Below are 41,976 nucleotides of genomic sequence, written 5' to 3'. Positions count from 1 at the left end.
CACCGCGTAGTACACGCGCACCGTCACCAGCCGCGCGTTGGGGGCCTCGGGCAGGCGCCGGATGCTGATCTGGCGCAGGAACCGCCATTCTCCCACCAGCTGGCGATTGCCGCTGAGCGGGTCGCCGGCGTCGGTGACCTTCTTGTCGGTGGTCAGCACCGTGTTGAAGATGGCGCCGTCGTCGTAGCCGTCCAGCACGTCGATCTTGGTTTCCGCGCCGCCGTACACGTAGCCGCGCAGCTCCTCCATCATCTGGATGGCCTTCTGCGTGGCGAACGCGCGGTCCTTGAGCTTGGTGTTGGCGTGCATGCTCGAGACCTGGTAGGCGACCGCGGCCAGCAGGACGATGGACAGGACGGTCGAGGCCGCCAGGACCTCGACCATGGTGAAGCCCCGGGAGTCCGGGCGGCGTCGGGGTCGATCAGTGTTGAACCACATAGGGCGCCTTCGCCTCCTGGTACTGGCAGAGGTGGTCGCGCACCGCGCTGAGCACGCTGGGGCTGTACTCGGCCTGGGCCACGTCGCCCGCGCCGCTGATGGTGTAGCCCCCGTGGGCGACGACCATCCCGGAGATGAGCGACGGCGCGTACTGGTACACGCGGCCGGTGCAGTAGATGAAACCCGAGAACAGCGAATTCGAGTTGGCCTGGATCGTGAGGTTTCCGTTCACGAACAGGATGCCGCCGCCGGTGAGCGGCCGCGTCGGGGTGAAGGTGGCGGCGCCGTCGATGTACACGATGGCCATGCTCGGCAGCGTGGCGGGCAGGCTGGCCACGCTCGACACGGTGATGCTGGCCAGCGAGCGGATCTCGCTCTGCGTCACGCCGAACACGCGCTGCACGTCGTCGAACCACAGCGAGTCGGGCAGGGACAGGTAGGCGGAGGGCGCTCCGGTCACGCCGCCGGGCGCGGTGGCCGGGCTGGGCGTGCCGGTGCCGGCGCGGTAGGTGACCGCGTAGCCGTTGGGCATGCCCGTGATCCGCGCGTTGGTGCCGATCGAGATCCCCGAGGCCGTGCCCACGATGATGGCCGACTCCGCCGGGCGGCGGATGCTGAGTGAGATGATCTGCTCGGCCATCGCCACCGTCTCCAGCACCCGGTTGGGGGCCTGGTTGAAGGCACGGTTGGGATCGTTCTTCAGGTACACGAAGGCGTTGGCCTGGATGTGCCACGCCAGCCCCTCCCCGGCGTTGCCCTTGCCCAGGTAGGACGTGATGTCGTGCACCGCGTTCGAGTCCGTGAGCGCGGGATCGGTGCCGTTGTCCACCAGCTGGCGGCGCACCTCGTAGCGGCCCCACAGGCGGTCGTCGTCGGACAGCGGCACCTCCTTCACCAGGCCGATGCTCTCGTCGTCGGTGAAGTTCAGCTTGGGCGTGTTGTCGTGCAGCGGGTGGAACGCGGCGTCCGCGTAGGCGTACGAGGAACCGGAGCTGCGCACCGGCTGGCTGGCCTGCGACTTGAACCAGTTCACCGCGTCGGCCAGGCCGGCGCGGGCCACGTTCAGGGCGTGGCCGTGGTAGCCCAGCTCGGCACGACCCCGGTGGATCGCGTTGCCCATGTAGGCGATGGCACCTGCCAGGAACAGCCCGACCGCCAGCACCACGTACACCACGTAGAGCATCACGAAGCCGCGCTCTCCCGGACGGCGCGGCGGCTGGCTGCAGCTGCAAATTCGCGGTTCGGACATGATTCTCCCATTCGACCAGAAACGCCCACGCACAGGACTGCAAGCGGCGTGCCCACGGGGACTCCGTCACGGACCGTGTGCCGCAAGCACTTGGGCGGGCGCGCGCGGGCCCGGTGGGGCCGGGTTCGCCGAAAGCATCGAAGCCGCTGGCGGAATGCACACCCGCCGGCGGGATGCGGCCATGGCGGGTTATCGGCGGGTGGGGGTGTCACCGTGACCCCGGACGCGAATGCGCGCCCGGGAGCCTCTTCGGGCTCCCGGGCCACCGGCGGGGCCCCCGCGGCCCGCTTCGCCTTGCCCGGCGTCCGGGCTGCGGCTATCCTCCGGCCACATGGGCGCCCGGCTCTTCTACTCGGACCGCTACCAGGCGGACATCGGCCTGCACGTCTTCCCGATGGTGAAATACCGCATGATCCGCGACGAACTCCTCCGTTCGGGGGCCGCCACGCTCGCGGACTTCGCCGAGCCGGGGGAGGTGGAGGCCGGGGACGCGCTGCGCGTGCACACCCCGGAGTACTGGCGCAAGGTGCTGGAGGGGTTCGAGCCCCTGGACGAAGCGCGGCTGGAGCTGCCCTACAGCGCGGAACTGTCGGCGGCGTTCCGCCGCATGACCCAGGGCTCGGTGCTGGCCGCGCGGGCGGCCCTCGAGACCGGTTTCGCGGCCAACGTGGGGGGCGGGTTCCACCATGCGCATCCGGGCCACGGCGAGGGATTCTGCATGCTGCACGACGTGGCGGTGGCCGTGCGGCACGCCCAGGCGCTGGGGCTGGCGCCGCGCGCCGCGGTGATTGACACCGACCTGCACCAGGGCAACGGCACCGCGGCGGTGTTCCGCGGGGACCCGGACGTGTTCACCCACTCGATCCACCAGGAGAACAACTACCCCGTCCCGAAGGAGCGCAGCGACCTCGACCGCGGCCTGCCCGACGGCACCGACGGCGCCGCGTACCTGGCCTGCCTGCGCCGCGACGTGACGGAGGTGCTCGACACCCACGGGCCGGGCCTGGTGGCCTACGTGGCCGGGACCGACCCGTACGAGGACGACCAGCTGGGGGCGCTGCGGCTCACGCGCGAGGACATGCGCGAGCGCGACCGGTGGGTGCTGGAGGCGGCGCGAAACAGGAGGATCCCCGTGTTCGTCACGCTGGCCGGCGGCTACGCGCGGCGGGTGGCGGACACGGTCGCCATGCACGCGGCCACGCTGGCGCTGGGACTGCGGATGTTCCCGGCTCCCGGCGGGCCCTGACCCGGAACATGCGCGCGCCGGCAGCGCCGGCGCCGCAGGGAGGAAGAGGCACGATGCGTCGGTCCAGGCTGGTTGCGGCGGTGGTCCTGGGAATCCTGGCGATGGCGGTGGGGGAGGCCCCGCGCGCCGCGGAGCCGGCGGCCCCGGCCCCCGCGGATTCCCTGATGTTCCCCGGGGAGACCCACATCTCCAACGTGCGCCAGCTGACATTCGGCGGCGACAACGCCGAGGCCTACTTCTCCGCCGACGGCCGGCGACTCACCCTCCAGAGCACCCGCGGCGATTGGCCGTGCGACCAGATCTACACCATGAACGTGGACGGCTCGGCCGTGCGCCGCGTGAGCAACGGCCGCGGGCGCTGCACCTGCTCGTTCTACTCCCCGGACGGGGAGCGGATCATCTACTCCTCCACGTTCGCCGGGGCCGACACCTGCCCGCCCCGGCCGGACATGTCCGCGGGTTACACGTGGGCCGTGTACCCCACCTACGACATCTACTCGGTGCGCCCGGACGGCTCGGACCTGCGCAGGCTCAACGACGTGCCCGGCTACAACGCCGAGGCGGTGTACTCCCCGGACGGGCGGAAGATCCTGTTCACCAGCGATCGCGAGGGCGACCTGGAGCTCTACACCATGAACTCCGACGGCAGCGACGTGCGCCGCATCACGCGCGCCCTGGGCTACGACGGGGGGGCGTTCTTCTCCCCGGACGGGAAGCGGATCGTGTTCCGCGGGAAGCACTACGCCGACTCCACCACCGCCGAGGCGCGGGAGTATCTCTCGCTGCTGCGCCGTCACCTGGTGAAGCCGCTCCACATGGAGCTGTTCGTGTGCGACGCCGACGGCGGCAACCTGCGGCAGATCACCGGCAACGGCGCCGCCAACTTCTGCCCCTTCTTCCATCCGGACGGCCGGCGCATCATCTTCACTTCGAACGTCGCGCACCAGAAGGGGATGAAGTTCGACCTGTACCTCATCCGGGACGACGGCACCGGCCTGGAGCGGCTCACCAACTCCGGCGGATTCGACGCGTTCCCGATGTTCAGCCCGGACGGGAAGCGGCTGGTGTGGTGCAGCACGCGCCACGCGGGCCGGGCGCACGACATCAACACCTTCATCGCCGACTGGAAGGACTGAGTTGGGCCTGCTGCTGGCCGAGGTCGAATTGTCCGGGCCCGCGGGGCGCCTGGAAGGTGTGCTGCACCACGACCCCGACGCCGTGCCCGGACGGCTGGCGGTGGTGTGCCACCCGCACCCGCTCTACGGCGGCACCATGCACAACAAGGTGGCGTTCCGCGCGGCCGAGGCGCTCACCGGGCTCGGGATGGCCACCCTGCGGTTCAACTTCCGGGGGGTGAACCGCAGCGAAGGCGTCCACGACGGGGGCCGCGGGGAGTGCGACGATCTGCGCGCGGCCCTGGAGTTCCTCCACCGGCTGTTCGGGCCCCGCCCGGTGCTGGTGGCCGGGTTTTCCTTCGGCGCGGCGATGGCGCTGCTGGTGGCGCCGGGCGAAGCGGACGTGGACTCCATGGTCGCCGTCGCCCCGCCGGTCAGGGACTACGATTACCCGGAGCTTCGCGACTGCCCCAAGCCCAAGGCGGTGGTGCAGGGCACCGCCGACGTGGTGTGCCCGCCGGAGCTGCTGGCGGGCGAGTTCCCGGGCTGGGCCGAGCCCCGGCGCCTGTTCACCGTGGAGGGCGCCACGCACTTCTTCGACCGGAAGCTCGGCGAGTTGAAATCGGCGGTGGCGGAGGCCGCCGCGTGGGCCGTGCAGGCCCGGAAGGGAATCGCGTGAAGGCGCCGGCCCATCGCAAGCCCTCCAGACGGACGCAGGCGTGCGGCCCGCTCGCGCTGGCGGCGCTGGCCGCGGTGTGGCTGGGTGGCGCGGCGCTTCCCGCACCGGCCGCCAACGCGGCGCCTCCCGCGCCGGCTGCCGTCGCGGCGCCTCCCGCGCCGGCTGCCGTCGCGGCCCCCGACAGCGCCCCGGTGGAGCGCCAGCGGAAGGCCCTGGAGGTGCTCCAGCGGGCCGCGGACTACTCCGGTGGCCTGCGGGCCTGGAACGCCGCGCGCGACGTCCGCTTCCGCCTGGTCATGGGCACCTACAAGGACGGCCGGGTGGCCCGGCCCGACACCACCGAGGTGAGCCTGCGCCTGCGCGGGAAACCCGGCTTCCGGGAGCAGGCCGCGGCATGGGCCATCGGCTGGGACGGGGGGATGGCGTGGTTTCGTGGCGGTGGCAGGGTCTCGGTCGCGCCCCGGGATTCGGCCATGACCCGGGTCCAGGCGGGCTTCGTGTCGTGGTGGTTCGCCGCGCCGTTCTGCTTTCTTGATTCCACGTCCGAATGCGCCTACCTGGGGCGGATCGAGGTGGAGGGCCGCCCCTGCGAAGTGGTGCAGGTGATCGACCACCGCTCCGGGCGGCCCCGCGAGCGCTGCGACGTCACCAGCGCGTATTTCGACCCCGCCGACGGCCGGTTCCTGGGGGCCAATTTCACGCGCGTGGACCTGGGCGAGACCCGCCCCCGCCTGGCCACCTGGTTCGACGACTGGGTCGCGGTGGGGCCGCTGCTCCTGCCCTCCACGCAGCGACTCTACCGGTTGACCGGGAACATGCTCCCGGATCTCAAGGCGCCGCAGGTGGAGTACCGGAGGCTCGACATGCGCCTGGATGCCGGGGCCCCGGACTCGCTGTTCGCCCTGCCGGCGCATTAGCCTCCCGCCTCGCTTCTTGCGCCCGATGCCCCGATTTGGAATGATGGTGCCCGCTCCGCCCGTGTCCCCTCCGCGGGGGACGGGGCGGGGGACGCCGCGTCCGTCCGTCCAGGCCAGGGGAGGCTTCCATGAAGGTGCGCATCCACTACTGCCAGGAGTGAAACTACAAGCCCCAGGCCTCCAGTTTGGAGGCCGACTTGATGAAGAGGGTCCCGGGCATCGAAATCCGGCTCGTGGGCGGCCGCAACGGCGTCTTCGACGTCTTCGCGGACGAGCGCCTGGTGTTCTCGAAGGACAAGGAGTACCGGTTCCCGACCGTCGACGAGGTGGTGGCGGCGCTGCAGGACTGATCCACCGCCCTCGTAGAGGATGTCACCCCAAGGAGGCAGCATGACCGTCCGCCGTCCGTTCCGCGCCGTCGCGTCCGTGGCGGCCCTCGTGGTCCTCGCCGCGCTGGCCCTGGCAGCGCTCCCCGGCTGCCAGGGCGGCGGGAAGAAGCTGCTGCACGTGGGCGAGTTCGGCTCGCTGACCGGCGGCCAGGCCAACTTCGGGATCTCCACCAAGGAGGGGGTCCAGATGGCCATGGACGAGCAGAACGCGGCCGGCGGCATCGCCGGCGTGCCCCTCGAAGTGACCGTCTACGACGACCAGAGCAAGCCCGAGGAGGCCCTTACCGCGGTGCAGAAGCTGGTCAACGCCGACGGCGTGATCGCGGTCCTGGGCGAGGTGGCCAGCAGCAACAGCCTGGCCGGCGCCCCGGTGTGTCAGCGTGCCGGCGTGCCGATGATCTCGCCCAGTTCCACCAACCCCAAGGTGACCGAGGTCGGCGACTGCATCTTCCGGGTGTGCTTCATCGACCCCTTCCAGGGCCGGGTCATGGCCCGCTACGCCTATGAGACGCTCAAGCTGCGCAAGGTCGCGGTCCTCAAGGACCTCAAGAGCGACTACAGCGTGGGCCTGACCGAGTTCTTCACCCGCGCCTTCACCGAGATGGGCGGCACGGTGCCGGTGATCCAGACGTATTCCAAGGATGACCAGGACTTCCGCGCCCAGCTCACCGACATCAAGGCCAAGGGCCCGGACGGCGTGTTCGTGCCCGGCTACTACACCGAGGTGGGGCTGATCGTGCGGCAGGCGCGCGAGCAGGGCATCACCGCGCCGCTCTTCGGCGGCGACGGCTGGGAGAGCGAACAGCTGACCAGGATCGGCGGCCCGGCGCTCGAGGGATGCTACTTCAGCACCCACCAGTCCATGGAGAACCCGGACCCGGTGGTGCAGAACTTCGTGAAGGGGTACCGGGCGAAGTGGAACAAGATGCCGGATGCCCTGGCCGCCCTGGGCTACGACGCCGCCAAGCTGCTCCTGGGCGGGCTCAAGCAGCTCTCCGAGCAGGACCCGCAGGGCTTCCAGGCGCTCCAGGGCCCGGCCACCGGCGCCAACCGCGAGGGCCGCGTGGCGGCGCAGCGCAAGCTGCGCGACCTGATCGCCGCCACGAAGGACTTCGCCGGGGTGACCGGCAAGATCCACCTGGACGAGAATCGCAACGCGGTGAAGTCGGCGGTGGTGCTGAAGATCCAGGACGGCAAGTTCACCTACGCCGGCACCGTCGAGCCGTAGGCCGCGCCCCGGATGGACTTCCCGGTCTTTCTCCAGCAGCTGGTCAACGGGATCACGTGGGGCTCGATCTACGCCCTGATCGCGCTCGGCTACACGATGGTCTACGGCATCCTCAGGCTGATCAACTTCGCGCACGGCGACGTCTACATGTTCGGCGCCTTCATGGGCTACTACTGCGCCCGTGCGTTCCGCGTGGACCAGCACCCGGGCATCGGCGGCGCGCTGCTGGTGCTGGGCTGCAGCATGGTCCTTTCGGGGGCGCTGGGCTACGTGATCGAGCGCGGCGCGTACCGGGAACTGCGCAAGGGCTCGCGCCGCGCCGCCTACGTGATCGTGGGCGGGGCGGTGTTCGCGGCCTTCAACGGTGCGGTGCTGCACCTGCGCGGGCCCGCGGGCTGGGCCGTCGCGGCGGCCGGCCTGGTGGCCGGCGGGGTGGCGGGCACCCTGCTGGAGCGGAACAAGCACCACGCTCCGTCGACCTCCCGGCTGACCGCGCTGATCACCGCCATCGGCGTCTCGCTGCTGATGGAGAACGGCGGGCTGTTGCTGTTCGGCGCGGACCCCAAGTTCTTCCCGCAGATCCTGGCCTCCCGGGTGGTGCAGTGGGGCCCGCTGCGGGCCACCACCTCGCAGCTGATCATCATCGGCGTGTCGCTGGCGCTCATGACCGGCCTGCGCTCCCTGGTGATGCACACCCGGGCGGGCCGCGCCATGCGGGCCATCTCGTTCAACCGCGACGCCGCCAGCCTGATGGGCATCGCCACCGATCGCATCATCAGCCTCACGTTCGTGCTGGGCTCGGCGCTGGCCGCCGCCGCGGGCATCCTGGTGGGCATGGCCAACCCCAAGATCGAGCCGCTCATGGGCATCATGCCCGGGCTCAAGGCGTTCGTGGCCGCGGTGCTGGGAGGCATCGGCAACATCCCCGGCGCGGTGGTGGGCGGGTTGATCATGGGGATTTCCGAGACGCTGGTGGTGGGCTACGTCTCGTCCACCTACCGCGACGCCATCGCGTTCGCGCTGCTGATCGTGATCCTGCTGGTGCGCCCGGCCGGCCTGTTCGGCACGCACGTCCCGGAGAAGGTGTGATGCCTCGCGGGGCCGGGCCCGGGAGCCGCCGATGAAGCGCTCCCCGGGCGCGATCGCCGGCGTGGCGGTGCTGCTGGCGGTGCTGTCGGCCGACTTCTACGCCGCCGGCCTGGTCAACCCCTACGTCTACCAGATCCTGCTCCTGTGCGGCGTGAACATCGTGCTGGCGGTGAGCCTGAACCTGGTCAACGGGTTCACGGGGCAGTTCTCCATCGGGCACGCGGGCTTCATGGCGCTGGGCGGGTACGTGTCCGCGGCGGTGGCCTACTACGGCGCGCGCGCCCTGGGCGGGCCGCACGCGTGGCTGTTCGGCGTCGCGCTCCTGGCGGGGGCGCTGGTGGCCGCGGTCGCGGGCTTCCTGGTGGGCCTGCCGTCGCTGCGGTTGCGGGGTGACTACCTGGCCATCGTCACCCTGGGCTTCGGCGAGATCATCCGCACCCTGATCCTCAACGTGGACGCCGTGGGTGGGGCGCGGGGGTTCTCGGACATCCCCATCCTGCGCCTGCTGTTCTCGCCGCAGTCCGAACCTCGGCCCTCGCTGAGCCTGGTGGGCGCCGCGGCCTTCCTCACGGTGCTGGTGATCTATCGCATGATCCGCTCGCCGCGCGGCCGCGCCTTCATCGCGGTGCGCGAGGACGAGGTGGCGGCCGAGGCGCTGGGCATCGACACCACCCGCTACAAGGTGACCGCGTTCGTGGTGGGGGCGTTCTTCGCGGGGCTCGCCGGCGGGCTGTTCGCGCACACGCAGGGCTACCTCAATCCCTCCAGCTTCCAGTTCATGAAGTCCATCGAGATCGTGATCATGGTGGTGCTGGGCGGCATGGGCAGCCTCACCGGCAGCATCCTGGCCGCGGTGATCCTGACGGTGCTGCCGGAAGTGCTGCGTCCGGTGCAGGAGTACCGGATGGTGCTGTACTCGGCGCTGCTGATCGTGCTGATGCTGGCGCGCCCGCAGGGCGTGTTCGGTCCGCGGGAGCTGTCGTGGCCGCGGGCCTGGCGGCGGCGCACCGGCGGGACCGCCGCGGGGGACCGGCCATGACCGCCGGTCCGGGAGCGGTGGCCGTGGCCGGGGGCGTGGCCGCGCTGGAGCTGTGCGGCGCGGGCATCCGCTTCGGCGGGCTCAAGGCCGTGGACAAGCTGGACCTGGTCCTGGGCGAGCGCGACCTGGTGGGTCTGATCGGGCCCAACGGCGCCGGCAAGACCACCGTGTTCAACCTCATCACCGGCGTGTACGCGCCCACCGAGGGCCGGGTGCGGATTCACGGGCTCGTGGTGAATGGCATGAAGCCCTCGCGGGTCGCGGCGGTGGGGGCGGTGCGGACCTTTCAGAACATCCGTCTCTTCGGGGCGCTGACCGTGGAGGAGAACATCCACACCGCGCAGCACCTGCACGCGCGCACCGGGCTGGTGGCCGCGGTGATGCGCAGCCGCGCCCACCTGGCCGACGAGGCCGCCATCCGGTCCCGCACCGCCGAGCTGATGGAGCTGCTGGACCTCTCCGCCTTCGCCGGCGCGCCCGCCGCGATGCTGCCCTACGGGTGCCAGCGTCGCCTCGAGATCGCGCGCGCCCTGGCCACGCGGCCGCGGCTGCTGCTCCTGGACGAGCCGGCCGCCGGCATGAACCCGCAGGAGAGCGCGGATCTCATGAATCTCATCCGGCGCATCCGCGGCGAGTTCGGGCTCACCATCCTGCTCATCGAGCACGACATGCAGGTGGTGATGGGGGTGTGCGAGCGGATCGCGGTGCTCGACTACGGGGTGAAGATCGCCGAGGGCCGCCCCGAGGAGATCCGCCGCGACCCAAGGGTGATCGAAGCCTACCTGGGGCCCGAGAGCCATGCTTGAGATCACCGGCCTGGACGTGTTCTACAACGCCGTGCACGCGCTCAAGGGCGTGTCGGTGCGGGTGTCCGAGGGCGAAGTGGTCACGCTGATCGGCGCCAACGGCGCGGGCAAGACCAGCCTGCTGCGGACCATCTCCGGGCTGGTGCGCGCGCGGGCCGGGAGCCTGCGCTTCCAGGGTCGCGACATCGGCGGGATGGAGCCTCACGACATCGTGAAGCTGGGCATCTCGCACGCGCCCGAGGGGCGTCAAATATTCGCCAACATGAGCGTGCGCGAGAACCTGGACCTGGGCGCCTACCTGCGGCGGGACGCCTCCGGGGTGGCCCAGGACAAGGAGCGGGTGTTCCGGCTCTTCCCGCGCCTGCGCGAGCGCGGGAAGCAGGGCGCGGCCACGCTCTCCGGCGGCGAGCAACAGATGCTGGCCATCGGCCGCGCGCTGATGTCGCGCCCGAAGCTGCTGCTGCTCGACGAGCCCTCGCTGGGGCTGGCGCCGCTGCTGGTGCGCGACATCTTCCGCACCATCCGCGAGATCAACGCCGAGGGCATGACGGTGCTGCTGGTGGAGCAGAACGCGCACCTGGCCCTGGAAACCGCCCACCGCGGCTACGTCCTCGAGACCGGCCGGGTGCGCTTCGAGGACGAAGCCGCCCGGCTGGCGCAGAACGAGGAAGTCCGCAAAGCCTACCTGGGAGGCTGAGCCCGTGACCCGCATGCGTGACCGGATCGTGGCCTGCGCTCTGGCCCTGGGCGCCCTGGCGCCGCTGCCCGGGACGCCCCGCGCCACGTTCGCGGCGGAGGCGCAGGATCCCACCCGGCTGGTGCTGGACGGCCGCGCCGCGTACTCCCGGGGCGAGTTCGCCGCCGCTTTCGAGAGCTTCCGCCGCGCCTCCGAGCTGCGCCCCAGGAACCCGGTGCTGCTGCAGCAGCTCGCCGCCTGCGCGTCACGCGCCGGCCGGGACGCCGACGCGCTGCAGGCCCTGCGGCGCCTGCTCCGTCTCCGGGTGACCGTCCCAATGGAGGCCGACAGCGACTTCGCCACCCTGCGTGCCACGCCCGCGGGGCGGGCGATGGCCGACTCCATGCGCGCGCTGGACGCCCGCCGCGTGGACGGCGGCAGCGTGCCGGCCTTCCGCCTCTCCGAGCCCGACTTCATCCCCGAGGGCGTGGCGCGCGGCCGCCGCGGCGAGTTCTACGTGGGCAGCGTGCACCGGCGCAAGATCGTGCGCGTGGACCGCGCGGGGAAGGTGACGGAGTTCGCATCCGAGGGCCAGGACTCGCTGGGCGAGGTGCTGGGCATGGTCGCCGACACCACCGAGGGCAAGCTGTGGGTGTGCAGCAGCGAGGGCCCCGAGATGCTGGGCTTCGAGCCCGGGCGCGCGGGCCGCGCGGCGCTGCACGCCTTCATGCTGCGCACCGGCCGCTACGCCGGCCGGGTGCTGCCGCCCGACCCCGACTCCGCGCACAACTTCAACGACATCGCCCAGGCCCCCGACGGATCGCTGATGGTGTCGGATCCACTCCAGCGCTGCGTGTACCGGCTGGGGCCGGGCGGGCAGAAGCTGCACCTGCTGGTGCCGCCGGGGCCCATCGTCTCACCCCAGGGCCTGGCGGTTTCGCGCGACGGGCGCCGGCTGTACGTGTCCGACTACGCGCGCGGGCTGGTGGTGGTGGATCTGCCCACCCGCGAGGTGCGCCCGGTGGCCTGCCCCAACGACGTCACGCTCTACGGCATCGACGGACTGTCGCGCCACGGCGACGACCTGATCGCGGTGCAGAACGGCGTGCGCCCGGCGCGCGTGCTGCGGCTGAAGCTCGCCGCGGACCGCGACAGCGTGACGTCCGCGACAATTCTGGAAATGAACCACCCCGAGTTCCGCGAACCGACGCTCGGGGTGGTGGTGGAGAACGATTTCTACTACGTGGCCAACAGCCAGTGGCCGCTCTTCGACCCCGAAGGCCAGCTGCCACCCGCGGACCGGCTCAAGCCCCCGGTGGTGCTGCGCCTGCCGCTGAAATGACGCCCTCGCTCACCGCGCCCGGGAGTCCCGAGCCGTGACCCGCAAGCCCAGCCCGATCGTTCGCTGCGCCTGGCCCGGCTCCGACCCGCTCTACGTTGCCTACCACGACGAGGAGTGGGGCGTGCCCGAGCACGACGACCGCGCGCTGTTCGAGAAGCTGGTGCTCGACGGCTTCCAGGCGGGTCTCTCGTGGATCACCATCCTGCGCAAGCGCGAGAACTTCCGGAAGGCCTTCGACGGTTTCGAGCCGGAGCGGATCGCTCGCTGGAAGCCCGCGAAGCTGGAGCGGCTCATGCTGGATCCGGGCATCGTGCGCAACCGGCAGAAGATCGAGGCCACCGTGGCCAACGCGCGCGCCTGGCTCGAGATCCAGCGCGAGCCGGGCGGCTTCGACCGCCACCTGTGGAGCTTCACCGGTGGAAGAACGCTGCAGAACTCCCGGCGCTCGCTGCGCGACATCCCGGCGAAGACCCCGGAGTCGGAGGCCATGAGCCGGGACCTGGCGATGCGCGGCTTCCGCTTCGCCGGTCCCACCATCTGCTACGCGTTCATGCAGGCCGTGGGCATGGTCAACGACCACGTGACGGAGTGCTTCCGGCACCGGGAATTGCGCTGAGGCCCCGCCCGGGGTGGTGTATCATTCCCGCATGTCCAGGCCCGCCAAACCGCCCGCCCGTCCCGACTATTCCGCCCTCCCCGCGGTGGACGCGCTGTTGCGCGCCCTCGAGGGCGCGCAGCGACGGGAGCCCGGCGAGGGCACACCGCCCGCGGCCCCGGCCCACGCCCCGCGCTCGGTGCTCGTCGCCGCCGTGCGGGCCGAGCTGGCCGCCCGCCGCGCAAATCTGAAGCAGGGCGCGGCCTGTCCCGGCGAACAGGCCCTCCTCGACGGGATCCGCGCCCGGGTGGAGGCCGCCACGCGTCCCTCGCTGGTCCCCCTGATCAACGCCACCGGCATCCTGGTGCACACCAACCTCGGGCGCGTGCCGCTGGCCGGCGAGGCGCTGGCGGCGATCGGCGCCACCTCGTCCGGTTACAACAACCTCGAGTTCGACCTCGCGAAAGGCGCCCGCGGCTCCCGCCAGGCGCACGTGGAGGGACTGCTGCGCGAGCTCACCGGGGCCCCGGCGGCCCTGGCGGTCAACAACTGCGCCGCGGCGGTGCTGCTGGCCCTGGCGGCGCTCGCCCGGGGCAGGACGGTGCTGGTCTCGCGCGGGGAACTGGTGGAAATCGGCGGCTCGTTCCGGATGCCCGACATCATGGAGGCCAGCGGGGCCCGGCTGAAGGAGGTGGGCACCACCAACCGCACCCGCCTCGCGGACTACGCCCGGGCCATCGGCAAGGACACCGCGATGCTGCTCCAGGTGCACCGCTCCAACTTCGAGGTGCGGGGCTTCACCGAAGAGGTGGACCCGGCGGAGCTGGTGGCCCTGGGGAGGCGCAGGGGAATCCCGGTGGCGTGCGACCTGGGGAGCGGTCTGGCGGCGGACCCATCCCAGTTTGGGCTTGCGCCGGAACCTTCGTTGCGCCAATCTCTCCGCATCGGTTTCGATCTCTTATTTTGCAGCGGGGACAAGCTCTTGGGGGGGCCGCAGGCGGGCCTCGTCCTGGGGCGCCGGGCCTGGGTGGAGGCACTCCGAAGACACCCCCTGGCGCGGGCCGTCCGGTTGGACAAGCTCACCCTGGCGGCCCTGGAAGCCACGCTGCGCCTGTACCGCGATCCCGCGGAGGCCGCCCGCCGCATCCCGCTGCTCCGGATGCTGGGGGCCACGCTGGAGTCGCTGGAGCGCCGGGCCGGCAAGGTTGCCGCGGCGCTCGGACCGGTGCTTCCCGCGGACCTCGCGGCCGAGGTCCGCTCCGACCTCTGCCAGGTCGGAGGGGGAGCGTTGCCGTCGAGGCCGCTCGAGAGCCGCGTCGTGGCCGTCCGCGGTCCGGGACGTCGGCTTGCCCGCCTGGAGCAGCTCTTGCGCGCCGGCCGTCCGCCGGTTGTGGCGCGCGTCCAGGATGGAGCCCTGAAGATGGATCTTCGTACCCTTTCCCCGGATGAAGATCCGCACCTGATCGAGGCCTTCGGCCGCGCCGTCGCGCTGCTCTAGCGCGGGCGCGGCCGGAGGCAGCAACGCGGGCTGGCAGGGGAAGCCGGCCCGCCTCCAGGGGTAGAGCGTGTTCCTCGAGAAGCTGGAAGTGTTCGGGTTCAAGTCCTTCGGCGAGAAGCTGGAGGTCCGCTTCGCGCCGGGCATCACCGGGGTCATCGGCCCCAACGGCTGCGGCAAGACCAACATCTCCGACGCGCTGCGCTGGGTCCTGGGCGAGCAGAACATGCGCCACCTGCGCGGCGACGTGGCCGAGGACGTAATCTTCGGTGGCAGCTCCTCCCGCAAGCCCCTCGGCATGGCCGAGGCCACCCTCACCATCGCCAACGACCGCATGCTCCTGCCCACCGAGTTCACGCAGGTGCAGGTGGGACGGCGCATCTACCGTTCCGGCGAGAGCCACTACCTGCTCAACAAGCAGTCCGTGAGGCTCAAGGACGTCCGCAATCTCTTCTTCGACACCGGCATGGGCAGCAATGCCTATTCCGTGATCGAGCGCGAGATGGTGGACAACATCCTGGCCGAGGGCAGCGCGCAGCGGCGGTTCCTGTTCGAGGAGGCCGCCGGCATCACCAAGTACAAGGCGCGCAAGCGCGAGACGCTCAACAAGCTGGGCGCCACCGAGACCGACCTGGTGCGGGTCAACGACCTGGTCACCGAGATCGAGCGCCAGGTGGGCTCGCTGCGCTACCAGGCGGGCAAGGCCCGCCGCTGGCAGCGGCTGCACGAGGAGATCCGGGAGTTGGACCTGCGCCTCTCGGCGCACGCCCAGGCCGAGCGCGTGGCGCGCGTGGCGGAACTGGAAGGCGGGCTGGGCGCGGGCCGGGCGCAGTTGGAGGGCCAGGTCACCGCGCTGGCCTCGGCCGAGGCCGGGCTGGAGGCGCAGCGGCTGGCGGTGCTGGAGGCCGAGCGCGCCCACGGCGCGGCGCACGCCGAGCACGCGCGGCTGGCCGCCGAAGTGATGGAGTTGCGCGGGCGGATCTCGGTGGGCCAGGAGCGCGCCCGCGGGTTGCTGGCGCAGCTGGAGCAGGGCGAATCCGACCAGGCGCGGCTGGCCTCCCAGATGCGCCAGATGGAGGTGGACCACGCCCGGCTGTCCGGCGAGGAGTCCCAGCTGTCCGCCGACCTGGCCGGCCGCGAGGAGCACTTGCGCCGGGAAGAGGCCGCGCTGGCGGCGGCCGAGGACGCCCTGCGTGAGAAGCGCGCAGGCCTGGGTGAGCAGCGGCAGCGCTCGCTGGACCTGATGCAGCAGACGATGCACCGCCGCGCCGGCATGGAACAGCTGCGCGCCTACCTGGGACGCTGCGCGGAACAGCTGACCCGCGTGGCCGCCCAGGAGGCGGAGCTGGGCGGGCGGCTGAAGGACGTGGCGGAGCGCGAGGCCGCGGCCCGCGCCACGCTGGAGGCGCGCCAGGCCGAACTGGCCGGGGCCCGGCTGCAGGAGGCGGGGCTGGAGGCGCACGCCAGGGAACTGGCCGCCGGGCTCACGCGACTGCAGGAGAGCGAGCGCGACCTGCGCGAGCGGGCGGCCGGCGCCGCTTCGCGGCTCCGGACGCTGCAGGAGCTCAAGGCCAACTTCGAGGGTTTCGAGGCCGGGGTGCGTGCGCTGTTCCACGAGCGCGGCGTGGAAGGTCTGCAGGGAGTGGTGGTGGACGTGCTGGATGTGCCGCGCGACTGGGTGGACGCGCTCGAGGTGTTCCTGGGCCCGGTGCTGCAGGCCGTGGTGGTGGACGCCGACGAGGCCGCCTACCGCGGCCGCGAGCTGTTGCTCGAGGGCGAGCGCGGCCGGGCCACGTTCCTGCCCGTGTCCCGCCTGGACCGCCGCGCCCCCTCGGCGCTGCCCCAGGACATCGCCGGCGAGCCCGGCGTGGTGGGCCATGCGCCCGGCGTGGTGCGCGCCCGTCCCGGCTACGAGCCGCTGGCCGAGCTGCTCATGGGCCACGTGGTGCTGGTGGAGGACGCCGACACCGCGCGCCGTCTGAGCGCCCGGCACGCCGCCGAGTCGTGGGGCTTCCTCACGCGCTCCGGGGAATTCTGGGGTCCCAACCGGCTGCACCTGGGCGCGGGCGCGGGCGGCACGCAGATCCTGCACCGCGAGCACGAGATCCGCGACCTGGAGGAGGCATCCGGGGTGGCCGCCGCCGAGCTGGCGCGGGTGCGCGACGAGCGCGCCGGGGCCGAGGCGCAGGTGGCCGCCTGCCAGCTGGACCTGACCCGCGCGCGCGCCGCGCGCGCCGCAGCGGAGGAAGCCGCGCTGGAGGCCGAGCGCCGGCTCAACTCCGCGCTCACCGAATGCCGGCTCGCGGAGAGCGAGCGCGACAGCCGCGCCGCCGAGTCCGCGAAGCTGACGGCCGAGCGCGAGGCGGTCCAGGCCGAGCTTTCCGCCGCCGAGGCCGAGCTGGAGTCCTGCTCGCAGCGGGCCGAGGAGGCCGCCCGGGGAGCTACTGCGCGGGAGGCCGAACTGACCGCCCTGGAAGAGCGCCGCGAGGCTTGCCGCGTGGAGGCCGCCGCGGTCAAGCTGGAGTGGACCCGCGTCCACACCCGTCGCGGGGAGCTTGCGACCCGCCGGGAGGAGCTGGAGAAATCGCTCCGCGCCGCCCGCGAGTCGCTGGCCTCGCGCGGCGAGGAGGCCGCGTCCCGGCTGACGGAGCGCGCCGCGCTGCTGGTGGAGCTCCAGGAGCTGGAATTGCGGCACGCCGCGGGCGCGGCGGAGGCCCAGGGCCACGCGGAATCGCTGCACGCGCTGGAAAGCGCCCACCTGCACGCCCGCTCGGAGGAGGCGCTGGGCGCGGCGCAGGTGAAGGAGCTGCGGCACGCGGTGGAGGCCGGACGCGAGGGCACCCACGCCGCGGAACTGGAGCTGCACGACCTCCGGGGCCTGCTGGAGCAGGAGCTGGCGCGCCTCAAGGTGGAATACGAGCTCGAGGACCTGGGCGCGCTCGCGCACCAGGAGCCGCCCGCCGAGGGGGAGACGCCGGAGAAGCTGCAGGCCATGAAGCAGCGCATCCGCGCGCTGGGGCCGGTGAACCCGCTGGCCATGGATGCCTACGTGGAGCACAAGCAGCGCTTCGATTTCCTCACCGCGCAGCGCGACGACCTGGTGCAGGCGCGCGCGCAACTGCTGGAGGTGATCGAGAAGATCAACGCCACCGCCAGCGGGCTGTTCCAGCAGACCTTCGAAGCCGCGCGGGAGAAGTTCCGCGAAGTGTTCCAGACGGTGTTCGAGGGGGGCGAGGCGGACCTGATGCTGGAGGGCGAGGACCCGCTGGAGGCCAGGATCGAGATCGTGGCCCGTCCGAGGGGCAAGCGGCTGCAGAGCATCTCGCTGCTCTCCAGCGGCGAGCGCGCCCTGACGGCCATCTCGCTGCTGTTCGGGATCTACCTGGTGAAGCCCAGCCCCTTCTGCATCCTGGACGAGGTGGATGCGCCGCTGGACGACGCCAACATCGACCGGTTCATCAACCTGCTGACCCACTTCAGTCGCAACACGCAGTTCGTGGTCATCACGCACAACAAGCGCACCATGGAAGCGTGCGACGTGCTCTACGGCGTCACCATGCAGGAGCCCGGCTGCTCGCGGATCGTCTCGGTGAGCTTCGAGAAGGCCGCGGATCCCGGCAACGGCAACGGGGGCGGCAACGGCCGCGACGCCGGGACCGCCGAGCCGCCGGCCGTCCGGCAGGCCGACCCGGCCGCGCCCGAGGAGCCGGCGCTGACCTGATGGGTCTCTTCGACCGGATCCGGGCCGGGCTCAAGAAAACCCGCGATGCGCTGGGGGAGGGGCTCACCAACCTCATCCCCGGTCGCGTGCGGCTGGACCAGGCGCTGCTCGACGAGCTCGAGGAGCGCCTGATCGCGTCGGACGTGGGGCTGACCACCGCCGAGCGGCTGATCGCGGGAGTGAAGTCGCGCGCGAAGTCCCAGGACGAGGCCACCGGCGCGCAGGTCCGCGAGTGGCTGGCCCAGGACGTCGCCGCCATCCTCCGAGAAGCCGGCTCGGGCGGCCCGCTGGTGCCCGCGGACGCGCGGCCCGCCGTGGTGCTGGTGGTGGGCGTGAACGGGGTGGGCAAGACCACCACCATCGGCAAGGTCGCGCGGCGCTGCGTCACCGCGGGCCAGCGGGTGTTGCTGGTGGCCTGCGACACTTTCCGCGCCGCGGCCGCGGAGCAGCTCGAGATCTGGGCCACCCGGGCCGGCTGCGACATCCTGCGCCAGCGCGAGGGTGCCGACCCGGCTGCGGTGGCCTTCGACGGCCTCAAGGCCGCGGTGGCGCGCGACTACGACCTCGCCCTCTTCGACACCGCCGGCCGCCTGCACACCAAGGCGAACTTGATGATGGAGGTGGCCAAGATCCGCCGCGTGGTGGGCCGCGAGCTGCCGGGCGCGCCGCACGAGACGTGGCTGGTCCTGGACGCGGTCACCGGCCAGAACGGCCTGCAGCAGGCGCGCCAGTTCTACCAGGATGCGGGGGTGACCGGGCTCATCGTGACCAAGCTGGACGGCACCGCGCGCGGCGGCATCCTGGTGGCGATCGCCTCGGAGCTGAAGCTGCCGGTGAAGCTCGTGGGGGTGGGCGAGGGGGTGGAGGACCTGCTGGATTTCGACCCTGAAGCGTACGCGCGGGGGCTGTTCGGCGTGGGCGAGGAGGCCTAGGGTCCTAGGGTATTCCGACCGGCCGGCCGAAAGGCACGGTCTTGGCATCCGTGGGGAACTTGGACTTTCCGTCGAGGCCGTGCTTGAGCAGGATCACCTCGCGCAGCGTGACCGTGGGCAGCCCCGGCGGGTCGAAGGAGTCGGGCTGTCCGGCCGGGATCACGCCTTCCCGGGTCCGGATCTGGTGGGTCATGCGCACCAGGTGCGTGAGCGGAACGGCCTCGCACACGTAGCGGACCATCTCCTCGTGCTGTTCGTGGAGCCGCCGCCCGCCGCCGCCCTTGAGCGGGGTGACGGCCCGGAAATCTCGGGTGAGGCGGATCGGGGTGCAGCGGAACTTGCCGGCGACGGTGACCACGTCGGTGGTCGCCAGGGTGTCGGTCTTCTCCTGCAGATCAGTGTTGGCCCCGGGGACGGTCTGGGCGCCGGAGCTGAGCGGCACCATCTTGGGTATGGCGATCTCGCCGATGCTGGTGTCCATCTCGCTCCGGGTCAGGAGCCGGCGCAGGTACTCCGGCAGGCTGCGCAGCACCGAGGTCCCCCGGGCGCGCGAGATGGCCAGCGAGACCAGGCTCTTGGTGTAGGAGGGAATGCCGCCCTTCTCCTCGAACCAGGTCTCGATCCAGACGCAGGTGTCGGCGCTCAAGGTGTCGCGCCCGGCCATCAGGATGGTCTGCTCGGCCTCCTGCGACCTTCCGCCGGTCATCTCGCGGAACATGTAGCGCGTCCACTGGCCCACCCGGAGCTGCTCGGGATGGCTCCAGTTCACCTCCGCCGCGGCCACGGACGTGCGTGGCCCGCCCTGGGCCAGGGCGGTTCCGGGCAGCAGCGCGAAGGCGGCCACGAGCAGGACGGAAAGACGCGGGAAATTCTTCATAAGTTCAAAGGTCATAATAGCCTGCGGCGCCCCATGGTGTCAACGATCCCCCGGAGGACTCGGCCATGCCGAGCAACTGGCCCACCCGAGTGCGGGACCTGCCGAAGCCCGAGCGGCCGCGCGAGAAACTTCTCGAGCGCGGGGCCTCGGCGCTCTCGGACCTGGAACTCCTGATCCTGCTCCTGGGCACCGGGGTGCGCGGCCGGGGCTCCGCCGAGACCGCGGCCGAGCTGCTGCGCCCGGGGCTGCCGGCCCTGGGGGTGACCGGCGTGCGCGACCTGATGCGCGTGCCGGGAGTGAAGAGCGCCAAGGCGGCGCGGCTGCTGGCGGGCGTGGAGCTGGGCCGGCGCATGTTCGGCCGCGACGACCTGGATGCCCCGCCCACCGTGTCCGGGCCGGAGGACGTGGTGCGGCTGGTGCGGCACATCCGCCGGGCCCGCAAGGAGCACTTCGTGGCGCTGTTCCTCAACGCCCGCCACCAGGTGGTCAAGCAGGAGACCATCTCCATCGGCACGCTCAACGCCAGCCTGGTCCATCCCCGCGAGGTGTTCCAGCCGGCGGTGGGCGAATCGGCGGCGGCGGTGATCCTGGTGCACAACCATCCCTCGGGGGATCCCACGCCCTCCGAGGAGGATGTCCAGCTCACCGGCCGGCTGGTGCAGGCCGGGCGGATCATGGGCATCGAGGTGCTGGACCACGTGATCGTGTGTGCCCAGGCGTTCGTCAGCCTGAAGTCCCGGCAATGGTTCGACTGAGCGACCCCCCGGCGCCGGCCAGCGGCTCGCGCGCGCTGCTGGCGCCGGGGGCGGCCTTCCTCGCGGTGGTGCTGTTGTACGCGCGCACGCTGGGCTATCCCCTGGTGTGGGACGACGTCCAATTGGTGCCGCCGGATGCCGCGTGGAGCGGTGTGTCGGGGCTGTGGCGCGCGCTGACGTCCAGTTTCTGGGGCGCGTATGGCCGTGCTCAGGCGCAGGCTGACTTCTACCGGCCGGTGGCCTCGGTCAGCTTCTGGCTGGACCACGGGTTCTGGGCCGGGCGCGCGCTGGGCTTTCACCTCACCAACGTGCTGGCGGGAGCGGCCGGGGCGGCGCTGGTGGCCGTGCTGGCGCGCCGCCGCGGGGCGGGCATGGCGGGCGCCGCGCTGGCGGGGCTGTTGTTCGCGGCGCACCCGCTGCACGCCGAGAGCGTGCCCTTCGTCTCCGACCGCACCGACCTGCTGGCGCTCGACTTCCTCCTGCTGTTCCTGCTGCTGTGGCCCGCCCGCGGCGAACCCTGGCGCGCGGGACGCGCCGCCGCGGCCCTGCTGGCGCTGCTGCTCTCGCTCGGCGCGAAGGAGATGGCGCTGCTGGCGCCGCTGGCGGTGGCATGGGACGCCTGGCTGACGAGAGAGGGAGCGGGGAAGGGCGCGGCCGCGTCCGCCCGCGTCCCGGGCGTGCCGGCCCGCGCCCCGGCCGTGCCGGGTCGCACCCCGGCCACGCCGCACCCAATTCGGCTCGGGCACTACGCCTGGCTGCTCCTGCCCGTGGCGCTCTTCCTGTTCGCCCGCGCCGCGGTGATGGGTGGCCGCGGTGCGCTTCCCGAGGCCGCCACGCGCGCGGTAGCGGGAATCGGGCCGACCCTGCTGCTGTACGGACGCCTGCTGCTGTGGCCGTTCGGGGCGTCGGCCGAGTACCCGTACCCCCCCTCGCTGCAGCCGTGGGAAGTGGCGGCCGGTGCGGTGGCGGCGCTGGCGCTGGCGGCGCTGGCGGTCTGGCCGCGGGTCCCGCGCCAGGTGCGCTGGGCCGCGGGTCTGACCATCCTCTTCACTCTGCCCGGTGCGCTCCCGGGCCTTGCGGCCGCGCGATTCCTGTATTTCGCCACCGCCTTCCTGTGCCTGGCGCTCGCGGCCGTGCCGACGCGGCTGCCGCGGGCGGGTCCGGCGCTGCTGGCCGCGGTGGCGGCGGTGTTCGCGGTGGCCGTGTGGGCGCGAACGCCCGTGTGGAACAGCGCCGGCGCGTTGTTCGAGGACTGCGCGCGGCGCAGTCCGGGCTCGGCGCGGGCGTGGGTGAACCTGGGCGTGGCGCGGCTGTCGCAGGACCGGCTGGAGGAGGCGGAGTCGGCCCTGAAGCGGGCGCTGGCCTTGCAGCCGGACCACGACAAGGCGCTCAGCAACCTGGCGCTGGTGCTGCGGAGGCAGGGGCGGCTGGGGGAGGCGGAGGCGGCCGGGCGGCACGCGGTGCGCCTGGAGCCGGGCAATGCGGACGCGCGCTTCAACCTGGCGACGGTGCTGCAGGCCGCGGGCAGGCCCGCCGAGGCAGCCCAGGAGTTCGGGCGCGGGCTGGCCCTGCGCGACGATCCGCGCGCGCGGCTCGGGCGCGCGCTGGCGCTCTCGGAGGCGGGCGATCACGCCGCCGCGCTGGCGGCGTACGGCCACTACCTGCGCGCCTCCCCGGGAGACTCCTCGGATACCCGCGGCTCCATGGCCTGGGAGCTGTACCGCCTCGGACGTCTGGAGGAAGCCGAGGCGCAGGCGCGCGTCGCGTGCGCCACGCGGGACCCGTCGCCCATCAGCGTGTACAATCTCGGCCTGGTGCTCCTGGCGCGGGGCCGCGAGGCGCAGGCGCTGGAAGCCTACCGCCGTGGCGTGGAGCTGGACTCCGCCGGCGCCGGCTGGGCCTCCGCGGCGGGGGACATCGTGGATCTGCTGCGCTCGCGTTCCGGGCCGCCCGCCGCGCATGTGGCCCTGGGGCTCATCGCGGGCCGTGCGGGCCTGACGCAGGCGCAGGCGGCCGAAGGCCGGCGCTACTTGCGGGCAGCTCCCTCGGGCCCGTGGTCCGCCCGGGCCGCCGGCTGGGCCTCCCGGCTGGATCCCGCCCTGGCGGCGGGCGAGCGGGGTTCCGCTGGGCCGCCCGGCTCGCCGCGGGAGGACCTCCGCCGCCTGCTGTGGGGAGAGTAGGCGGCGCTCGGCTCTCGGCTCGCCGCCACGTCCGCTCCCGGCCCGGTGGGCGGGGCGGGGCCGGCTGCCGCCGGCATCCCAATTGCGCGATCGCATTCCCCATTCACGTTCCTCCCTCTCGCGACCGATAAAGCCGGAGTGGAATCCTGCCCGGGCCGCCGGCCCGGTCCCCGTTCAACCCGGAGAGGCAAGATCATGGTAGTCCGCCATCGTGCCCGGTTCCTGGCGGTCGTGGCGCTCGCGGTCCCGTTCGCGGGCTGCAGCCTCAAGGCTCCCCAGGCGCCGCATTGGAACGCCACGCTGCGGGTGCCGCTCGCAGAGAAGTCCCTGAGCGTGGCCGACCTCGCAGAACACAATTCCTCGTACCTGCAGATCGACTCCAGCGGCACCGCCGCGTTTCACTGGCAGAAGGATCTGGCGGACGTGACCGTGGGCAACTCGCTGAACCTGCCCGCGATCGGCGCCGACGCGCAGAGCGCGCTGGGCTCGTTCCAGGTCACGCCCACCCCGCCGCAGGCGATCCAGGTGGCGCTCTCCGACATCTGGCCGCAGGCGCTCGGTGTGAGCGGCCAGATGGCCCCCGTGCCCGCGCTGCAGTTCGCCCCGGTGCAGGCGGCGCAGTCGGAGGGCTTCGTGAGCGCGGAGGTGGCCTCGGGCACGCTCCTGGTGACGCTGCGCAACGGGCTGCCCGTACCCCTGAACTCCTCCACCCTGGTGCTGGCCAACGCCGGGGGCGGCTCGCTGGGCTCGCTTCCCATCCCGGCCGTGGCTCCGGGGGAAAGCGCCACCGTGGCACTGCCCCTCGACGGCAAGTCGCTGTCGTCCTCGTGGACCGGGACGTGGACCGGCAGCAGTCCGGGCAGCGCCTCGCCGGTGCAGGTGGACCCGGCCGCCACGGTGCGCGCGCGGTTCGCCTTCCAGGGCGCGCTCACGGTGAGCGCGGCCGTGGCCCCGCTGCCCGCGCAGGACTACTCCTTCAACTCGTCGGGCGCGCTGCCCGACACCGAGGCCCTGAGCGGGGCGGACTTCACCGCCGGCTCCCTGGACCTCGGGGTGGACAATCACTGGGGAGTGGGCGGCTCGCTGCGGATCACGCTGCCGGACCTCACCGGGGCGGACGGGCGTCCCCTGACGCGCACCGTGCCGGTCGAGGCCGCCCGAACCGTGCAGGTGTCCTTCCCGCTGGGCGGGGTGCGCTTCGCGGCCCCGGACCCGGCGCACCCCGCCGTGCGCGTGCAGGGCACGCTGGAGTCCGCGGGCACCGGCTCCCGCAATGTGACCTTGTCGTCGAGCGACGTGCTGGCGGTGCACGCGGCCCTCGCCGGCGCCACGCTGAGCCGCGCCGAGGGTGTGTTCGCGCCGTTTCGGGTGAACTTCAACCCGGTCTCGCACGCCATGGACCTGCCCGAGGGCCTCGGTCCGCTGGGCCTGGCGGACGCGGGCGCGACCATCACTCTGACCTCCACCGCCGGCGTGCCGGCGCGCGTGACGCTGAACGTGAGCGGCGCCGACGCCTCCGGCTCGCCCTGGGCCCTCACCGGCCCGGCGGGAGGGGCGATCACGCTGGATCTGCCGGCCGCCGTGGGCGGCGCGCCCGCCACCGCCACGCTGCGCCTGACCGGGGCCAACAGCAACCTCCCGGACTTCCTGGGGCGGCTGCCGCGTACCGTTTCGGTGACCGGCTTCGCCGACGCCGGTGATCGTGTCCACCCCAGCTCGGTGCGGTCCACCGACACCTTCCACGGCAGCTTCGAAGTGGGCTCGGCGCTGCTGGCCAGCTTCTCCGACAGCCGCGTGACCCTGTCCGCCGACTCCGTGAGCCTCTCGCAGGACACTCGCGACCAGGTCAAGGACCGGCTGGTTCGCGTGCGCCTGCACGCCACCGTGGTGAATGGCCTGCCCCTGGGCGCCGACGCCACGCTGTACCTCGCGGCCAGCAAGAGCGAGGCGGAAGATCCCACGGGCTCGACCGTGAGCCTGGCGGCCACGGTGGGGGCGGCCGGTGTGGACCCGGCCACCGGGGTGGTCCGTTCCCCCGCCACCAGCGAGGTGCTGCTGGAACTGAGCGGGGCGCAGCTGGACGTGCTCCAGGCCCGCCCGCTGTACGTGGGGGGACGGGTGCACCTGCCGGGCACCGGTTCGCAGAAGGTCCGCGTTCGGGCGCAGGACGCCGTGAGCGCGCGGGTGTGGCTCGAGGCCGAAGGGAAGGTGGTCCGATGAACTCCAGCTGGAAGAACCTCGCGGCGGCGTTCATCGCTGCGGCTGCCCTGGCGGCCACCCTGGTGTCGGCGCTGCCGCAGGCCTCTGCGGCGGACCCGCGCAGCTTCGCCATGGGCAGCACCGATGTCGTGACCGCGCGCGGCGCCGACGCCGTGGCGTGGAACCCGGCGCTGCTGGGCCTGCCCAGCGCGCCCTCCGTGTCGGTGCGGCTGTTCCAGGCCGGCGTGCGCGCGGACAACAACAGCTTCGACCTGGACCAGTATCGCCGCTTCAACGGCGCGGACTGGGGCGACCCCCAGAAATCCGAGATCCTGGGCAGCGTGCCCGTGGACGGCCTGCGGCTGCAGGCCGCGGCGCGCGCCGGGGCCGGGTTCTCGATCGGCAGGTTCGGGTTCTACGCCGACGGGCTGGGGGACGGCGATGGCCGTTTCGCCCGTGACGGCGTGGATTTCGCGCTGTACGGGAACTCGCTGGACCGCACCTACCAGGTGACCGGCACGGGAGGCACGGCATTCGCCTCCGCGCGCGCGGTGCTCGGTTTCGCCATGCCGCTCGCGCGCACCTCCGACGCGGCGTCGGCGGCCGGGATCCAGGTGGCCTACGAGCGGGGCATCCGCTGGGAGGACGGTTCCACGCTGGAGGGCACGTTCCGCGCGGCGACCGACACCGCGGAAGTGGCCGGGGAATTCCTGCTGCGCGAGGGCACCCGCGGGGATGGCTTCAGCCTGGGGCTCGGTTACGCGAAGGAAACCGCATCGGGCGGGCGGGTCAGCGTCGCCGTGCGCGACCTGTTCAACCGCACCCGCTGGACCGGGACGGACCGGCGCTTCCACCTTCGCGGCACGCACGGCATGAACAGTTCGGACAACATCGACTCCCTGTTCACCTCCTCCGAGGATCCCGCCGTGCCGGCCAGCTTCACCACGCGTCGCGCCGCGGTGGCCTCGCTGGGCGTGGAGCAGTTCCGCGGGCCGCTGAACCTGGCGCTGGTGGTGGAGAAGGGCCTGGGCGAGAGCCCCGGCGTGTCGAAGCAATTCCGGGGCGCCCTGGGTGCGGAGTGGCACGGCTTCGGGCCGGTGGCCTTGCGCGGCGGGATCTCCAGTGGGGGCGGCAAGGGCACGTGGTATTCCGGCGGGCTCGGGGTGCACGCGGGGCCCTGGAAGCTGGACCTGGCGGTGGCCTCGCGCGGGCTCAGCTACGGTTCGCGCGGCGTCGGGGTCGCGGTGGGCAGTTCGATCGAGATGTAGGCGGGGGCGGGCTTACTTCTTCGCGCCTGCCGGGGCCTGCGCGGTGCTGGCCGGCTCGCGGTTGTCGGCGCCCAGCGCGGCCTTGAGCAGCACCGCGGCCTCGGCCCGGGTCAGCGGGTGCTCGAAATCGGTGGCGGGCCTGCCGGTGGCGCGCTCGAGGCTCTTCACCAGGATGCGACGGTTGCGCTGGTCGGCGCCGGCGGAGGCCTGCGCGGGCAGCAGCGCGTCCTGCAGGTACGAGATCGCCGACGCCAGCGACACCGGCCCGTCGCCGGGGTGCGCGGGGAGGTGCGGGGCGTCGGAGCCGAAGGCCCGGGAGAGCATGTCCGCGAATTCTCCCAGCGTCACCGGCTGTTCCGGCACGAACGAAGGGCCCGCGCTGAGCACCCCCATGCGGACCAGCGGCATGGCGTAGGGATAGGCCCAGTGATTCTCGGGCAGGTCCGGGAAGCGCACCAGGTGCGTGGCCAGGAAGCCCAGGGGATTCATGAAGCCCACGTGCTGCCAGCCCTCCGGCAGCAGGTCGAGCGCGTTCCAGTTGAGATACTTGCGCATCTCGAGGTGCAGGTGCGGGCCCTCGGAGCGGCCGGTGGATCCCACCTCGGCGATGGGCTGTCCCGCGGTGACGCGGTCGCCCGGCCGCACGCGGATGCTCCGGTCCTTGAGGTGCGCGAGCAGCGAGTAGACCACCTCCCCGCCGGGCAGCTTGTGCGCCAGCACGATCATGTTGCCCCACCCGGTGTGGCGCGGATCGCCCTTGCTGCGATCGGACACCAACGCCACGATGCCGTCGGCGATGGAGCGCACCACCGAACCGGACTGGCGGTTCGAGAGGTCCACCCCCATGTGGCGCCCGCCACGGCGCACTCCCGGAATGAAGCCCTGCACCACCCGGAAGCCCGGATTGCCCTTTTCGTCGGGTTCCTGGTAGGAGTCTTCGTCCCCCACCGGCCAGACGAAGCCGTAGGCGGTCGGGATTTCCGAAGGCGGCACGGGCGGTCCGAAGGGCATGGCCACGTCCACCGGCAGCGGCGGTCCCGCATACCTCTGCTCCGGCTCGTCTGCCGGCGTGGGCGGACCCGCGAGCGCCTCTCCGACCCCGACCGTGGGCCAGATCATGGGTGTGAGCTGCCCCGGCAACAGGTGGCTGGTGTCCACCAGCTCGTCCGCCGTGGGGCCGATGGGATCCGGCACGGAGGCCGGCAGCGGCGGGCCGAAGTAGCGGAAATCGGAAGCCAGCGGGCCGTAGTAGCGGAAGTCGTGGAACAGGGGGCCGTGCAACCCCTCGGGCGCGGGCAGACGATGCGTCGCGATTCGCGCGCCCGAATCCACCACGTCCGGGGCCGCGTGGGCAGGCCGGGGCGCGGGGGTCAGGGCGAACAACAGGGTCGCGGCGAACAGGGTTTTGAGCAAACCGATGGACCTCCCTGTGTTTCCGGTCATGCACGAAGAGCGATGCGAGGTGGCCGCGGTGGGGGAGCTGCGGCCGGCTGCTGGGGGTGGAGGCAGAATAGGGGCCCCGGGGGGAAGCCGTCAACCTCGGAAGCGCGCCTCACCTGCCCGCGCCCCGGGCGCGCTCCCCTCGGGGCCTGCCGCGCGGCTCCGGCGGACCCCAAGTAGCTGCTGTAATTAGCGTTGCACCCGGGCTCCGGAGGGCGTACCGTACCCGGCATGAGATCCTCGCGCGCGGGGGCCGCGGCGGGCTGGCTGGCCCTGCTGGCAGCGGCGCTGTTTCACGTGGCCATGCTGGAGTCGCTGGGCTCCGGCCGGCTCGACTTCCTGTACAACGACGCCACCCACCGCAAGGGCCAGGCGGTGGACTTCTTCACCGTCTACTGGGGCTCCCTGCAAGGACTTCACGGCGGGAGCCTGTACGCCTACGACCTGCCGCACGGGGCCGCCGCCAAGGAACCGCCCTACGCCTACAGCAACTTCCGCTACTTCCCGGGCTTCGCCTTCACTATCGGCCGACTCCTGACGCTCCTCCAGCCCTGGCCGGCCTACTGGGCCTGGGTGGCCCTCACCGAACTCCTGTGCCTGCTGGGCTCCCTGTGGGCCTGGCGACTCGCGGGACGATGGGGTGCCACCGGGGGATGGCGACTGGCAGTGCCCGCCCTGTGGCTGGGCTTCGCGTCCTTCTATCTGGAGCTCTACCTGGGCCAGTTCACTCTCGTCCTGGCGGTGGGAGTGCTGGGACTGATCGGCCTGGCGGCTTCGGGCAACGGGGCCGGCCTGGCGCGGTTCTGGATCCTCTCGCTGCTCTGGAAGTTCGCCACCGTGCTGTACGTGCCGGTGTTCCACCGCCAGCGCGCGTGGCGCACGCTGGCCGTTGCCGCCGCCGCCGTCGCGCTGTTCACGTTGCCCTACTTCCTCTCGCACCCCGCGGACCTGCCGCGCTTCGCGCGCTACTTCGTGATGGGACTGGGGGCGAAGACGCACGCGGGCAACCACGGGCTGCAGGCGCTGGTCAGCGTCGCCGCCGAGGCCGCCTGGCCGGCGGCGTGGTCGGTGACCGTGGGCGGCCTGGCGGTGCCCCTGTGGCGCGGGGTGGTGCTGGCGCTCACCCTGGCGCTGGTGGCGCTGGCGTGGCGGCGCACGCTGCGCGGGCGGCACGACGTACCGCTCATGCTGTGCCTGTGGACCTCGATGTACTTCGCGGTGTCGCGCGACGTGTGGGAGCACCACGCTCTGCTGCTCCTGCCGGTGCTCACCTGGATGCTCTCGCGCCTGCCGCATCGGCGGGCGGGGGTGCTGCTGGCCGGCGTGCTGCTGGCGCTGCCCTCGCCGCTGGTCTTCTTCGACGTGCCGGGGCTGGCCCCGGAGGCCGATCCGGAGCCCCTGTGGGGGCTGGGCACGCGGGTCCTCTACCACGCGACGCGGGCCCTGCCCGCGGCGTGGCTGCTGTGGATCGGCTACCGCGAGATGGGTGCGGGGGAGGCCGAGGCGCCCGGGCCGTAGAGGCGGCGGAGCTGGCCCCAGGTGGAGACGCGGGCGGCGGTGCGGCAGGGGGGACATTCCACGGGAAAGGCCCCCACGAACGAGATCCCGCAACCCGCCGCCGCCATCGGGGAGTTCTCGCACAGCCGGAAGTCGAGCTGCTCCGGGACGCAGAACAGCGGGTTGATGCTCAGGTTGCTCGCCGGGGCGCAGCCGGGGGCCCAGTCGGCGGGGGTGTTCTTCCACACGTCGTTGCACCGCGCGTCCACGCTGGAGCGCAGGTCCAGGCAGTTCATCCCGTAGCCACCCTGGCCCAGGGCCACGATGTTGTAGAGCACGGTGGCCCGCACGGCGTCGTTGAAGGCCAGCCCCGAGCCCGCCGTGGTGGCCACGTTCGCGTACAGCGTGTTGTTGATCACCTGGACCTGGCTGCACACCAGGCCCGCGGACGCGGGACTCGCCGCGGTGAGCGCCGCGGGCAGCGGCCGGCCCGAGGGGCCCGCGCACCCCAGGTACATGGCGCCCCCCCGCGCGGCGTGATTGGAGTGGAACACGTCGTAATCGAAGGCCAGCGAGCAGCCCGCCCCGCAGTAGATCCCGCCGCCGTCGCCCGCCGCCGCGTTGCCCTGCACCGTCACGTTGAGCAGGTTGGCGGCGGAGTTCAGGAAGTAGGCTCCCGCCCCCTCGCCGTCGCTGGTGTTGGCGGCGATCTGGCCCAGGTACACCGCGCACGAGGACCCATTCAGCGCCAGCAGGCCGCCGCCGGCCCCGGTGGCCGCGTTGCCGTGGAGCTCGCAGGTGTCCAGCCGCGCCGCCGCGCGGTTGGTGGCCAGGCCGGCGCCGAACTCGGCATGGTTGCCGTCGAGCAGGCAGGCGCGCAGCGAAGGCGCGCCCAGCTCGAAGTAGGCGCCGCCTCCCACCTGGGCCGTGCAGGCTGTGATGCGCACGCGGGAAAGGACCGGAGAGGAGCGCAAACCGTGGATCCCGCCCCCGTAGCTGGTCCCCGAGCTGCTCACGCCCGTGCCCCCGGTCAGGGTCAGGTCTTGAAGCACCGTGGCGCCGTTGGCATCCGTGAGGCGGATCACGGCACCGCGGCCCTGCGCATCCAGGATCACGGAGCCCGCGCCACCCTGGCCGGCCAGGGTCACCCCGGTGCGCATCTCGGCCGAGCATGGCCACGTGCCGGGGGAGACCAGGACCGTGTCGCCGGCCTGAGCCATGACCAGGGCGGTGTCCACGCTGGGAAAGGTGGCGGGCACGCGGATCAGGGCCGCGCGGGCGGGTGGGGCCGGCAGCAACGCGGCCCACAGCAGGGCCGCGGCCAGGGTGCTCCCCGCCACGCGGGGACTAGCGGACCAGCAGCAGCTTGCGGGTTTCGACACGGCCGCTCCCCAGGTCCAGGCGATAGAAGTAGACCCCCGAGGGCGCGCGCCGTCCGTCTTCGAGCCGGCCATCCCAGGTCGCTTCGTAACTGCCCGGATCGCGGGGCCCATCCAGCAGGATGCGCACCCGCCGGCCGGTCACGTCCAGGATGGCCAGGCTCACGCGGCCCGCCGCAGCCGCAGGTGCGGGCACCCCGGCTCCACGCGCGGCCGACCCGCCGGCGGGCAGGACTGCGCCGGATTCAGGCACGCGGAACGGGATCACCGCGTGGGGGTTCATGGGGTTGGGCCGGCTCTGCCCCAGGTGCGAGGGCGAGGATGGCAGCGGCACGATCTGGGGCGGCCGGCCCACCGGGACCGTGCCCAGCCGGGTCCGCACGTGCACGCGCCCGTTCTGCAGCCACACCACCGCCATGCCGCCGGAGGCGCCGCGCACCGCGCCGGGCGAAGATGCTCCACCCGAGTCCGGGCCCGCGAGCACGTGCTCGCCGGCGTCCCAGGCCGACTCCAGGCCGATGTCGCGGTACATCACGCGCATCCCGTCTCCCGGGTCGCTGTCCCAAACGAAGGTCAGTCGCTTGCTGGCGGCATCACTCACCATGGAGAACGGCCAGGCCGAGCCCAGGGAGGTTCCGGTGGGCCCCTTGGGCGACTCCCAGATCGCGGAGTTGAGCCGCCGGTACATGATCACGTCCTTGCCGCCGCCGGCATCGCGCCAGGCCACCACCACGCAGTCGCTGTCCAGCGCCGCGATGCAGGGCTGGCGCACCAGCCGGCCCAACGCCAGGGGCCCGTTGGGCCGCGACCAGGCCACGTCGCCATACGGCCGGGAGGTGTGGTAGAGACCGACATTCACGCCGCTCTTGAGCAGGTACGCGAGGTGGAGCCCGTCGCGGGCGTCGGCCACCACCGCGGGCTGGCTGGTGACGGAGTCTTCGGGGAGCACGAACGGGGAGAGATTCCAGCCCACGGGGTTGCTCCAGGTCATCAACAGCACGCGCTCCGGCACCGTGGCCATTCGTTCCGCCCAGGCGCACGCCACCAGCCCGCGCGAATCCCCCGTCAGCGACGGGACGGACGAGATGGTGACCCCGTCCCGCAGCACCTGCTGCGGTTCCCAGGTGCCCCCGGCGGACCGATGGCGCGCGACCAGCTGCGAGCGCCCGCCCGAATACTGCGTCCATGCCGCCATCAGGCCGCCGTCCGCGTCCGTGGCGACCGAGAACGTGTAGGCTCCCTCGGACTGGTCCAGCTGCGTGGGCGCGGCCTCCCAGCGCATCCCCAGCGGGCGGGTCAGGCAATACACGTGGAACGTCCCCTGCGAGTCGTCCGCCCAGAGCAGGTGCAGCGATCCGGAACCGTCGGTGACCGCGGTGTAGCCCGCCCCACCCGAGAGCGCCAGGGTTCCCGCCGGACCGCGCACCGTTCCCGCTGGCTGCCAGCGGTCGGGAGTGAACGCCAGGTACGCCTCCACCGAGCGGTCGGAGTTCAGCCGCACACCGCGCACCGCCACGTTGGGGTTGGCGCCGCGGTTGTCCCGCGAGACCGGCACGCTGGCGTCGTCCAGGGCGGTGTTTCGCGAGTAGCCGGGGTAGACGTCGCCGGCGTCACCGCGGTTCACGCCGAGGTACAGGTCGCCGAGCCCGTCGGCTTCCATGACCCGCACGCCGAACGTGGGATAGGACTGCACCGAGTTCGTGGGCAGGCCGGCGGCCACCAGGGCGTCATCCACGTGCCACACCAGCAGCCCTCCGCCGGGAAGGTAGCGGTCCCAGCCCAGCGGGTGGCGGTTCTCCAGCAGGTAGTATTCGTTCTGGGGCCGGCCGTCGCTCCACAGCTTGAGCGAGGCGGGCGTGGTCTCGGTGGGCTCGATCCGCACCGGCCCCTCGGCGCTCACGTTCGAGGGCGGCAGCCAGCCCAGCCACGCGCGCGTCCAAGCGCCCGGCTGCGAGGGACACTCGGGGTGGTGACCATCGCCCCCGTGCGCGCCGCCGGCCATGAGGTCCCAGTTGCCCACGCCCGGGTAGGGCGGGCCCACGGTGCTGTACAGGTCGGGCAGACCCAGGGTGTGCCCGTACTCATGGCAGTAGGTGCCGATCTCGGTGAATTCCCCGGGGCGCACGCTGCTCATCTCGGGCAGGACGATGTAGCGGTTGACCTGCAGGAACTGTCCCGGGTGACCGGGCCACGGCGTGTGCGTCATGTACGGCGGCAGCCCCCACGCGGAGAGCGAGCTCTGGTGCGACCAGATATTGGTGCCGTCCGACATGTTGTATTCCCCACCCTGGCCGCTGTGCACGATCCACAGGGCGTCCACGTAGCCGTCGCCGTTCACGTCATAGGGCGAAAAGTCTACCCCCAGGCTGTCCAGGGCCTGGACCATTTCGGTCACCAGCGTGGTCGCGTTGTGGGTCGTGGGGGAGAGGCCGCCGAGGCCGAAGTGGTACGCCGCGTAGTAGTTCTTGGGGTAGCGGGCCCGGATCCAGGGGTGCACCGCGCCGGTCACATCGAGCTGGTTCAGCGAGACGTCGCGGTAATAGTCGCGGAGCGAGCCGGTGCCCGGCCCGCTGGAGCGCAACTCGAACAGCAGCCAGCGCAGGCTGTCCGAGGAGTACACCGACGGCTGGTCGGCGAAGTCCGTGGGCACCACCAGGGCGCGGCGCGCGGTGTCCGCCGACGCGGCGGGCGCGAACGGGCGCCGCGGGAGCGTGGCCAAGGGGGCCCCGCCCGGGTCCGGGTGGGGCGCAAACACGCCCTCGGCGGCGCGGAGCCGCACGATTTCAGGGAAGCCGTCGCGCACCGGAGGGGTGAGAGCGTAGACGGGACTCGAGAGGACCCAGAGGGCCAGTCCCAGGGCCCCCGCGAGGCCGGAGCGCGCGAACGCATTCATCGCAGCCTGCCAGGGGTAGGGTTCGGTCACTGCCGAGGGGTAGGGCACGGGGCCGGGATCCTCACCCGACCGTAGCCTAATGGTAGGACGCGAAGGCCCCGGCGTCAATGCGCGAAGCCGCCGTCGCGTCGGCTCCGGGATCGTGGCCGGCTCGAAGGCCGAGCGGGAATGTCCGCCGCGGATTCGGTCGGCCGGGCGCGCTTTCGGCGCGCCATCCGGCGCGCCGGTGTGCTAGCCTCGACGGGATGCGACGCTCTCTGACCCTGCTGTGGCTCCTCGCGCTCCCGATTGCGATCCCGCCCTCCGCGGCCCGGGCGCAGATGCCGGCCATGGACCGCCGGCCCGCGTTTACCACCAGCTGTGCCAGCTTCCGCGACACCTCGGGCGCCCCGCTGGTGGAGGTGGCCCTGGAGATCGGCGCCTCGGAGCTCTCGTTCATTCGGGAGGGCGGAGGCTTCCGCGCAGAGGTGGACATCGCCGTCAGCCTGTACGACTCGCGCGACGAGCTGCGCGGAGGCGACGTGTGGCGCCGCGCGGTCTCCTTGGACCACTATGGCCAGCTGAACCGCCGGGAGCCGGTGATACGGGAGCGGCGTCGCTTCCCGGTTCCGCCCGGCCGCTACCGCGTGCGCGTGGAGGTGCGCGACCTCAACGCCGACGCCTCCAATGCCACCGAGTTGGAGACCACCGTGGAAGGCCCGGGCCCGAGATCGGGCGGGCGCGGGCCCTCGCTGCGGCTGGGCGACATCCAGCTGGGCGCCCTGGCGGATTCCCTGGGCCCGCCGCGGCGCGATTCGATCCGTCCCTCGGTCTCCCTGGTGTTCGGCAACCCTCTGCCGCGGCTGGCCTGCTTTGGCGAAGCCTACGTGCAGGGCCCCGGTCCGGACACCGTGGAGCTGCGCCTGCGCATCTTTGACGAGAGCGGCGCCGAGCTGGCCGACGCCCCCGGAGTGGCGCGCGTGAAGGACGGCGTTGCGGCCTACCTGCTGCGCCCCCCCGTGGATCGCCTGGGAGTGGGTGGCTACCTTCTGGAGGTCCAGGCACGCTGGGGCGGGGAAAAGGAGCGCCGCCAGTTGCGCTTCGAGATGGACGAGACCCGGATCGTGTTCGACGAACACTTCTCCGAGGTCATCGAGATGCTGGCTCTGGTGGCGCGAAGCGACGAGCTGGACTCTCTGCGGGACTGCCCCGCCCCCGAGCGCCAGGCGCGGTGGAACCGCTTCTGGGACCGCCACAATCCAGACCCGGGCGGCAAGGGCAACCCCGCGGAGCGGGAGTTCTTCCGCCGCGTGCGGTACGCCACCCAGCACTTCTCCGGGAAGGGGCTGGGGCCGGGCTGGCGCACCGACATGGGCAGGATCTACATCAAGTACGGCCCGCCCGACCAGATGGAGCAGCGCCCACGCACCGCCACCGAGTCGGCCGTGGAGATCTGGTACTACAACGAGCCCACCCGCATGACTTTCTTCTTCGTGGATCGCACCGGCTTCGGCCGCTTCGAGCTGGTCGACCAGCGGGGCGGATGATGCCCGCCCGGGGTGGCCGTCTCCCCGCACGCCCTGCGCGCCCGGCGGCCCGGCGGCTCCCCGCCGCGCCGGGACACGCGCTGGTGGACGTGGCCATGGCACCCATCCACCGCGAGGCCGACCCCTGCTCGGAACGCGTCAGCGATGCCGCCCTGGGCACTCCCGTGCGCCTGCTGTCCACCGGCCCCGACTGGTGCCGGCTCCGGACCCCCGACGGCTACGAGGGATATGCGCGCACCCCCGGCCTGCGGCCCTGTGCGGCGGCGCGCGCGCGGGCCTTCGCGGGCGGGATGGTGGTCCAGGCGGTCAGCTCCGAGTTACGCTTCGCGGTCCCGGGAAGGCCGGGGCTGCACCTGCCCGCGGGGGCGCGCGTGGTCCGCGTGCGCACCGCGGCGCGGCGCACCCTGGTGGAGCTGCCCGACGGATCGCGGGGTCATCTGCCCTCCGGGGCGCTGGCCCGGCCGGGGCGCTTCTCGCGCCGCTCCCTTGTTGAGAATGCGCTGCGTTTCACGGGCGTGCCCTACGTGTGGGGCGGGCGAACCGGGTGGGGGCTGGACTGCTCAGGTCTCGTCCAGCTTGCCGCGGAATTGGCCGGCACGGCGCTGCCCCGCGACGCGCGGGACCAGGTGCGCCGCGGAAGCGCCGTGGGTTTGAGCCGCGCGCAGGCGCTCAGGGCGGGAGATCTGCTTTTCTTCGGCAAGAGCGATTCGAGTATCACTCACGTTGCGATATATCTCGGTGCGGCGAAATACGTTCATGCCTTCGGCCAGGTGCGCGTGAATTCCCTGCGCCCCCAGGACGTCGACTACCTGGATGAACTCCCCGGGTACTTCCGGTGCGCCCGACGTCTTCCCGAAAGTCCCTCCGGCGGCGCCGCCCGCTAACTCCTCTTGACAAGTTCGCGGTTGGCTCACACCATGCTATGCCAGTAATGTTTCGCGGCGCGTGAGCGCCGGTGTACCCATATGTGAACAGGAGGTACGTTCGGGAAGACTTCCTTCGAACGCAAGATAAGCAGTCTCCGGGTTGAAATGGAATTCGACTTGAGGAGTAGGCTTCATCCCGCCGCTTTCCGCGAGGGGCGGGACCGGTTCTTCTGCCGCGGTGGACCGAGTAGCCTGGAAAGGAGTTCAACCGATGGAACGAGCCAGCGGACTCAAAGGCGCCTTGCTTGCCTTGATGGGCGTCTTTTTTGTTGCCGCGCCGCTATGGGCTGGGACGACGGGCAAGATGGAGGGCGTCGTCACCGACGCCAAGACCGGCAAGCCCGTCCCCTTCGCCAATGTCACCATTCCTGCCCTGCAGCGGGGAGCCCAGTCGGATGAGCGGGGGGCCTACTTCCTCCTCAACATCCCCGCGGGGCGATACACGGTGAAGATCGGCATCATCGGCTACGAGGGTGTTTCCCGTCCCGATGTCACGATCGTGCCCGACTTCTCCACCCAGCTGAACGCACAGCTCAACCCCACCACCGCCACCACCCTGAAGGAATCGATCGTCACCGGGGAGCGGCCGCTGATCCAGCGGGACGCCACCGGCTCGACGCGCGTGATCACCGGCGAGGAGATCCAGGCCATGCCCACGCGCGGCTACCGCGACGCGGTGGCCCAGCAGGCAGGCGTGGTGACCCAGGGCCGGTACGCCAACGACATCGAGGCCTCCAACGCGCCGTCGCTGTACCTGCGCGGCGGCCGCTCCAACTCGGTGGCCTACTTCGTGGATGGCTTCTCCACCCAGGACCCGCTGACCGGCAGCTCCACCACCGCCATCAACCAGAACGCGGTGCTCGAGGTGGCCACCATCGTGGGCGGTTTCAACGCCGAGTATGGCCGCGTGTCCTCCGGCATCGTGAACGTGATCACCAAGGAGGGCGGCAAGAGCTTCGCGGGCAACGTGGAGTTCCTGACCGACTACGGCACCAACAAGTGGACCGGGGCCCGCAGCTACGGCAACCTGGTGTACAACGGGCAGTTCTCCGGCCCGGTGATCCCGGGCAGCGAGAAGCTGACGTTCTTCCTGGCGGCCGAGGTGCGCAACAACCGCGACCGCGCGCCGCGCCCGAACATGGTCTCGCCGGACGGCGAGGTGCTGCACGCGGGCATCCTGCCCAACAACTTCCTGACCGGCTGGACCTGGCAGGGCAAGCTGGCCTGGCGTCCGGACGCGATGACCAACGTGAAGGTCTCGGTCCTGGGAAGTCGCGACGACTGGCGGCGCTACCAGAATGAATACCGCTTCAACACCGCGCACATGCCGAGGTATCACGACTTCAACAACACCGCCTCGATCACGCTCAACCGCACGCTGAACACCACCAGCTACCTCACGGCGGCGATCTCGACCAGCGGCAACGAGCGCATCCGCGGCGACGGCGTGTACTTCAACGACGTGCTTCGCTACAGCGAAGGGCTGCGCGGAAACACCTCCAACCCGCTGTTCGCGTACAACGACGACTTCTTCGCCGCGGGTCACGTGGACGACGATTTCTTCCACCGCAAGGGCACCTACGTGGAGGGCAAGCTGGACTACACCAACCAGCTCACCCGCCACCACACGCTGAAGGTGGGTGGCGACGTCCAGCGCCACTCGCTGCGCTACTACCGCCACCTGTACCCCACCGTGATGGGCCGGCTGGACTACCAGAACGACGACGTCGTGTACTACGGGTTCGACCCGTTCGGCCGCGAGACCGACGACGAGTACCTGGATGACCTGCGCGATTCGCTGGGCGTGCTGGTGAAGGCCAGCAACAACAAGATCGACAACCGGGACAACCTGGCCAAGCACCCGCTGCTGGCCGCGGTGTACCTGCAGGACAAGGTGGAGTACGAGGGGCTGATCGCCAACCTGGGGATCCGCTGGGACTACCTGGCGCCCCGCACCAAGCGGCTGGCCGACCCGGCCCACCCGCTGGACTCGCTGGTGGTCGACGGCCAGGGCAACGAGACCTGGATCCCGACCGGCAACGCCGTGCTCGTGGACGCCAAGGCCTCCACCAAGTTCAGCCCCCGGCTGGGCGTGAGCTTCCCGGTGTCCGACAAGACGGACTTCCGGTTCAACTACGGCCTGTTCTACCAGCTGCCGAACCTCCAGGACCTGTACACCAACTACCGCTACCTCACCTACAAGGTGAACACCGGCGGGTACTTCTACCCGTTCGGCAACCCCAACCTGGAGCCCGAGCGCACCACCCAGATGGAGGTGGGCGTGGCGCAGCAGCTGGGCAAGGCCAGCGCCCTGGACGTGGCGCTGTGGTACAAGGACATCCAGGGGATGGAGCAGGTGAAGCAGCAGGCCGCCGCGCCCAACTCCTATTCCTCGTACCGCAACACCGACTTCGGAACCCTGCGGGGAATCGACGTGGGCTACACGTTGCGGCGCTCGGAGAAGGTGTCCGGCAGCTTCAATTACACGATCGCGTGGGCGCGCGGCACCGGGTCGAACCCGCAGTCGCAGCGCAACATCGCCTGGCAGGGCACCGAGGAGCCCAAGGTGGTGGCGGCGCTGGACTTCGACGTGCGGCACAAGATGACCGCCAACATCGACTTCCACACCGACGAGTCGCGGGAGGGCGCGGGATACCGCAACCTGTGGGCCGACGCGGGCGTGAACCTGCTGTTCAACGCCCAGAGCGGCACCCCGTACACGCCGGTGAAGATCTACGACGAAGTGACGCAGCTCTCCGTCGCCAACAACGTGGTCGGGGACCTGAACTCGCGCTACAAGCCCTGGAACGTGACGCTGGACCTCAAGGCGCACAAGACCGTGAAGCTGCGCCAGGGGATGAGCCTCGAGCTTCAGCTCTACGTGTACAACCTGCTGAACCGGTACAACCCGAACAGCGTGTACCTGGGGACCGGCGATCCCTACGTCACCGGGTTCCTGAACCTGGAATCGGGCCAGCAGCTGGGCCCGGACGACCGCAAGATCTACGAGATCGCGCAGCGGAACCCGCTCAACTTCGACAACCCCAGGATGGTCCGCTTCGGCGCGGTGCTGGGCTTCTAGGCCAGCCGCGACGGAACCGGTTGGAGCGTAGACGCGCCGGTCCCCCGGGATCCTGAAGGGATCCAGGAGACCGGCCTCGAGCAGGGCGACACGACGTCGCAGTCATCGAAGGAGAGAGCCATGAACCGAGGAAGGTTCGGAGCGGGGTGGGCCGCGGCGATGGCCGCCGCTTTCCTGCTTTCGGCCCCGGCGCATGCCATCATCGACAACACGCAGCGGATCGACGCGAACAGCATCAGCTGCTTCGTGACCAACCACAACTCGTACGCCTACGACCTCATCCACGGCGTGTCGGGCCTGGAGTGGCCCAAGGGCAGCGGCAAGACCGCCGTGTACGCGGCGGGGCTGTGGGTCGGTGCGAAGATCGGCACCTCCGAGACGCCGGTCATCAAGGTGGGCGAGTACTCCACGCAGTGGGGCCCGGGCCCGATGGTGAACGACACGTCGGCCACCGACAACGCCACCTTCAAGACCTACAAGATCAGCCGGGGTGACACCCGGGAGAGCAACCCGGACTACCTGAACTGGCCCTCCAGCCTGGGGGCGCCGCTGGACTCGCTGGGCAACCCGGCGGTGCTGGGAGACCAGACGCTGTGGTCGGTGTTCAACGACCGCTCGCGCCTGTCGGCCACCAACCGCGCCGGCACCGCGGGAATCGGGGACTCGTCCTCGCTGGGCCTGGAGATCCAGCAGACGGTGTTCGCGTTCTCGCGCAAGGGATCGCTCAACAACGTGATCTTCATCAAGTGGAAGCTCATCAACAAGGGCGGCAACCAGCTTCGCGACGCCTACGTCTCGATGTGGTCCGACCCCGACCTGGGTGACGCCAACGACGACGTGGTGGGCTGCGACACCTCGCTCTCCGTCGGGTTCTGCTACAACGGCAGCAACAACGACGCGAACTACGGGGTCGGGCCGCCCGCGGTGGGCTACGACTTCTTCCAGGGCCCGCTGGACAAGACCACCGGGAACCGGCTGCCGATGACTTCCTTCAATCACTACGTCAACGGCACCGATCCGCAGAACCCGCAGCAGACCTACAACTACATGCAGGGCCTCACGCGGGACGGGCTGGACCTGATCGATCCCACCACCGGTCTGCCGACCAAGTTCGACGTGAGCGGCGACCCGGTGGCGGGGACCGGCTTCCTGGACAGCGACCCGGCGGACCGCCGCCTGATGTTGAGCAGCGGCCCGTTCAACATGGCCCCGGGCGACACGCAGGAGGTCGTCGGCGGCGTGGTCATCGGGCGCGGGGGCAGCTACAAGTCGAGCATCACCGTGATGAAGCTGATCGACCTGGATGCCCAGCTCGCCTTCGACGCCAACTTCGACCTGGCCAGCCCGCCACCCGCGCCCATCGTGGCGGTGCGCTCGCTGGCCAACGCCATTGACGTCTTCTGGAAGCCCAACTCCGTGGGCGACTACCAGAAGAAGGTCTACCGCGACAAGAACACCGGCGAGACCGTGACCAAGGAGTACTACTTCGAGGGCTTCAACGTGTGGCAGGGTCCCACCCCCGCCGGTCCGTGGACGAAGCTCGCGACCTTCGACCTGGGCGACACGGTGCAGTACATCTACAACGAGCAGTTCAACGTCGCCGCCAACGGCCTGCAGCGCGAGTTGCTGCAGAACGGCAGCAACACCGGGCTGCGGTTCCACTACACGACCACGACCGACGGCATCACCGGCACGCGGATCGTGAACAACAAGCCCTACTACTTCTCGGTCACCGCCTACAACTACGAGGCGAATTACGCCAAGAAGTACGTGGACGAGAAGCTGAACAAGTTGCAGGGCTACATCACGGAGACCCTGGAGAACGACGCCTCGAACCAGGCCGTGACGTTCGTGCCCGCCTCCGACACGCGCATCTGGAGCGTGGTGGCCGATCACGACTCGGGCGAATGCGAAGCCCGGGTGGACGTGGACTTCTTCCACCCCGACAGCGCCACCGGCCACGAGTACGCGGTGCGCTTCTTTATCGATGAGGAGAGCGGGGGCCTGCTGTGGCGGGTCAAGGACCTCAACACCGGCACGGTGGTCGTGGACAGCCAGTCCGACTTTGTCGGCACGCTCCACGACGACCGGGCGCTGTCCAACTTCGAGGTGCGCGTCACCTCGCCGACCTACCCGATCAAGAGCGCGACCTACTCGCCCGACGGCACCAACCCGTACGTGGACGCCGGCAACGGCGGTCCGATGCTGGGCGGTGCGCTGGACATCGCCGCGAACTTCTTCGGGACCACCCTGGGTTCCAGCGACCTGGTTCCGGTGGAGCTCCGGTTCGACCCGGGCCACGGCCAGAAGGGTTACTGCTACCTGCGTGGCGGCACCCCGAACTACGGCTTCCTGGGCACCGGCGACCTGCCGTTCACCGCCTGGGACGTCTCGGTGACGCCGGCGCGACAGATCAACGTGGCCTTCGTGCAGAACGCGGTCGAGGGCGACGACTACTCGAACTACTCGCCGCCGCGCTGGGACCCGCCGGCAGCGGCCCCGCTGGGCGGCCGGCAGTACCTGTTCATCCTGAAGTCCAGCTACAAGGAGACGCCCGACCCGGTGTACACCAACGACGTCCTGAACAACGGCGACATCGACATGATGTTCGCGTTCTGGATGAAGCCGGAGGTGGCGGGGGTCGGACCGGCGCAGGGCGACGTGATCGCCATTGACGTGTTCAAGGTGCCCACCGAGCGCGACGAGTTCCGGTTCCGCTACCTGGGACCGGCCGACGCCCCGGGCTCGGTGGTCAACAACGACATGACCAAGATCCGCGTGGTGCCGAACCCGTACTACACGCATTCGGCCTACGAAAGGGACCAGTTCAACCGGCAGGTCAAGTTCACGCACCTGCCCAACAAGAAAGTCACGATCCGGATCTTCAACCTCGCGGGCGACCTGGTCCGCACGCTGGTCCGCGACGACATCACGCAGGCGGAGATGACCTGGGACCTGCTGAACGAGAACCGGCTCCCGGTGGCGAGCGGCGTGTACA

The 41,976-nt window shown here is 71.4% G+C and carries 29 protein-coding genes and 1 pseudogene (2 of these 30 running past the window's edge); 24 read left to right on the top strand and 6 right to left on the bottom strand.

Annotation, left to right across the window (positions count from 1 at the left end; all coding sequences use genetic code 11):
• Both HZB25_10340 and HZB25_10335 read right to left on the bottom strand, forming a co-directional pair.
• Positions 1-438 (bottom strand): annotated as a pseudogene (locus HZB25_10340) (prepilin-type N-terminal cleavage/methylation domain-containing protein) (it extends 306 nt beyond the left edge of the window).
• Positions 422-1,687, bottom strand: a complete 1,266-nt coding sequence (locus HZB25_10335; GenBank protein MBI5837633.1) for a hypothetical protein — start codon at positions 1,685-1,687, stop codon at positions 422-424. Before HZB25_10335 ends, HZB25_10340 begins: the two are co-directional and overlap by 17 nt.
• 394 nt (positions 1,688-2,081) lie before the next feature.
• Between HZB25_10335 and HZB25_10330 the strand changes: the two genes are divergently transcribed.
• The 15 genes from HZB25_10330 to ftsY all read left to right on the top strand — a co-directional run bounded on the left by HZB25_10330 (position 2,082) and on the right by ftsY (position 18,956).
• Positions 2,082-2,933: a histone deacetylase gene (locus HZB25_10330; protein MBI5837632.1), complete on the top strand. Its 852-nt coding sequence runs from the start codon at positions 2,082-2,084 to the stop codon at positions 2,931-2,933.
• Positions 2,934-2,986: 53 nt separating this feature from the next.
• Positions 2,987-4,069, top strand: coding sequence for a PD40 domain-containing protein (locus tag HZB25_10325; protein MBI5837631.1), 1,083 nt, complete (start codon positions 2,987-2,989; stop codon positions 4,067-4,069).
• 1 nt (position 4,070) lies between these two features.
• Positions 4,071-4,727, top strand: a complete 657-nt coding sequence (locus HZB25_10320) for an alpha/beta hydrolase (protein MBI5837630.1) — start codon at positions 4,071-4,073, stop codon at positions 4,725-4,727.
• Positions 4,724-5,644, top strand: a complete 921-nt coding sequence (locus tag HZB25_10315) for a hypothetical protein (protein ID MBI5837629.1) — start codon at positions 4,724-4,726, stop codon at positions 5,642-5,644. Before HZB25_10320 ends, HZB25_10315 begins: the two co-directional genes overlap by 4 nt.
• A 200-nt stretch (positions 5,645-5,844) precedes the next feature.
• A complete protein-coding gene (locus HZB25_10310; GenBank protein MBI5837628.1) occupies positions 5,845-5,994 on the top strand; it encodes an Rdx family protein in 150 nt (49 codons plus the stop codon).
• Between the two features lie 19 nt (positions 5,995-6,013).
• Positions 6,014-7,261 (top strand): ABC transporter substrate-binding protein, encoded by a 1,248-nt coding sequence (locus HZB25_10305; GenBank protein ID MBI5837627.1) that lies wholly within the window; start codon positions 6,014-6,016, stop codon positions 7,259-7,261.
• 243 nt (positions 7,262-7,504) lie between these two features.
• Complete coding sequence (locus HZB25_10300) at positions 7,505-8,350, top strand: branched-chain amino acid ABC transporter permease (protein MBI5837626.1); 846 nt, start codon at positions 7,505-7,507, stop codon at positions 8,348-8,350.
• A gap of 31 nt (positions 8,351-8,381) precedes the next feature.
• On the top strand, positions 8,382-9,389 hold the full coding sequence (locus tag HZB25_10295) for a branched-chain amino acid ABC transporter permease (protein ID MBI5837625.1): 1,008 nt from the start codon (positions 8,382-8,384) through the stop codon (positions 9,387-9,389).
• On the top strand, positions 9,386-10,195 hold the full coding sequence (locus tag HZB25_10290; protein ID MBI5837624.1) for an ABC transporter ATP-binding protein: 810 nt from the start codon (positions 9,386-9,388) through the stop codon (positions 10,193-10,195). Before HZB25_10295 ends, HZB25_10290 begins: the two co-directional genes overlap by 4 nt.
• A complete protein-coding gene (locus tag HZB25_10285) occupies positions 10,188-10,892 on the top strand; it encodes an ABC transporter ATP-binding protein (GenBank protein MBI5837623.1) in 705 nt (234 codons plus the stop codon). The genes HZB25_10290 and HZB25_10285 overlap by 8 nt, the downstream gene beginning before the upstream one ends.
• A 4-nt stretch (positions 10,893-10,896) precedes the next feature.
• On the top strand, positions 10,897-12,213 hold the full coding sequence (locus HZB25_10280) for an SMP-30/gluconolactonase/LRE family protein (GenBank protein ID MBI5837622.1): 1,317 nt from the start codon (positions 10,897-10,899) through the stop codon (positions 12,211-12,213).
• Positions 12,214-12,247: 34 nt separating this feature from the next.
• Positions 12,248-12,829, top strand: coding sequence for a DNA-3-methyladenine glycosylase I (locus tag HZB25_10275; GenBank protein MBI5837621.1), 582 nt, complete (start codon positions 12,248-12,250; stop codon positions 12,827-12,829).
• A gap of 31 nt (positions 12,830-12,860) precedes the next feature.
• A complete protein-coding gene (locus HZB25_10270) occupies positions 12,861-14,306 on the top strand; it encodes an L-seryl-tRNA(Sec) selenium transferase (GenBank protein MBI5837620.1) in 1,446 nt (481 codons plus the stop codon).
• A gap of 67 nt (positions 14,307-14,373) precedes the next feature.
• Entirely contained in the window at positions 14,374-18,024 is a 3,651-nt protein-coding gene (smc, locus tag HZB25_10265; protein ID MBI5837619.1) for a chromosome segregation protein SMC, read from the top strand.
• Positions 18,024-18,956, top strand: coding sequence for a signal recognition particle-docking protein FtsY (ftsY, locus tag HZB25_10260; GenBank protein MBI5837618.1), 933 nt, complete (start codon positions 18,024-18,026; stop codon positions 18,954-18,956). The genes smc and ftsY overlap by 1 nt, the downstream gene beginning before the upstream one ends.
• Positions 18,957-18,960: 4 nt before the next feature.
• Here ftsY and HZB25_10255 read toward each other — a convergent pair whose 3' ends face one another.
• A complete protein-coding gene (locus HZB25_10255; GenBank protein ID MBI5837617.1) occupies positions 18,961-19,848 on the bottom strand; it encodes a hypothetical protein in 888 nt (295 codons plus the stop codon).
• A gap of 50 nt (positions 19,849-19,898) precedes the next feature.
• On the opposite strand from HZB25_10255, the gene radC reads away from it, so the two are divergent.
• The 4 genes from radC to HZB25_10235 all read left to right on the top strand — a co-directional run bounded on the left by radC (position 19,899) and on the right by HZB25_10235 (position 26,235).
• Positions 19,899-20,588: a DNA repair protein RadC gene (radC, locus tag HZB25_10250; protein MBI5837616.1), complete on the top strand. Its 690-nt coding sequence runs from the start codon at positions 19,899-19,901 to the stop codon at positions 20,586-20,588.
• Positions 20,576-22,768: a tetratricopeptide repeat protein gene (locus HZB25_10245; GenBank protein ID MBI5837615.1), complete on the top strand. Its 2,193-nt coding sequence runs from the start codon at positions 20,576-20,578 to the stop codon at positions 22,766-22,768. Before radC ends, HZB25_10245 begins: the two co-directional genes overlap by 13 nt.
• Before the next feature lie 195 nt (positions 22,769-22,963).
• Positions 22,964-24,988: a hypothetical protein gene (locus HZB25_10240; protein MBI5837614.1), complete on the top strand. Its 2,025-nt coding sequence runs from the start codon at positions 22,964-22,966 to the stop codon at positions 24,986-24,988.
• Entirely contained in the window at positions 24,985-26,235 is a 1,251-nt protein-coding gene (locus HZB25_10235) for a hypothetical protein (protein ID MBI5837613.1), read from the top strand. Before HZB25_10240 ends, HZB25_10235 begins: the two co-directional genes overlap by 4 nt.
• Before the next feature lie 12 nt (positions 26,236-26,247).
• Here the strand turns inward: HZB25_10235 and HZB25_10230 are convergent, their stop codons facing one another.
• Positions 26,248-27,648, bottom strand: a complete 1,401-nt coding sequence (locus HZB25_10230; GenBank protein MBI5837612.1) for a peptidoglycan DD-metalloendopeptidase family protein — start codon at positions 27,646-27,648, stop codon at positions 26,248-26,250.
• Between the two features lie 258 nt (positions 27,649-27,906).
• Here HZB25_10230 and HZB25_10225 point away from each other — a divergent pair, with 258 nt between their 5' ends.
• On the top strand, positions 27,907-29,193 hold the full coding sequence (locus HZB25_10225; GenBank protein MBI5837611.1) for a DUF2029 domain-containing protein: 1,287 nt from the start codon (positions 27,907-27,909) through the stop codon (positions 29,191-29,193).
• Here the strand turns inward: HZB25_10225 and HZB25_10220 are convergent.
• Together HZB25_10220 and HZB25_10215 are read right to left on the bottom strand one after the other, a co-directional pair.
• Positions 29,148-30,554: a hypothetical protein gene (locus tag HZB25_10220; GenBank protein MBI5837610.1), complete on the bottom strand. Its 1,407-nt coding sequence runs from the start codon at positions 30,552-30,554 to the stop codon at positions 29,148-29,150. The two genes, HZB25_10225 and HZB25_10220, sit on opposite strands and share 46 nt — an antisense overlap.
• A complete protein-coding gene (locus tag HZB25_10215) occupies positions 30,520-33,444 on the bottom strand; it encodes a M6 family metalloprotease domain-containing protein (GenBank protein MBI5837609.1) in 2,925 nt (974 codons plus the stop codon). Before HZB25_10215 ends, HZB25_10220 begins: the two co-directional genes overlap by 35 nt.
• A 245-nt stretch (positions 33,445-33,689) precedes the next feature.
• Here HZB25_10215 and HZB25_10210 point away from each other — a divergent pair, with 245 nt between their 5' ends.
• The 4 genes from HZB25_10210 to HZB25_10195 all read left to right on the top strand — a co-directional run.
• On the top strand, positions 33,690-34,970 hold the full coding sequence (locus HZB25_10210) for a GWxTD domain-containing protein (GenBank protein MBI5837608.1): 1,281 nt from the start codon (positions 33,690-33,692) through the stop codon (positions 34,968-34,970).
• 95 nt (positions 34,971-35,065) lie between these two features.
• Entirely contained in the window at positions 35,066-35,854 is a 789-nt protein-coding gene (locus HZB25_10205) for a C40 family peptidase (GenBank protein MBI5837607.1), read from the top strand.
• Between the two features lie 346 nt (positions 35,855-36,200).
• Positions 36,201-38,978 carry a TonB-dependent receptor gene (locus tag HZB25_10200; protein MBI5837606.1) on the top strand — a complete coding sequence of 926 codons (2,778 nt, stop codon included), beginning with the start codon at positions 36,201-36,203 and terminating at the stop codon, positions 38,976-38,978.
• A 120-nt stretch (positions 38,979-39,098) separates the two neighbouring features.
• Positions 39,099-41,976 carry the 5' portion of a hypothetical protein gene (locus HZB25_10195; protein MBI5837605.1) on the top strand. 86 nt of this gene lie beyond the right edge of the window, so only the first 2,878 of its 2,964 coding nucleotides appear in the window; it begins with the start codon at positions 39,099-39,101; the stop codon falls past the right edge of the window.

Source organism: Candidatus Eisenbacteria bacterium, from assembly GCA_016235265.1.
Classification (GTDB): Bacteria; Eisenbacteria; RBG-16-71-46; order RBG-16-71-46; family JACRLI01; genus JACRLI01.
Note: the sequence above shows the minus strand (reverse complement) of the source record. Positions and strands in the feature narration are given on the sequence as shown.

Excerpts from the sequence above, each read along its gene's own strand:
- HZB25_10335 (MBI5837633.1), bottom strand. The coding sequence starts at position 1,687 with ATGTCCGAACCGCGAATTTGCAGCTGCAGCCAGCCGCCGCGCCGTCCG.
- HZB25_10330 (MBI5837632.1), top strand. The coding sequence starts at position 2,082 with ATGGTGAAATACCGCATGATCCGCGACGAACTCCTCCGTTCGGGGGCC.
- HZB25_10325 (MBI5837631.1), top strand. The coding sequence starts at position 2,987 with ATGCGTCGGTCCAGGCTGGTTGCGGCGGTGGTCCTGGGAATCCTGGCG.
- HZB25_10310 (MBI5837628.1), top strand. The coding sequence starts at position 5,845 with ATGAAGAGGGTCCCGGGCATCGAAATCCGGCTCGTGGGCGGCCGCAAC.
- HZB25_10305 (MBI5837627.1), top strand. The coding sequence starts at position 6,014 with ATGTCACCCCAAGGAGGCAGCATGACCGTCCGCCGTCCGTTCCGCGCC.
- HZB25_10300 (MBI5837626.1), top strand. The coding sequence starts at position 7,505 with ATGGTCCTTTCGGGGGCGCTGGGCTACGTGATCGAGCGCGGCGCGTAC.
- HZB25_10295 (MBI5837625.1), top strand. The coding sequence starts at position 8,382 with ATGAAGCGCTCCCCGGGCGCGATCGCCGGCGTGGCGGTGCTGCTGGCG.
- HZB25_10290 (MBI5837624.1), top strand. The coding sequence starts at position 9,386 with ATGACCGCCGGTCCGGGAGCGGTGGCCGTGGCCGGGGGCGTGGCCGCG.
- HZB25_10285 (MBI5837623.1), top strand. The coding sequence starts at position 10,188 with ATGCTTGAGATCACCGGCCTGGACGTGTTCTACAACGCCGTGCACGCG.
- HZB25_10270 (MBI5837620.1), top strand. The coding sequence starts at position 12,861 with ATGTCCAGGCCCGCCAAACCGCCCGCCCGTCCCGACTATTCCGCCCTC.
- ftsY (MBI5837618.1), top strand. The coding sequence starts at position 18,024 with ATGGGTCTCTTCGACCGGATCCGGGCCGGGCTCAAGAAAACCCGCGAT.
- HZB25_10255 (MBI5837617.1), bottom strand. The coding sequence starts at position 19,848 with ATGACCTTTGAACTTATGAAGAATTTCCCGCGTCTTTCCGTCCTGCTC.
- radC (MBI5837616.1), top strand. The coding sequence starts at position 19,899 with ATGCCGAGCAACTGGCCCACCCGAGTGCGGGACCTGCCGAAGCCCGAG.
- HZB25_10245 (MBI5837615.1), top strand. The coding sequence starts at position 20,576 with ATGGTTCGACTGAGCGACCCCCCGGCGCCGGCCAGCGGCTCGCGCGCG.
- HZB25_10240 (MBI5837614.1), top strand. The coding sequence starts at position 22,964 with ATGGTAGTCCGCCATCGTGCCCGGTTCCTGGCGGTCGTGGCGCTCGCG.
- HZB25_10235 (MBI5837613.1), top strand. The coding sequence starts at position 24,985 with ATGAACTCCAGCTGGAAGAACCTCGCGGCGGCGTTCATCGCTGCGGCT.
- HZB25_10225 (MBI5837611.1), top strand. The coding sequence starts at position 27,907 with ATGAGATCCTCGCGCGCGGGGGCCGCGGCGGGCTGGCTGGCCCTGCTG.
- HZB25_10215 (MBI5837609.1), bottom strand. The coding sequence starts at position 33,444 with ATGAATGCGTTCGCGCGCTCCGGCCTCGCGGGGGCCCTGGGACTGGCC.
- HZB25_10210 (MBI5837608.1), top strand. The coding sequence starts at position 33,690 with ATGCGACGCTCTCTGACCCTGCTGTGGCTCCTCGCGCTCCCGATTGCG.
- HZB25_10205 (MBI5837607.1), top strand. The coding sequence starts at position 35,066 with ATGGCACCCATCCACCGCGAGGCCGACCCCTGCTCGGAACGCGTCAGC.
- HZB25_10200 (MBI5837606.1), top strand. The coding sequence starts at position 36,201 with ATGGAGGGCGTCGTCACCGACGCCAAGACCGGCAAGCCCGTCCCCTTC.